This is a genomic window from Arsukibacterium sp. (assembly GCF_018402695.1).
Lineage (GTDB): Bacteria > Pseudomonadota > Gammaproteobacteria > Enterobacterales > Alteromonadaceae > Alishewanella.
This window is the reverse complement of record NZ_JAGYIM010000019.1, coordinates 403,701-461,371: the sequence shown is the minus strand read 5'-3', so window position 1 is coordinate 461,371 and position 57,671 is coordinate 403,701. Positions and strand designations below refer to the sequence as shown.

Here is a 57,671-nt window from a genome sequence, read left to right as displayed (position 1 = left end):
ACGCCACTTCAGGTAGCACCAGTGGACAAAATTCTTGTTTCAGCAAGCACATTGTGTAAAGATTCGGTTCTATAAATATTTGAATAATCCCAGAACACGAGGGTGTTGTTATGCGTATCATTTTGTTGGGGGCCCCGGGTGCCGGAAAAGGAACCCAAGCTCAGTTTTTGATGAATAAATATGGGATCCCCCAAATTTCAACCGGTGATATGCTCCGCTCAGCAATCAAAGAGGGAACGGAACTGGGATTGGCAGCAAAGCAGGTAATGGATGCCGGTCAGTTAGTATCAGATGATATTATTATTGGTCTGGTAAAAGAGCGCATAGCTAAAGATGATTGCAGTAGTGGTTTCTTACTTGACGGTTTCCCCCGGACCATTCCGCAAGCCAATGCCATGAAAGACAACGGCGTTGTGGTTGATCATGTTATTGAGTTCGACGTACCAGATGATGTTATTGTTGAGCGGATGAGTGGTCGTCGGGTGCACCCGGCATCGGGTCGCGTTTATCATATAAACTACAACCCACCTAAAGTTGCTGGCAAAGATGATGAAACCGGTGAAGAACTGGTCATCCGGGCTGATGATGAAGAAGCAACTGTTCGCAAGCGGCTGGCAATTTATCATGAACAAACCGAGCTGCTGGTCGGCTACTACCGCAAAGCGGCGGCCGCCGGTGAAACCCAGTATCATTATGTAGATGGCACCAAGCCGGTCGATGAAATAAGTGCCACTTTGGTCAAACTGCTGGATTAAACCGGTCTCAGTAACACAAAAGCCCTCAACTGAGGGCTTTTGTTATGGTAAAACCACCTGCCAGAGCAGGTGGTTTTAGCCGTTGCAGGCGGTTTAGCCGTTTACAGCGGTTTTAACCTTACTGTTTTCCTGTTTGCCGGCACTGTCGTCAGTGACCAGCTGTGGTTGTTTAATATTGCCAATCGCAATTTTTCTCGGTTTTAACGCCTCAGGGACTTCCCGGACCAGCGCAATGTGCAATAAGCCGTTTTCCAGCGATGCACCGGTTACTTTGACATAATCAGACAATTGGAATTTTCGTTCAAAATTGCGCTCAGCAATGCCCTGATGAACAAAATGCCGGCCATCATCCTTGCTGTCTTTCTGACCCTGTACCACTAAGGTATTGTTTTCAGTTTCAATTGACAATTCCTGCTCAGTAAAGCCGGCAACGGCCATCGTGATGCAGTATTGATCTTCACCGGTAACCTCGATGTTGTAAGGCGGATACGCTGGCTGCTTTTCATTACGTGCAGCCGCATTCATCAGGTTCGCCAGATGATCAAAACCAATAAAAGAACGGTAAAACGGAGTAAAATCTAAGTTGTTCATAGCCAAATCCTCTGTAGATAGCAAAATGGTTAGTAAATACCCTTCAAATGAACGGGTAATCAGCGGTTAAGCAGGGACGCTGCTGACTCGCTGTAGCAGATGCCTTATCAGGCCACCTGCTACAGAAATAAGGTTACTTACCTAATTTTCAAGAGGAGAAATTAAAATTTTTTACTAGCCGGATTACGGTTTTTTCAGCAGGTTTGCCAGGGCGGTTAATGCGGCATCGTAGTCGGGCTCTTGTGCCAGTTCCGGTACCAATTGCTGATAGCGGATTTTCCCTGCTTCATCAATCAGGAGAATTGCCCGGGTGAGCAAGCCCATGTCCTTAATCAGTAAACCGTAGTTACTGCCAAAATCGCGCCATACGGCATCGGATAATACTGCCATATCAGCCACTTGTTCTTGCTGGCAGTAGCGTTTCTGAGCAAAGGGTAAATCGGTACTGATCGTCAGCAGCACCACGCCTTCAGGCATATCCGCCACCTCACTGTTAAAGCGTTTGGTTTGTAATGAACAGATGCCCGTGTCTATACTGGGTACGACACTAATCAGGATGGTTTTACCGCTGAAGTCACTTAACTGCACCGTTTTAAAATTATTGTCGACAACTTTAAAGTCGGGCGCCGGTTGGCCTGTTTTTAACTCCTGCCCCAGCAACACAACCTGTTGGTTGCCTGCTTTAACATTACTGACTCTGCTGGCTAATTCAGCGGTGAGATCAATTGCGGTTGCGGGTAGACTAATTAAAGTCGCGCATAACAATGTGTTCAGGAATAATGATTTTCTAAACTGACTTAACATAGTGATTGTCCTAATTATCTGGAATTTAATGGTATTCAAACCCACAACGCAATTTATTTGCCCCGACTGCTGTCATCAAAAGCAGTTTTGCGTCTATTATAGACAGACGAAGCATTAAAGTGAGTGCCCAATGACCACCGCTGTACTGATATGTGATGACTCGAATCTGGCACGCAAGCAACTTGCCCGGATCTTACCACAGGACTGGCAGGACAGTGTTCATTTTGCCGGCCATGGTGCCGATGCGCTGGCGACCTTGCAGAAGGAATCGATTGATTGGCTGTTTCTTGACTTGAATATGCCGATCATGGATGGGTATCAGGTGTTAGCGGAGCTGAAAAAGCGGCAGCTTAACGTCAACGTTGTGGTGGTGTCTGGTGACGTTCAGCCTGAAGCTTATCAGAGGGTGATGGAATTAGGTGCGCTTGACTTTATTCGTAAGCCAGTGGATGCCGCAAAACTTCAGGTTATCCTGCAAAGCGTCAGCTTGCGCCAACCGTCGGCGATGCCAGCGCAGAATAAACGCATTACTGATACTGAATTAAATGCCGAAATGCGCGATGTGTTTCAGGAAATTACCAATGTGGCCATGGGGCAGGCCGGTGATTTACTGGCAAGATTACTGAATGTGTTTGTAAAACTGCCAATCCCGAATGTTAATGTTATTGAAGTCAGTGAGTTGCATATGGCACTGGCTTCGGTAGAGCAACATTCTTCTACGTCAGCGGTGTGTCAGGGATTTATCGGCGGCGGGGTGGCTGGTGAAGCACTGCTGATCCTGACCGATTCCAGTTTTAAGGATATTGCCAGCCTGCTTAATTTCCAGGGTGAATTAACCCCGTCAACGGAACTAGAACTGTTAATGGATGTGGCCAATATTCTGATTGGCGCTGTATTAAAAGGTATAGCTGAGCAATTAGATATGAGCTTCAGCCAGGGCCATCCGGTAGTTCTGGGCCAGCATGCACCGGTCAGTGAATTAATTAAAGCCAACGCCCGGCGCTGGCGCAAAACTCTGGCGATAGAGCTTAGTTACGGTATCGAAAACTACAATATTAATTGTGATTTGCTACTGTTGTTTACCGAAGACAGTGTGAAAACCATGAAGCAAAAAGTTGCTTTTTTACTGGAAGAATAACCATGAGTTTAACCAATGCCGAGTTTGATGCCTCTGAAATTCATTGGTTAATGGACATGTTCCAGACGGTGGATGTCGGGCTGGTGGTGTTAAACAGCGACTATCGCATCCAGGTCTGGAATGGCTTTATGGAGAGCCATAGCGGCTTAACCCCACGCCATGTCAGAGAACGCTATTTATTCGATTTATTTCCAGAAATTGACGAGGAATGGCTGCGGCGTAAATGCGACCCGGTAATTTTACTGAAAAACCGCGCCTTTACCATCTGGGAGCAACGGCCTTATATTTTTAAATTCAAAAACTACCGGCCTATTACCGGTAGTGCCGAATACATGTACCAGAACAGTACTATTTTCCCCCTGACAGACACCCGTGGTCAGGTTACCCATTTGTGTATCATTATTTACGATGTCACAGATGCGGCGGTCAGTCGCACAGAGCTTGAATCGATGAATGGCAGGTTAAAGCAATTATCGAAAACCGATTTTCTGACTCAGTTAAGCACCCGTGGCCATTGGGAGGATGCGCTTATTCAGGAATTCAACCGCTTACAGCGCTACAGCCAGCACCGTAGCACCCTGCTAATGTGCGATATTGATCATTTTAAGCGGGTTAATGATACCTATGGCCATACAGCGGGCGATGAGGTAATTCGCAAAGTAGCTGACGTAATTAAAGCGAACATTCGTACCACCGATCTGGCGGGTCGTTATGGTGGTGAAGAGTTTGCGATCCTGCTGGTAGACACCACGATGGAACAGGCATTATGCCTGGCAGAGCGGATCCGGCAACAAGTGGCCATTCTTGCCATTCAATACAATAAAACGACGCTTAATGTCACCATCAGTCTTGGGCTGGCAGAGCGGGATGTCAGTATGCAGGAGCACCGTCATTGGATAGAGGCAGCAGATAAGGCACTCTATCAGTCGAAAGTGGATGGCCGCAACAAAGTCACTTGTTACCCAGCTGACGATGAATGATACCTAAACAACTACTGGGTATTACCAGGCGTTAGCCGGAGCGCTCAGCCAGCTCTGGACAACGAGCCAGCAGTTCAGCGCTACCATCCTGATTAAGTTGCTCCAGTATCACCTCAAACCCCCACAAACGGTGTAAATGCTTCAGTACTTCCGCTGCATTTTTGGCTAGTGGCACCCGTTGTTGGGGAATGTAACGCAGGGTCAGGGCCCGATCAGTATTGATATTGACGTTATAGACCTGAATATTGGGTTCAATCTGGCTTAAATTATACTGCGCTGACAGCATTTGCCGGATCCTCTGGTAACCGTCGGCATTATGAATGGCGCTGACTTCCAGACTGTTTGCTTCGTCATCATCAACAATAGCGAACAAATGAAAATCGCGGATGACCTTAGGTGACAGATACTGGCTGATAAAACTTTCATCTTTAAAGTTTTGCATGGCAAAGTGCAGCGTTTGCAGCCAGTCACTGCCGGCTATATCGGGAAACCACTCTTTATCCTCAGCGGTAGGGTGCTCGCAAATCCGCCGAATATCAGTGAACATGGCAAACCCCAGCGCGTAAGGGTTAATACCGCTGTAATACTTACTATTGTATTCGGGCTGTGCCACAACATTGGTGTGGCTGTGCAGCACTTCCAGCATAAAGCGGTCGCTGACTTTTCCCTCGTCGTACAGGTGCTGCAAAATAGTGTAATGCCAGAACGTGGCCCAGCCTTCGTTCATTACCTGGGTTTGTTTCTGTGGATAAAAATACTGGGAGATTTTCCGAACAATCCTGACTATTTCCCGTTGCCATGGTTTAAGTAGTGGGGCATTTTTTTCAATAAAATACAGCAGATTCTCCTGAGGTTCCGCCGGGAACCGACTTAAGCGCTGCTCTTCAGTGGGGGCTTTTAACGGGATAGTCCGCCACAAATCATTGACCTGACTTTGCAGGTACGCTTCGCGCTCTTCCTGGCGTTTTTGCTCGATTTCCAGCGAGATTTTCTGTGGCCGTTTATAACGATCGACGCCATAGTTCATCAGGGCGTGACAGGAATCCAGCATATCTTCCACTTCCGTTATGCCGTACTTTTCTTCACAGTGGCTAATGTAATTTTTGGCGAATACCAGATAATCGATAATTGAGCCTGCGTCGGTCCAGGTTTTAAACAGATAGTTATTTTTAAAGAAGGAATTATGGCCATAACTGGCATGGGCCATTACCAGCGCCTGCATGGTAATAGTGTTCTCCTCCATCAGGTAGGCAATACACGGGTTAGAGTTGATGACAATTTCATACGCCAGCCCCATGTAGCCACGTTTATAGTTTTGTTCGGTCTGAATAAACTTCTTACCATACGACCAATGATGATAACCCAGTGGCATACCAACGCTGGAATAGGCGTCCATCATCTGCTCTGCGGTAATGACTTCTATCTGATTCGGATAGGTATCGAGCTGATAGAAGGCCGCCACCCGGGCAATTTCCTGGTGGTACTCCTCCAGCAAATCGAACGTCCAGTCGGGGCCGTCGGCCAGACATTGTGGCTGGGCTTGTGCTTTTGCCATATGACCTCCTCAGGCCGCTTGCTTTTTAAACAGCTGGCGAAATACCGGGTAAATATCTGCCAGCTCGCGGATATGCTCTATAGCTATATTGTCATGCTGCGCCAATAGTTTTTCATATTCGTGCCACAGACTTTGGTGTGCTCTGGGGGTGATCTCTATGTAAGCGTAGTAGCGCACCAGCGGTAGTAGTTTGTTCGCCAGGAGCGTCGCACAGGGCGCACTGTCATCAGTCCAGTTATCACCATCAGAGGCCTGGGCGGCATAGATATTCCACTGTGCCGGGTCAAAGCGCTCCAGGATAATCTCATGCATCAGTTTTAATGCCGATGAGACAATAGTGCCGCCTGTTTCCTGGGAGTAAAAAAACTCTTGTTCATCTACCTCTTTAGCCTGAGTATGATGACGAATATAAACGACTTCGACATTCTTATAGCTGCGGCTTAAAAACAGATACAGCAGAATATAAAATCGTTTCGCCATATCTTTGGTTGCCTGGTCCATTGAGCCTGAAACGTCCATCAGACAAAACATTACGGCTTTGCTGGTGGGCTCAGGTTTTTTCTGGTAATTACGAAAGCGTAAATCAAAACTGTCAATAAAAGGCACAGCAGCAATGCTGGCTTTAAGCGCTGCAATTTGCTCCAGAAGTTGCAGCCGTTGCTGTTGATCAGGCACCGGTTCCAGGTCCAGAGCTTGCAGTTGCTGTTCCAGTTCGGCCAGCTTACTCTTTTTGCCCGCGGTCATGGCTACCCGTCTGGCCAGTGAGCCGCGCAACGAACGCACTATGTCAATATTACTCGGCACGCCTTCGGCGCGATAACCCGCTCTTACGCTCTTATACTGGACTAACTTATCCAGCTGGTTTTTCTTCAGGTTTGGTAGTGCCAAATCCTCAAATAACAAGTCCAGATACTCATCTTTAGAAATTGAAAAAACAAAGTCATCATTACCTTCGCCGTCGGCACTGGCATCGCCGTGACCACTACCACCTGAACCTCCTTGTGGCTTTGGAATACGATCTCCTTCACTGAACTGGTCGTTGCCTGGATGAATGATTTGACGACGCCCGCCCTTACCCTGATGAAAAAAAGGCTCGGTGATATCTTTACTGGGAATGGTGACATTCTCACCACTGCTGATGTCGGTGACGCTTCGCTTGCTGATAGCGTCAGCCACTGCTTTTTTAATTTGCTGTTTGTAGCGCCGGATAAAGCGCTGCCGGTTAACAGCGCTTTTGTTTTTGCCATTGAGTCGACGGTCAATAAAGTGCGCCATACTACCTCCGGCGTTATTGTGATTTGCGAACCCGCAAATACCATTCCGACAGCAGTCTGACTTGCTTTCGGGTGTAGCCTTTCTCCATCATCCGGTTAACGAAATCATCATGCTTTTTCTGATCTTCAGTTGAGGTTTTGGCATTAAATGAAATGACTGGCAGTAGCTCTTCCGTACTGGAGAACATTTTCTTTTCAATGACCGTGCGCAGTTTTTCATAGCTGGTCCACAGGGGGTTTTTACCATTATTTTTGGCTTTAGCCCGCAACACAAAATTGACGATTTCATTGCGAAAATCTTTAGGGTTGCTTATCCCCGCTGGTTTCTCAATTTTCTCAAGTTCAGCGTTCAGGGCGGCCCGATCAAACAGCTGGCCGGTTTCCGGGTCCCGGTATTCCTGATCCTGGATCCAGAAATCGGCATAAATGACATACCGGTCAAAAATATTCTGGCCATACTCCGAATATGACTCAAGGTAAGCCGTCTGAATTTCCTTGCCAATAAACTCGATATATTTAGGTGTCAGATAGCCTTTAAGATGCTCCAGATAGCGTTCTGCTACATCAGCGGCAAATTGCTCGCGTTCTATTTGCTGTTCCAGCACATAAAATAAATGCACCGGGTTGGCTGCCACTTCAGTACTGTCGAAGTTAAATACCCGCGACAATATTTTAAACGCGAAGCGGGTAGATAAACCGGTCATACCCTCGTCTACCCCGGCGTAATCTCGGTATTCCTGATACGATTTAGCTTTAGGATCAGTATCTTTTAAGCTTTCACCATCGTATACCCGCATTTTTGAGTAGATGCTGGAGTTTTCAGGCTGTTTCAGCCGGGACAGTACCGCGAACTGGGCAAGTGAGCTTAAGGTTCCCGGCGCACAGGGCGCGGCGTTCAATTCACTATGCTCGAGTAACTTCTGGTATATTTTTTTCTCTTCACTCACCCGCAGACAATACGGCACTTTGACAATGTACACCCTGTCCAAGAAGGCTTCATTGTTTTTGTTGTTACGAAAAGTCTGCCATTCAGACTCGTTGCTATGCGCCAGTATAATGCCATCAAATGGCAGCGCTGCCAGACCTTCCGTGCCGTTGTAATTACCCTCCTGGGTAGCGGTAAGCAGCGGGTGCAATACTTTTATCGGCGCTTTGAACATTTCAACAAATTCCATCAGGCCCTGATTTGCCCGGCACAATGCGCCGGAATAACTATAAGCATCAGGGTCGTTCTGGGCGAAATGTTCCAGCTTGCGAATATCAACCTTACCCACTAGTGCGGCTATATCCTGATTGTTTTCATCACCCGGTTCGGTCTTGGCAATAGCAATTTGATCCAGAATTGACGGGTATTTCTTCACTACCCTGAACTGGCTGATATCACCGTTGTATTCGTGTAACCGTTTAGTTGCCCAGGGCGACAGAATATTGCGCAGATAACGCGGCGGAATGCCGTATTCCTGTTGTAATAAGCGGCCATCTTCGCTGGCATCAAACAGTGACAGTGGATGGTCATAAACCGGTGAACCTTTTAAGTAATAAATCGGCACCTGTTGCATCAGATGTTTGAGCTTTTCCGCAAGGGAGGATTTACCGCCCCCGACCGGCCCTAGTAAGTATAAAATTTGTTTGCGCTCTTCCAAGCCCTGTGCCGAGTGTTTCAGATAAGACACTATTTGTTCTATAGCATCTTCCATGCCGTAAAATTCAGAAAATGCCGGGTAACGGGCAATTACCCTGTTGGAAAATAACCTGCTTAACTGCGGATCCTGAGCAGTATCAATCAGTTCGGGTTCACCGATAGCAAGCAATAAGCGCTCGGCTGCGGTGGCATAACAACTTTTGTCTTCTTTACAAAGTGCCAGATACTCCTGAATGCTTAGCTCTTCTTCTCGGGTGGCCTCATATCGTGATTTGTAGTGCTCAAAAATGCTCATACGCACCTCCAGCCATTGCTCGTGGGAAACCTGATATCGCTGCTGTTGCTTTTAAGGTTAGACAGTAAAAATCATCTTTGCCTGTCTAATTCACCGAAAATAATCCTATTTTTTGTTTGCTGTTTCATCATTACGTAATGCAGGCGTGCCGGGTTTACTGTAGATGACAGAAAAAATGTAATGCGTGGAGCAGCGGCAATGAGCGGAAGGAGGCAAAAAAATACCCGGCAGATGCCGGGTATTGGAAATAACAATTATGCTAGTGTGAGTAGCCGTTACTTAGCGAAATTATCGGCGGCAAACTGCCAGTTAACCAGGGCCCAGAATGCGTCCAGGTATTTAGGACGGGCATTGCGATAATCGATATAGTAGGCATGTTCCCATAAATCTACAGTCAGTATTGGGGTAACCGATGCATCCTGAATAGGGGTGGCGGCATTGCTGGTATTAACAATATCCAGGCTGCCATCAGCTTTTTTGACTAACCAGGTCCAGCTTGAACCAAAATTATTAACTGCCTTATCATTCAGGGCTTTTTTAAACTCTGAAAATGAACCCCACTTGGCATTAATGGCATCAGCTAACGCGCCGCTCGGTTCACCGCCACCGTTCGGTGATAAGCAGTGCCAGTAGAAAGTGTGATTCCAGACCTGAGCAGCGTTATTAAACAAGCCACCGTCAGAGCTGCGGATAATTTCTTCCAGTGATTTGCTGGCGTGTGGTGTGTCTTTCACTAAACCATTTAACTTTTCCACGTAGGTATTGTGGTGCTTGCCGTAGTGATATTCCAGAGTTTCTGCTGAAATATGCGGGGCTAAAGCGTCTTTCGGATAAGGTAATGCTGGTAGTTCAAAGGCCATTGTTGTGCTCCGTTATCGTTGTTAAAGATGTCTGCATCGCGTAGACTACAAAACCTGACTAAATTACTCAAGTTTTAGACTATGTCAGCTTTTACGCTGAGCAAGCTGCACCGGTTCGTTACCGGAACCGACGATTATTTTAAGTAATAATTATGATAGTTAAGCAGATATTGGGTTTTTTTTTATGAACTCAAGTGGCGGCCGTGAAAGATAAGCGTAAAATGGTGCAACTTATTAAGTTTCTGTCGAGGTGAAAATGGAGACGTTGGATAAAATTAAACAGCAAATTGCTGAAAACCCTATTTTATTATTTATGAAGGGCTCGCCTAAATTCCCCAGTTGCGGTTTTTCTGCTCAGGCCTCTCAGGCGCTGATCGCTTGTGGCGAGCAGTTTGCCTTTGTTGATATTTTGCAACACCCGGACATTCGGGCAGAGTTACCCAAATATGCCAACTGGCCGACTTTTCCGCAATTATGGGTTGATGGTGAGTTAATTGGTGGCTGCGATATTATTCTGGAAATGTTCCAGCGGGGCGAATTGCAACCATTAATTAAAGAAACCGCGGCAAAAACAACGAGTACTGATGGTACGGCTGACGCTGAATAAGCAGTAGTTTGCTATCAGTAAACACGGGGAGCATGCTCCCCTTTTTTTTGTTCTCATTCAGCGACGTCAGTTGCTTCGGTGTCTGGAAGTGGCCAACCGCCTAACTGCTGCCATTTGTTAACGATGTAGCAAAACAACTCTGCCGTTCGCTCGGTATCATATAACGCGCTGTGCGCTTCTTTGTTGTCAAAGGCAATGCCTGCCTGCTGACAAGCTTTTGCCAGCACGGTCTGGCCTAATGCTAATGCTGCCAGACTGGTGGTGTCGAATGACACGAAAGCATGAAAAGGCGATCGTTTATAATTAGTGCGGGCAATGGCCGCATTAACAAAACCCTGGTCGAAGGCTGAATTGTGGGCAACAATTACTGTACGCTGACAACCTGCCGCCTTTTGCGCTTTGCGTACGGCTTTGCAAATTTCAGATAACGCCTCCCGCTCCGGCACTGCACCGCGTAGTGGGTTAAAAGGGTCTATGCCGTTAAAAGCCAGCGAACTGGCATCGAGGTTGGCGCCCGCGAATGGTTCAACATGAAAGTGCAGCGTCTCACCTGGGACAAGCTTGCCTTCGTCGTCCATTTGCAACAGGTTTACCGCAATTTCCAGCAATGCATCCGTTTGCGCATTAAAGCCTGCAGTTTCTACGTCGATAACTACAGGGTAGTAACCACGGAACCGTTGCGCAAGCAGCGAGGTTTTATCTGTCATAAGCCAACCAATAAAAAAAACAGAGCGCATTATGCCAAAAAAAAAAGTCAGCGTCTTGCATTCGGCACAGTGTTTGCTTATTAATCGTTAGTAGCGTGGTGTGGGAAAACGGTTTGTCGTGGCCTGAACCAGCCAAGTAATTTGTAATTTTGTGACAGGGTAGAATAAATGCATAATTATGCTTTAGTATTCATATCGTTAGCCTTTGCGCTAGCAAGCGCAAGCAGTTTTGCTGCATCTCAGCAGTTGCGTCAATATTCTGCCAGTATTGAGCAGTCAGCCTGGCAGCTGACGCAAAAAACGCCGCTACTCTGTCAGTTAGAACATACTATTCCAAATTTTGGCAATGCCATTTTTCAAAGTAAGGCCAGTAAAGCCCTTAATTTACACTTTGAACTTAAGATGCTCAGGTTGCCAGATGCTTACAGCCTGGCTGAAGTGCATTCCATGCCACCGGCCTGGCGTGCGGGAGAGCCGGGTAAAAACCTGGCCAGCATGGCATTGCTAAAACAGTTTAATGGCGAATTGCCGAAAAAAACCGCCTGGACCTTGCTGACTGAGCTGGAGCAGGGGTTCAGCCCAACCTTTTACTTTGCTGACTGGCACAGCCCTTATGATAATGTCGCCGCCAGACTAAACCCGGTGCAGTTTCCGCCAGGTTACCATGCCTTTAATGAATGCGTTGCCGCGTTGCTGCCTTATAGTTTTGAAGATATTGCCTTTACGGTCCTTAGCTATGAGTCTGGCAGTGACCAGCTGACGCCTGAGTCTGAACGACGATTAAGTCAGATAGCTGAGTATTTGCAGCATGATCCGCAAATTGAAAGTATTGAGTTGCAAGGCTATACCGACAGCTACGGTGGGCGCTGGATGAACGAGCAACTATCAGTAAAACGGGCAGAAAAGATAAAGCAATTTTTAGCCGAGGCTGGCGTGACGGATGATAAAGTCAGGGTAGATGGTTATGGCGAGCGCCGTCACGTGGCGTCAAATCAAACCAGCCTGGGGCGGGCCACAAACCGCCGGGTGGTATTGCAAATGGCCAGGCCTTGATGCTCGTTTAACGGGTTAGTAGGAATGCAACGGGTTAAATGTAGTGGCTGGCGCTACTGCACCATAATATCCACCTGACGCCACTCATTCTGTTCAGAAATCAGTATCCTTACCTGCTGCTGATTTACCCGGTAATACAAATTTAAGCGGCCATGAATAATAGCACTGTTGTCGGGCTCTCCAAGTTGTTGAAGATAGAAGTCCTGCAGCTCATTAAGTGACTGACGACTGAAATAACTAAGCACCGCGGGCAGCTTAGTGTCGAGCCGGGCAAACTCACGGGCATCGGCAGTGAGCGGTACCTGATAAAAACTGTCTGCTTTAACGCTAAGTGAAACTGAGGCAGACAGGGCGCAAGCCATTAACAAAGCTAAAGATCGCATTTTTTTTCCTTTTATTCGGTGCGATAGCACGGACTAACCATAGCAAATTTCAGCAGAGTTTGACCAGTAAAACAACCGCTGATCGCCAACAAAACTTGCCCAGAGTAACCGCTAATATAAGCTACTTTTCAGTCCCTTGCTGCTCTTTGCATAAAACGCTCGGGTGCAAGAGCAGCCAGACAGTCTGTGGTCAATGCCAGCGGCTGGCCAATGATTTGACAGGCCAGTGTTTCGGCCAATAGCGGTGCCAATAAAATTCCACGGGCGCCCAGCCCGCCAATCAGATACAAGCCAGGGCTGTTAGCGATGCTGCCAAGTAATGGCAAGTGATCGGGAACCGTTGCCCTGAATGCTGCCCGTGAATCTGTTACTAATGCATCAGCAAACCACGCTGGTTGTTGCAGCTGGCTGTTTACCAGCGCGAGGTTTTCCTGGTCGTCGGCTTCGCTGACAAAAGCAGTCTCTGCCAGCCGGTCGAAAGTTGCTCCTACTGCATGGCAATTATCCAATGCCGGTGTGATATAGCCTTTATGGCAAAGTACGGTTTTAAGCGGTTTCATGCTATTGCTGTTCACGTGGCTAACCTGACCACGAACCCGGTTAACCGGCAAATGCTGACTGGCAGCAAAACGGTTTATATCGGCGCCATTAGCCAGTACCACACAGCGGTAAGTGCTTGGCGCGGAGTTATTAACAAATTGCAGTTGCCAGCCAGCTGCAGAACCTGAGCTAGCTGCATTGGCGGTGACTGGCGCTAGCGTACTTACCTTGCTGTCAAATCTTAGCTCACACAATCCGGATTGCAGCAGCAGTGTTACTGCTGCCTGGCAAAACTGTTGCGGGCTAAGCCAGCCGGCTTGCGGCAAAAAAATGCCGCTGTGAGCAAGGGCGACGCCGGCCAGCTGGCTTGCCTGCTTTGCTGTTACCGGATACACCAGCTCTGATGGCCAATTTGCCAACCCTGTCATTTTTTGCTGGCGTTGTTCCAAAGCAGGATTTGTCGCCAGGTGCAGCACGCCACACCACTGCATAGCGAAGGGGACACCTTTTGCTGCCTGTTGCTGATAAAAATGCCGGGCAAAATAGAATGCCTGACAATGGAGCAGACTGGCCAGCGTCGGCGCCGGGTGCAGGTTAGGGTAAACCGCGCCCTGTAGATTGTGAGAGGCGCCTTGAGCAATCTCGCTGTCAGCACAAATTAGCTCGACCGCAATACCTTTTTCGACCAGTTGTAATGCCAGACAAACTGACGCTATGCCGCCACCAATAATGCATACTTTATCTGCTGTGCCAATGTTCCCGGATAACCGGGCTGGTGCTTCTGCATCAGCTTCCGGGCCCAGAGTGGCGGTCAACATTTCCCGCTTGCGACCAAAGCCTTTTACTTTAGTAATATTAAAGCCGCTTTGCTGCAGGCCGCGTTTAACCAGTCCGGCACAGGTAAAGGTGGCGACAGTTGTCCGGTGATGGCTTAGCCGGGCCATTTGAGCAAATAAGGTTGGTTGCCACATACCGGGGTTTTTGCCGGGGGCGAAGCCATCCAGAAAGAAAGCGTCAGCCCGGTTACTGGTGGGTAATTGTGGCAGTAATTCGTTAACATCGCCCAGCCATAGGTCGAGAATGACGTCACCGCTATCAAACGTAAGTCGGTGACATCCCGGAATAGCGGGGGGATATTGCGCCAGCAATTCCCGGCACAGCGGACTAAGCTCAGAGTGGACCTGCAGTGCCTCGGCCAAATCGTCCAGACTGAGTGGATACTTTTCAAAGCTGGAAAAATATAGTTTGCGGCAGGCGGCTGCTGGCTGTTGCCGGCGGAATTGTCGGAACCGCTGCCAACTGAGTAAAAAATTAGCACCGGTGCCAAACCCTGTTTCTATAATATGAAAAAAGGCGGCTGCGGTTTGCTGCCAGCGCTCAGGCAAACCATTTTGCTGTAAAAAAACATATTCAGTTTCCGCTAAACCACCCTCATTGGAAAAATAAATGTCATCAAAGTCGGTAGCAACTGGGGTACCCTGTTGGTTAAAGTGAATATTGGCATTTTTCAGCAGTGGCATCTTGGTATCCGGCAGGAAATTCGGCTTGTAGTTTACCCGAAGCTGAAGCAAAATTAAAAAAGAGTACAACTGTACGCTGAAAGCTGACCAGTTTTTGCTGCAAAGTCCGTACAATAGAAAGCAACGTCATTATTTTTAGCTGTCGCCAGACAGACATGGGAGTAAGCATGAAAAGAGCCGTTATCACGGGCATGGGTATTGTTTCAAGTATTGGCAATAATCAGGCACAAGTGCTGGATTCATTAAAGGCAGGCCGCTCTGGCATTACTGCTTCAGCGGAGTTTGTTGAATTTGGTTTACGCTCGCAGGTTTGGGGCAATATAAAAATGAATCCGGCTGAACACATTGACCGCAAAGCAATGCGTTTTATGGGCGACGCAGCTGCCTACGCCTATATTGCCATGCAGGAAGCGATGACGGATGCCGGTTTAACTGCTGAGCAAATTTCAGATCCGCGGGTGGGTTTAGTTGTCGGTTCCGGTGGTGCCTCGTCTAAAACCCAGATTGAAGCGGCTGACACCTTGCGTGAAAAAGGTGTGAAACGGGTTGGTCCTTATGCTGTGCCAAAAACCATGTCCAGTACCTGTTCAGCCTGTCTTGCCACTCCGTTCAAGATCAAAGGGGTTAACTACTCGATCAGTTCAGCCTGTGCTACCAGTGCCCATTGTATTGGTCATGCCGTTGAACTTATTCAACTAGGTAAGCAGGATATCGTGTTCGCTGGTGGCGGAGAAGAAGTGCACTGGACGCTGGCAATGGAGTTCGATGCAATGGGCGCATTATCCAGCCGGTATAACGATACGCCTGAACTGGCCTCTCGTACCTATGATGCTGAGCGCGATGGTTTTGTGATTAGTGGCGGTGGCGGTATTGTGGTGGTTGAGGAGCTGGAGCATGCACTGGCCCGGGGCGCCACTATTTATGCTGAAATAGTGGGTTATGGTGCTACGTCTGATGGTTTTGATATGGTGGCGCCAAGTGGTGAAGGGGCGGTACGCTGTATGGAAATGGCCATGCAGGGCGTTTCTGCGCCGGTTGATTATGTCAATACCCACGGTACCAGTACTCCGGTCGGCGATGTTAAAGAGCTGGCGGCTATTCAGCAGGTATTTGCCGGGAAATCACCCGCTATCAGTGCTACCAAAGCGATGACTGGCCATGCGCTCGGAGCTGCTGGCGTACACGAAGCTATTTACTCCCTGTTGATGATGAAGCATAACTTTATTGCGCCATCAATCAATATCAGTGAGCTTGATGAGGCGGCGGCCGGCTTAAATATTGTTCGCCAGGCGCAAGATGCCACGCTGAATACCATTATGTCGAACAGCTTTGGCTTTGGTGGTACTAATGCGACCTTAGTTATGCAGCGCTATCAGCCATAAGTTTTAGCGCAACCTTTATTAAGAAAGCCAGACGAAAAACCGTCTGGCTTTTTGTTTTTTTGTTAGACTGCGCCAAGATTGCGAACCGGCAATGCCTGAAAATTTGCCGGAACAATACTCACTATCAATGAAGAATATATGCTGATGAAAATTTACGCTGATGAAAATATGCCATTGGTGGCGGAGTTTTTCAGTCATTTAGGGCCGGTAACCTTATTTAATGGTCGCACAGTAACACCTGGTGAGCTCGCTGACGCTGAGGTGTTGTTGGTGCGTTCGGTTACGCCGGTTAATCAGGCATTACTGACTGAAAATAAGGCGCTGCGTTTTGTTGGCACCGCCACCATTGGTATGGACCACATCGACCAGTCTTACCTGGCTGGGCGTAATATCAGTTTCTGCTCAGCACCGGGGTGTAATGCGCAATCGGTAGTCGAGTATGTACTGAGTGCGTTGTGGTATCTGGCAGAAAAGTATCAATGGCAACTTAGCAGCAAAACCCTCGGTATTGTCGGGGTCGGCCATATTGGGCAACGTCTGGCAGAGGCTGCGGCGGCGTTAAATATTCAGTTGCTACTATGTGACCCGCCGCGGGCGGCGATTGAAGCTGATTTTACTCATACTTCGTTTACCGAGCTGTGTCGTCAGGCCGATATTATTAGCTTCCACACCCCGATGGTTAAAACCGGGCTGGCGCCAAGCTGGCATTTGTTAAACGCCCAGACGCTGGCGTTGTTAAAACCCGATTGTGCGTTGATTAACGCGTCACGCGGTGCGGTTATTGATAATCAGGCGCTGTTGCAGGCATTGCAACAGCAGCCAAGACCAGTTGTACTGGATGTCTGGGAGCAGGAACCCGACATTCAGCTATCGTTGTTGCCCCATCTGGACATCGCCACGGCGCATATTGCCGGCCATAGCATTGAAGGTAAAGCCCGGGGCACAGCAATGCTGTACCAGCAGCTTTGTCAAATGCTGGGGCAAGCACCTATTATGCAGCTTGCAAATTTACTTGCGACACCTGCAGTGGAAAAAATCCAGATATCTGAAAATTTTGGGCTTCCAGATGTCCAAAATCTGGCAAGGATGTTATATGATGTGCGGCGGGATGATGCGTTATTCCGTTTTCATATTCAACGTGAAGGGTTTGACTGGCTGCGAAAGTCTTATCCGCCGCGACGAGAGTTCGGTTCGGTGCAACTTACTGGCAGTAAGATACCGCTCTGGATGGCGCAGTTAGGCTTTACAGGTTAGCGAAAAGGGGTTTAGGCATGGCATCGCAATACAATGTGGCGATTTTAGGCGCAACCGGTTTGGTTGGGCAACATTTAATAGAAATTCTGGAGCAGCGTGATTTTCCGGTAGCGCAGTTGTTTCCTCTGGCTAGCAGTCGCTCAGCTGGCGGCACTATTACCTTCAAAGGCAAGAAAATAACGGTGCAGGATGCAGATGAATTTGACTGGGGGCAGGCGCAAATTGGCTTATTTTCAGCCGGTGGTAGTGTCTCGGCCATTTATGCACCGAGAGCGGCCGAAGCAGGCTGCGTGGTTATCGATAATACCTCACATTATCGCTACGATGCTGATATTCCGTTGGTGGTGCCAGAAGTAAATGCGTCAGCCATTGCCGATTTTCGTCATCGCAACATTATCGCCAACCCGAACTGCTCGACCATCCAGATGTTGGTGGCATTAAAGCCAATTTACGACGCTGTCGGCATTAGCCGGATCAATGTTGCTACCTATCAGTCGGTCAGTGGCGCCGGGCAATCGGCCTTAGATGCGCTGGCTCAGGAGACCGTGCAATTGATGAATGGCCGGCCGTTGGAAGGCGAAGGTCAGTTCGCCCGCCAGATTGCATTTAATGTTATCCCGCAAATTGATGTATTTCTGGATAATGGTTACACCAAAGAAGAAATGAAAATGCATTGGGAAACCCAGAAAATTTTTGCTGACAGCAGTATTGCTGTAAATGCGACAGCAGTCAGAGTGCCGGTGTTTTACGGCCATGCTGAAGCGGTGCACATCGAAACCCGGATGCCCATTACCGTAGAACAGGCGAAAGCGCTGTTGGCAGACGCGCCAGGCGTAGTCTTGCTGGAGGATAACGCTGATTTCCCGACTCAGGTGTGCAGTGCCACCGGCAAAGATGAGGTATTTGTGGGCCGGGTGCGCCAGGATATCTCTTATGAAAACGGCCTAAACCTTTGGATAGTGGCAGACAATATTCGCAAAGGGGCGGCAACTAACAGCATTCAGATTGCTGAGCACCTTATTCGTGATTATCTGTAACAGGGCAATAGGGTAATAAAAGGCTCCTGAGGGAGCCTTTTTTCCGGATTAGGGTTATGCTGGTAACAAGGTCGTTACTGTTTTATATTTCGCTTGCTAAGGTTTGCTAATGCTTGTTCCAATAATATTGGAACAGTGTTTGCATTAATTTTTGCATTAGTTTTCGCATTGAAACAGTTTAGCGGTAAGTAAGTAGAAATCAGCTTACGTTGCCCGGGTAAGGAAAGGTAATGCCACTTCGTCTCTTGTCTTTTTTATTGGTTGTCAATTTCTCGACGCTGTTGGCGGGCGCAGTGCTGGCTGATGAACCGGTTTCGACGCCGTTGCGTGGCCCGAAAAATACTGATACTGCATTGATGCAGCGCCAATTAGGCCCCCTTAGTGCAACTGATACACTGTGGCGAATTGCTGAGCGGGTTAAGCCTGACGCTGCCGACGTTAGTACTTATCAGGTAATGTATGCAATCTACCTGAAAAATCCTGATTCTTTTATCGATGGCAACCTGAACCACCTGCGGCCGGGCTCTACCTTACAATTACCTAATCTGCGGGAAATCAGGGCAATCGATAATAACGTCGCGCGGGCCAAGTCAGATTCAGATGACAAAGCCTGGGCTGCACGGGCCAAAGCTGCCAGTCAGGGAAGCAACCGGCAAAATGACAATCAGCAAGCCGGCACTCAGCAGGCTGCAACCCCTAACGTCTCTGCTGAGCAGCTTAAAGAACTCACGGAGTTAAAAGATGAGTTCGGTAATTCATTGCTGATGATTGAGGCAATCGCCAGAGAGAATAGTCAACTTAAATCCACGTTGTCACAAGTTCAAACAGAGCTTTTAGCTCTGAAGCAGCAACTGGGCGAAGACAGTGACTTACAACAACAGTTGAATGTCGTGTTGCAGCAACAAGCCAATATTTTGGCCGCACAGCAGGCGCAGGAGCAACAGGCCGCTGAGGCGGCAAAAGCACTGGCAGCCGAACAAGAGCAGAGCGCAGCTTTTCTGAATAACCCGGTAGTGTGGATACTGGCTGCATCAATTCCGGCATTGTTGATTCTTTTAGGCGTAGTGCTGTGGCTGAAACGCCGCGGCCAGCAAACTGAAGCTGCAGTGGCTGCTGCCAACAGTGCCGCAGTGCCGCCAGCTGATTATAAATCCCCGTTGCCGCCGCTTGATGAGAACAATGACTTAGATGACAGCGGGTTATTCGATATTGACGAAAGTCTGTTAGATGATGCATTCGCTGATAATGGCGATTTTGCTGGCACTGAAGTGCTGGATGATAGCCTGCCTGATTTTAATGATGATGCCCTGTTGGATGACGATGCACTGCTGGACGATGATATTCTGTTGGATGATGACAGCTTGCTGGCTGGCGGTGGCCCTGGTTCAGCGACGGCAGACGACGATTTAATGGACGACGTCCTGGGTACGCCAGATGTTGCTGAGCAGCCTGCCAAAACAGAGTTTGATGCCAATAATATTCTGTCCGACAGTGATTTGAATGCGTTACTGTCCGCAGAAGATGATGATGACGCTATTATAGAGCTGGATGATGAGGAGTTTGCCGCCGATCTGCCAGAGTCAGAGCAATTTACTCCTGAGCTGCAGCCCGGTAATGCCACAGACGAGACATCGCTGGCTGAAAACGATGAAGAGATAATTGATTTAGATGAAACTGAGTTGTCATCCGATGTCCAAACTCCGGCTGCTGAGTTTGATACAGCTGTAGAAACCGATGTTGAAGATGATCTGCTGGAAGAAATTGAGCTTGATCTGCCGGATGATCCGCCAGAGACAGCGACGTTGCCGCAGACAGAGCAGGACCAGCAGCCTGACACCGCACTATCAGATGATCCTGATCTGGTAATAGATGACGACGAACACATTCTGGTGGAGACAGACAACAGCAGCGAGGAACTGGTAAGTGAACAGTTTACCACTGACGCCGGTAACGATGAGTTAACCGACAGCCAAATTGCCAGTTTGGTTGAAGATGAGAGCTTTGACCGTACCGAGCTTGATGCGTTTGCTGAGGCGTTAGCGCTGGAAGGGAACGAGCAAGCTAACGCCACAGACACAGCAGCAGAAGATGATGAGGCCTCTGAGTTGTTGAGTGCCGAGCTTGATGAATTGTTGCAGCAGGTTGAAGCCGTTGAGCCCGAACTGACCGATATTAATATTGATGGTGCAGCCAGCAGTGCGGCAGAGAGTGATGAAACGGGTGATGAGCTCGCTGATGATAACGATATCGCCGTCGACAGCGAAGGCCCTGACCTGCAAAGTAGTGAAGATGACTCGGTTACCAAGCCTTCTGAAGCGGCATTATCTGTTGAGAACCCCAGTAAAATGCTGGAGAGTTACCCTGAACTTGAGTTGGGTGACGAAGATTTTAATGATGAAGACGTGGTGCTGGACGACAACGCGGTCAGTGTTGAAATACCTGCGGCCGATCCAGATGCTGACCAAAACCTGGCGAAGCTGGATGACAGCCAGTTCGATAATCTTTTGACTGAACTGGAAGCGATGGCCCAAACCACCGCCAGTGACAGCGAAGAATTAAATCTGGATGTTGATGCAGTATTCAGCCCGGCGCTGGATGAGGAAGAAACAATTGCCTTGTCTGATGCAGACTTTGTGGAAATTGATAATTTACTGGCCAGTAGTGAACAGACGCAGGAAGATGATGGCCGGTTCGAGCAGTTAAATGTTGATGTTGGCCTCGATGAATTCGCTGATGTCATAGGTAACGACAACCCACAGGACGTTGATGCCGAAGACAATGGCTTTGCTGCAAAACTTGACCTGGTGCGGGCTTACATTGAAATAGACGATTTTGATAGTGCCGGACAGATTATCACAGAAGTTCTGGAATCTGACGCGCCCGAGCACGTCAAAACTGAGGCACAAGCCCTGCAAAAGCAAGCTGAATAACGTGTTGGCTTGGCCCAACCGATCATCAGGCTGTTATCCCGGGAACTCTGCGGTATAATCGCGCCGGTTTATCAGAGGGAACCCCATGCGAGTAGCGTTAGGTATTGAGTATGACGGCACTGGTTTCTTTGGTTGGCAGCGCCAGCGTGAAGTAAATAGTGTCCAACAAGAGCTGGAAACAGCGCTGACTAAAGTTGCCAACAGTCCGGTTGAAGTATTTTGTGCCGGCCGCACAGACGCCGGTGTACATGCAACGGGCCAGGTCGTTCATTTTGATACTGACGCATCGCGCGACTGTAAAGCCTGGATAATGGGCACTAACAGTCAGTTACCGGATCAAATAGCAGTGCGCTGGGCAAAGCCGGTAGCCGACGATTTTCATGCTCGTTTTAGTGCTACTGCCCGCCGCTATCGCTATATTATTTATAATCAAAAGTTCAGACCAGCTATATTGCGCTCAGGGCTGAGTCATTATCATCAGCAGCTGGATATCAGTTTGATGCAGCAGGCAGCCCCGGTATTAATTGGCGAACATGATTTCAGTGCATTCAGGGCTATTCAATGTCAGTCAAAAACCCCTTTTCGTAATATTCACCATCTGCAATTAAGCCGGGTAGGCGACTATCTGGTACTGGATATTAAAGCCAATGCTTTTTTGCATCATATGGTGCGTAATATTACCGGCAGCTTGCTGGAAATTGGTATGGGGCGTAAACCTGTTTCATGGCTTGGCGAGTTATTGCAAAGCCGAAATCGCAACCTGGCAGCGGCAACAGCAAAACCTGGCGGCTTGTATCTGGTTGATGTAGATTATCCTGAGCACTATGAAATACCCAAAGCTGCACCGGGTCCATTGTTCTTATAACGGCTGCTAAGACCAGTTTTTTATATTCTGTTTGCTGGTGTTTATGCTTTAATAGCGCCCGTTTAGTTTTATTTCGGCGTTTTTTGACGTATTTTGTCTACTCTTAGGTCTAACGTCTGACACCTTTTAATAGGAATGCATTATGAGTTGGTTAGAAAAAATCCTGCCCAGAACCTCCACCTCGGCGCGTCGTAATATTCCCGAGGGCGTCTGGACCAAATGCAGCGCTTGTGACGCTGTATTATACAAAGCCGATTTGGACCGCAACTTGGGTGTCTGCCCGAAATGTGATCACCATATGCGGGTAAATGCCCGGACCCGGTTAAATCATTTCTTTGACAGCCACTCCACCACAGAACTGGCAGCCGAGCTTGAACCACAGGATTTACTGAAATTTAAAGACAGCAAGCGTTATAAAGACCGGATTACTGCTGCGCAAAAGCAAACAAATGAAAAAGATGCGATGATTGTAATGCATGGTACCCTGCACGGTATGCCAATGGTTGCTGCGTCGTTCGAATTCGAGTTTATGGGCGGTTCAATGGCATCAGTAGTCGGGGCCAAGTTCGTTGCCGGCGTTGAGTATGCGCTGACGCACAAAGTGCCTTTCGTCTGTTTTTCTGCCAGTGGTGGTGCACGGATGCAAGAAGCACTGTTTTCTTTAATGCAGATGGCAAAAACGTCCGCCGCGCTGGCCAAACTCAGTGAGCAGGGCCTGCCTTATATTTCTGTGCTGACCGACCCAACCATGGGTGGGGTATCGGCCAGTTTAGCGATGCTAGGTGATATCAATATAGGAGAACCGAAGGCTCTAATTGGTTTTGCCGGGCCCCGGGTTATAGAGCAGACCGTTCGGGAAAAGCTGCCGGAAGGGTTCCAGCGCAGTGAATTTTTACTGGAGCATGGTGCGATTGATATGATTGTTGACCGCCGGAAAATGCGCGATACAATTGCCCGCCTTGTTGCCAAGTTTATGCAGCTACCCGCGCCGGTATCCGAGCACGACGCTGCTTAGGATTATATGTCAGACATGTTAACGTCAAGCCAATCGTGTCATACTCTGGCCGATTGGCTTTGTTATATTGAGCAAAGCCATCCCATTGATAAAATTGAACTGGGCCTGGACCGGGTTAGCCGGGTTGCTGATCGTGCCGGATTGGCACAGTTGCCCGGTAAAGTTATTCTGATCGCCGGTACGAATGGCAAGGGCTCTACCGCCCGTACTCTGGAGCAATTATTACTGGCTCAGGGATTCCGTGTTGGTGTTTATAGCTCCCCGCATTTATTACGGTTTAACGAGCGACTGCGGCTTAATAACCATGATGCGGACGACGCACTCTGGGTTGACGCCATGGCGGAAGTAGAAGCGTTGCGGGGCGACACACCATTAACCTATTTTGAATTTACGACACTGGCTGCATTCTCAATTCTGAAACGCCAGCCAGTCGACTTTTGTCTGATTGAGGTGGGGCTGGGCGGCAGGTTGGATGCTACGAATATTGTCAGCCCTGATCTTAGTGTGATTACCACCATAGATTTAGACCATCAGGACTGGCTGGGCAACGATCGGGAGACAATCGGCCGTGAAAAGGCAGGGGTGTTCCGGCGGCACAACCCCGTTGTTATCGGTGAATTGTTGCCACCTGAAAGTGTGATGGCCAGAGCAGCTGAGTTAAATTGCCCGGCACTTACGGTAAATCATGATTACTTTTATCAGCAACACGATGATAGCTGGCACTGGCACTGTGGAGCCGTGCTGTATCAGAACCTGCCACTGCCCGCACTACCGGTGCAAAATGTGGCCACCAGCCTGGCGGTGTTGTACCAACTGTCTTTGCTGCCTGACGAGGCTGTGCTTAGACAAGTAATGACTGAACTAAATTTGGCTGGACGGATGCAGTTTTTGCAGCAGCGGCCAGCAATAATAATAGATGTCGCGCATAATCCGCAGTCGACCCGCTACCTGGCAACGAAACTGGCAGAGCTGAAGCCAGGGCACAGCAAAGTGCTTGCTTTAGTGGGCATGTTAAAAGACAAAGACATCGCCCAGGCACTGGCGCCCTTGACCTCTGTAATTGATCAATGGCATCTTAGCAGCCTACCCGGGAGCCGGGGAGCGCCTGCTGCGCAGTTAGTAGCGGCGTTGGCCGGGGCAGATTATCAGCTGTATCAAGACGTGACTTCAGCATTCAGACGGTTATTGTCGACGTTGCAAGATGATGACTTACTGGTTATTTTTGGATCCTTCGTCACGGTGTCAGCAGTACTGGCGAGCTATTATCAGGAGGCAACATGACTGCGGGATTTAAGCACAGATTACTGGGTGCCACTATTTTGATATTAGCCGGTATCATTTTTTTGCCTGATTTACTGGATGGCGAGAAGCAAGTGGTGAAAGACGATTTTAAAGTTATCCCGGACCGCCCGGAATTTCAGGGTGTTCAACAACCAGAACCGTTTGATCAGGCAGAATTTGACAGTGCCAGCAGCAGCGCTGCAGCAAAGCAAGTGAATGAGCAAGCACTAGATGATAATGTGGCTGGCTCAGAGGCCGGTGAGCGCGATGCAGATGACTTACCGTCACAAAACTATGCCCAGGTGACTCTCAATGGTCAAAACCCTGCACAAACCGTTACCCGCCCTGACACTGACGGCGCCACAGCCAATGCTGTTGTCGAAAATGCCTGGGTGGTAAGGGTTGGCAGCTTCAGTAATCCGCAAAATGCCAATGCCCTGGTGGCAAAACTCCGCCAGGAAGGCTATGTCACTTTTACCCGGGATATTACCAACAGCAATGGCCAGAAATTAACCAGTGTATTGGTTGGCCCTGAGCTTAGAAAAGCCCGGCTGGAACAACAAGTTGAGCAATTACAGGAGCTGACCGGAATAGCCCGGCTGGTTGTCAGCCGATATCAGGTTACTGAAAATAATTAGCCAAGCATCAGCCGGTTTGATAGAATGCGCGCCGTCATCAGGCATCCTTTGGTAGCAAATGGTTTGGGTTGATTTTGTTATACTGGCAATTATTGCCTTATCGGCTGTCATCAGTCTGATCCGCGGTTTCGTCAAAGAAGCTATCTCACTGGTAGTGTGGTTTCTGGCCTTTTTTATCGCCAGCCAATATTATCCCAAACTTGCGTCACTTTTTACTAATATCACCGACCCCACAATCCGCAATGCTTCAGCCATCGCTATTTTATTTATCTGTACCCTGATCCTTGGCGCATTAATCAATTTTGTGATTGCTAAGTTAGTGCAGGGCACGGGATTGTCAGGCACTGACCGGGTACTGGGACTGGTGTTTGGTGCCTTGCGGGGCGTATTGGTGGTAAGTGCGGTACTGTTCTTTATGGACGCTTTTACCCCGGCAGCACAAGCGCTATGGTGGCAGCAATCGGTGTTGATCCCAGAATTTGGTTTTATTATCGAATGGTTTTTCGAGTATCTGGAAAACCATTCCAGTTTTATGCAAAAGCCTTAGGGCTGGCGAGGAAATAATCAATGTGTGGTATCGTTGGAATCGTAGGTAAGTATCCGGTCAATCAGGCGCTGTATGATGGTCTGACAGTGTTACAACATCGGGGCCAGGACGCCGCAGGCATTGTTACCGTGGATAACAATACCCTCAGATTACGTAAAGCCAATGGCTTGGTTAAAGATGTGTTCGAAACCCGCCATATGCAGCGGTTGTCGGGTAATATTGGCATTGGTCATGTTCGTTATCCAACAGCCGGCTCATCCAGCACAGCTGAAGCGCAGCCATTTTATGTTAACAGCCCTTTCGGTATTGCCCTGGCGCACAACGGCAATTTAACCAATTCGCACGAGTTAAAAGAAGATATGTTCCGGCTGGCGCGCCGTCATATTAATACCACCTCAGACTCAGAAATTTTACTGAACATTCTGGCGCATGAGCTGCAGGCGAAATCGACCATGCAGTTGGAGCCTGAACAGGTTTTTAATGCGGTTGCCAGTGCCCACCGGAAAATCCGGGGCGGGTATGCGGCGGTGGCACTGATTATTGGCCATGGTTTGGTAGCATTTCGTGACCCTAATGGTATTCGGCCGCTGGTAATGGGTAAACGGGAAACTGCCGCCGGCACCGAATACATGGTGGCATCGGAAAGTGTGGCACTGGATGCTGATGGCTTTACCGTGTTGCGGGATGTGTCACCGGGTGAAGCGGTATATATTACCGAACAGGGTGAGTTATACAGCCAGCAATGTGCTGAAAACCCCAATTATACGCCGTGTATTTTTGAATATGTTTATTTTGCCCGCCCTGATTCCACTATCGATAATATTTCGGTGTATGCGTCAAGAGTGGCGATGGGTAAGGTACTGGGCCAGAAAATTAAACGGGAATGGGCGCATCTGGATATTGATGTAGTTATTCCTATTCCGGAAACCAGTAACGATGCGGCGTTGGAAATTGCCAATGAGCTGCAGCTACCTTTCCGGCAGGGGTTTGTAAAAAACCGCTACATTGGTCGTACTTTTATTATGCCCGGCCAGGTTCAGCGCAAAAAATCTGTTAAGCGTAAACTGAATGCTATCTGGCAGGAGTTTAAGGGTAAGAATGTATTGCTGGTCGATGACTCGATAGTACGAGGCACTACCTCTGGTCAGATTATTGAAATGGCACGCGAAGCTGGGGCGAAAAAAGTTTATTTTGCTTCTGCAGCGCCGGAGATTCGTTTTCCCAACGTGTATGGTATTGATATGCCATCAGCCAATGAATTAATTGCTCACGGCCATGACGTTGAAAGTATTTGCGAAACCATTGGCGCAGATGGTCTTATTTTCCAGTCGCTGCCTGATTTAATCGAAGCAGTACGCTCACAAAACCCCGACATTAAGCGGTTTGAAACCTCGGTATTTGATGGTCACTATGTGACTAATGATATCGATCAGGATTATTTAAACCGCCTGGATCAGACCCGTAGTGATGACGCCAAAGCCCACACTGCAATGTCGATGGCAACAAACCTGGAAACCTATAACGAAGGCTGAGCAACGTTATAGCAGCAGGAATAACGAAATAAAACAGGCGCTCTTGAGCGCCTGTTTTATTAAAAAGCACTAACATTGTCAAATTGTCAGTGGGTGTAGGTTGGACCGAAGCCCGACATCCATAAAATGACGGTTGTTGCCATCAGCACCGCCAGCAAGGTTAAACCGCCGGTAACCACTGAGCTGGCGTAGATAAAGCCGCGCTCTTCCGGGATGTGCATTAAAATGGGTACGCCGACATAAAGTAAATATACTGAATAGGCGAGGCCCACCAGCCCGACACTGACCACGAACCACAATTCCGGATATAGTGCTGCAAATCCCACCATAAATAATGGTGTAGAAGTATATGAGCATAACTCCACGGTCTGGGTATAGGTTGGTTCTGCGCCGAAGGTATGCGCCATCCAGTGTGCCAGCCAGGCCAGCGCAAATACGCCAATGATTAAGCCACAATACATTGCTACAGACATAATTAAGGCGCTTTGCGCGGTCAGTTTAATCGGGTCGCCAACGCCGATGCTCCAGCCCAGATGAACTGCAGAATAATAGGCACAAATGGCTGGGATCAAGGCCACAATCATAATGTGGGCCATGCTGTAACGGAAACTTTCGTGTCTGGCATCAATGGTATGCCACTCTTCTTTCGGGTGGGCATATATGCCCCATAAATGGTTTAGTATCATAATTATTATCCTTATTACTACGCCCCTCATCTCGGGTAACCCTGTTACAAAGCCACCCTTAACTCAGTTATGACTAAAACTTAGCCATTCGTCAAGCAACTTGCACTAATTTTCAACAATGCATGGCGTTAGATCAAACTTGGTGCCGGACAGTCCTTTCGGTATAATGCAGATACTTTTTCAGAGACAGCTCCCACTATGCAACGCAGTGAATGGCAACAACTCCTACAACCTGTCAGCGATTTTTTAGGCTGCGCTACGCCAACCAGCTGGCTGGCGCAGGCGGCACGACCTGAGAGCCTGCCAACCTTGCTGCGGGATCACCTTATCTGTGAATTAAAAGCAGCCCAGAGTGCTATGTACCTGATCCGTCGTTATGCGGTTGATGACAACAGTGGCGACGCGCTGCTGCAATGGTTAAAACCCTTTGAAGACTTTACCTACCGGCAGCAAGGTGACTGGCGGGCGCTGGCCGGGCTGACGCTGAAAAAATCTATGATCCCTAAGGCCAGCAGCCGCTATGCTCAGGATTTAATTGATAAGATGGTGCTGCTGATTAAAGAAGAGTTGCATCATTTTTATCAGGTGCTGGAAGTCATGGAAGCTAATGGTATAACTTACGAAAAAACTACATCAAGCCGCTATGCCAAAGGTTTGCTGCGCCATGTTCGTACATATGAGCCAGCGGCAATGGTGGATAAGCTTATTTGCGGTGCCTATATAGAAGCACGATCGTGCGAACGCTTTGCTAAGTTAGCGCCGTTATTGCCAGAGAAAATTGCAGATTTCTATATTTCTTTATTGCGTTCAGAAGCACGCCACTATCAGGATTACCTAGCATTGGCGCAGCAGGTAACCGAAACTGATATCAGTGAGCGGGTGGTGTTTTTTGGCGAGATAGAAGCCGGGCTTATCTTAACCCCCGATGCGAATTTTAAGTTTCACAGCGGCTGCCCATTAACCATGGTTACTGAGCAGTCAGCGGCGTAAATACCAGGTCCCATCGTTTAGGTGATACCATTAAGTAACTGCTTTGGCTATACCAGTCACCGAGCACATAGCGCTCGCCGGGGGCACCATTAATATCGACCTGATGCACCGCTGGGCGATGGGTATGGCCATGAATCAATTTAGTTACCCCATATTCAGCCATCACTTTCGGCACTTCTGCCGGCGTCACATCCATAATTTGTTTTTGCTGCTGTTGGGCATAACGTGCTTTATTCGCCGCGCTTTTACGACGGGCTTTAGCTGCTATCCACTGACGAAATGACAAAGGCGTTTTTAACAGCAACCACTGCCACCAGGGTTGGTTCCACCATTTACGAAACTTCTGATAAGCAATATCCATGGTACACAGGCTGTCACCGTGCATAATCAGGGTAGGAGTGCCGTATAAATCAATAACCTGCTGTTGCGGTAGTAACTGCATCCCGGCTCGGTTGGCATAACCCTGGCGCAACACAAAGTCACGGTTACCGTGAATAAAATACACCGGTACCTGCTTGCTCAACGTTGCCAGCGCTGCGGCAACGGTATCAAGCAGTGGCTCGGGGTTATCGTCGCCAATCCAGACTTCAAATAGATCGCCGAGAATATACAACGCATCAGCCTGATTAGCTTCGTTGGCAATGAACTGCAGAAAAGCTGCAGTAATGTCAGGCCGATCTGCAGACAAATGCAAATCGGCAATAAACAGCGTATGCGGGTTGTACATCAGCGGTGCTTAAGCAAGCAGCTCGGCTTTTTCTATCACTACCGGCTCTACTGGCACATCGGCATGGCCCGCAAAGCGGCCGGTTTTAACCTGGCGAATTTTATCCACAACATCCATGCCGCTGGTGACTTCACCGAATACACAATAGCCCCAGCCCTGGCCGGATTCTGCGCTGTGATTTAAGAAACTGTTATCAGCAATATTAATAAAGAACTGGCAGGTGGCCGAGTGTGGGTCATTGGTGCGGGCCATCGCAATAGTGCCTTTGCTGTTCGCCACTTTATTATTGGCTTCGTTTTTAATGGGAGCCTTAGTTTCTTTCTGGTCCATATCGGGGGTAAAACCGCCGCCCTGGATCATGAAACCGTCAATGACCCGGTGAAAAATAGTGCCATCAAAAAAGCCGTCTTTGACGTAGCTGATAAAGTTTTCCACGGTAACCGGGGCTTTATCGGCAAACAGGTTAAGGGTGATAACGCCATAATTGGTATGTAAATTAATCATTGAATAGTGTCCTCTGTTTGAATGCGGCCATTGTAACTCAGCCAGGGCATTTCATAAAGCAAGGATAGCGGCTGCCGTTTGCCGGTGGTACACTAGCGGGCTGAATATTATGCCTTTATAACGTCGTTTCTGAGGATCCCAATGTTACAAATCTACAATACCTTAAGCCGTAAAAAAGAAGTGTTTACGCCGATTGAGCCTGGCAAAGTGGGTTTGTATGTTTGTGGTATCACCATTTACGATTATTGCCATGTTGGTCACGCCCGTACCTATGTCGCCTTTGATGTGATTAACCGTTACCTGCGTTTTTCTGGTTATGATGTGACCTACGTCCGAAATATTACTGACGTGGATGACAAAATTATTAAGCGCGCAGCAGAAAATAACGAAAGCTGTGATGCCTTAACCGCACGTTTCACCGAAGCGATGCATGCTGATTTTAACGCCCTGGGTTTATTGCCGGCTGATATTGAGCCAAAAGTTACTACCCATATGGCGGAAATTATTGCGCTGATTGAAACCCTGATAGCCAAAGGCTACGCCTATGTTGCGGCCGATGGCGATGTGTTGTTTGACGTCAGTAAATATGACGCCTATGGCGAGCTAAGCCAGCAAAACCTGGAGATGTTGCAGTCGGGCTCGCGGGTAGAGGTGGCCGACAATAAAGACGATCCGCTGGATTTCGTATTGTGGAAAGGCGCCAAGCCGGGTGAGCCGTTCTGGCAATCCCCCTGGGGTAATGGCCGGCCGGGTTGGCATATTGAATGTTCAGCCATGAGTGCCAAGCATCTGGGTCAGCATTTTGATATTCATGGTGGTGGTTCAGACTTACAGTTTCCGCACCACGAGAACGAAATAGCCCAGTCGACTTGTGCCCATGGCCACAAGTACGTTAATACCTGGATCCACACCGGTATGGTGCAGGTAGATAAAGAAAAAATGTCAAAGTCATTAGGCAATTTCTTTACGGTTAAAGACGTGCTGGCACAATATAACGCTGAGGCCGTGCGCTATTTTTTGTTGTCCAGCCATTATCGTAGCCAGTTAAACTACTCGGCCGAGAATTTAACCCAGGCCCATGCTGCGTTGGGTCGGTTATACACGGCACTGCGTAATGTAACGCCCAGCCACAGTATTGATTTAAACAGCCCGTACATTGTGCGCTTTAAAGCCGCCATGGACGATGACTTCAATACCCCGGAAGCGTTGCCGGTATTGTTTGAACTGGCGCGTGAAGTTAACCGCTTTAAAGAAACTGAACCAGCCAAAGCAGCAGAGTTAGCCGCTTTGCTAACCCTGTTAGCGGGTGCCTTAGGTTTACTGCAAGGCGATGCGGAGCAGTTTTTACAATCAGGTGCATCGGATGATGATGTTGCTGAAATAGAAGCACTGATTGCCAAACGTAACAGCGCCCGCGCTAATAAAGACTGGGCCGCAGCAGACGCCGCCCGGGATGCGTTAACGGCAAAAGGTATTATCGTAGAAGATAAAAACGGTGTTACCAGCTGGCGTAAAGGTTGATTACGTGACCGTGATGAAAAACCGCCTGTTGGCGGTTTTTTTAATACTTTAATTTACCATTGCCACTAAGTCTGAGGAATAAACTTAGATAACACTGCTTGATGTTGCTGGGCCCACAAGCTTATTGCCCGGCTGTTATCAGTGGTTACTTGCTCAATAAAAGCGCTGGATAATGCCTGGGTGGCGGCTTTGATCACCTGCTGCTGTGGCTTAGTATCTTTACCGCCACGCCAGCCTGAAAAAATATTGTGGCTACCTGAGCTAAACACCGCCAGCACTTTGTAGCTGCTGGCCATGGCGTTATACAATTCATACCTGTCTTGTGGTGACGAATAATAACCCGGCACCCGAATTTCATCTTCGGTGGTAGTGATATGCAAAGTGGGAATGTTCACGTCAGCCAGCACTTTATCCAGCGGTTGATCATTATAAAAAGGCGGGGCTGAAATTAAAATAGCCGCCTTGATACGATCATCTTTCAGGCTGACCAGGCTGCCGTTTTGCTCAACTTGTGCTCCGCTTAATAACATTGAGGTATTCGCACCATACGAGTGGCCGGCCATCACAATATTCTGGTTATCAAAATCAGCGGCATGGTCAGACGCTAATATCTGGTCTAAAGCAAACTTCACATCCTGAACTCTCGCTAAGGCTTCTGTTGTACCTGCCGCGTCTCTTAATCGAAAAGCTAGCGTTAGTCTGCTTCCCCGCCAGACTTTTCGGTCACTGCCGTCATGCTGCAAATGTAAGCTGGCATAGCCCTGACTGGCCCAATACTGACCGAGATAGGCGTAACGCTCTTTCGAACCGCCTAAGCCATGAGAAAACACAATTAATGCTTTGGCTTTTTGCTGACGAGCGGGTTTAAACAACAAAGCCGGCACAACCCGATCTCTGCTTTGATCCAGCCAGTCAAAACTAATTTCTTCAATATTAAGCCACAAGCGTTCAGCGACTTCAGCCGAATATTTTACAGAGGGCAAATTCAGTTGCTGTTGCCAGACAACATTATCTGGTGCCGGTTTTTGGGCGCATCCGCTTAAAGATATCAGCAAAGCAGCAATAAATGCGGCGGCGCTGCATGCTTTAATCATGATTTGAGATCGCATAAAAGTCCTCTTTGCTGAAACCAACACATTTAGTACGCTGCAAAGTAGTTTAGAGTTTGGTTGGGTCGGTACACGCTAACAGTAGCCAGATAAACAGTAAAAACAAAAAAACGCTAAGAAGCGGTATGGCGTCGGGTAATGACAGGTTTAGGCAGGAAAAAGCAGATTTAACGGGGCGAGGGCAGCGGCTACTGCAATTGCAACTGCCGCTGCCGGTACTACCTAGTGCTTATCGTGATAAAGCTCGCAGGCTTCCAGGGTGTTTTCAATTAAACTGGCGACGGTCATTGGGCCTACGCCGCCGGGTACCGGGGTAATGTAGCGGGCGTGTTTAACGGCAGTGCCGTATTCCACGTCACCGACCAGCTTGCCGCTATCCAACCGGTTAATGCCGACATCGATAACCAGTGCACCGGGTTTTACCCAGTCACCCGGGATAAACTCCGGCCGGCCTACGGCGACCACCAGTAAATCGGCACGGCGTACCTGGGCTTCTAGATTTTTAGTGAATTTATGACACACGGTGGTAGTGCAACCGGCCAGTAACAGTTCCAGCGCCATCGGCCGGCCAACGATATTTGATGCGCCAACTACTACTGCATCCATACCTTTTACATTAACCCCGGTGCTTTGCAGCAGAGTCATAATGCCTTTAGGCGTGCAGGAGCGCAGTGCGGGCATGCGCTGAGCTAAACGGCCAATATTGTACGGGTGGAAGCCGTCCACGTCTTTATGGGGGGCAATCCGCTCTAAAATGGCGGAAGAATCTAAGCCCGCCGGCAAAGGTAGTTGCACCAGAATGCCATCGACTGTGTTGTCGTTGTTAAGTTTATCTATTAAGTCAGTCAGTTGCTGTTCTGTCGTGTCTGAGGGTAAATCGTATGAGACCGAGTGAAAGCCCACTTCTTCACAAGCTTTGCGTTTACTGCCAACATAAACCTGGGACGCAGGGTCAACACCCACCAGCACGACGGCTAAACCCGGTGCTCTTTTTCCTGCCTTTACCCGTGCTCTTACCTGAGCAGCAACTTTATCTTTAGTTGCCTGAGCTACTGCTTTGCCGTCTATAATTTGTGCTGTCATGCTGCTGGGATCTCTGTCACGTTTTAATGTCGCTATTTTCGCACAGCAGGCGTCAGAACTCCATCCTGAGCTGTTAATCGCAATAAAGGTTCAAATAATCAGCAATCGACTGATTATTGCAAAAAAACGTTTGACGCCTCAGGTGGCGAGCGTTAATATTCCGCCCCGTTGCAGCAGTGCAGCAAAGTCGGTGATTGGCGCAGCTTGGTAGCGCACTTGGTTTGGGTCCAAGGGGTCGCAGGTTCAAATCCTGCATCACCGACCAATTTTAAAAGGTCAGGTATACACGTGGTTTGGGTACTCTTAATCCACGGGTCGCAGGTTCAAATCCTGCATCACCGACCAATAAGTTTACAGCTTGGTAGGGTTTAGATTGTGCGCCCGTAGCTCAGCTGGATAGAGCAACGCCCTTCTAAGGCGTGGGTCATAGGTTCGAATCCTATCGGGCGCGCCATAACAAGCGCAAGACAGTTTCAGTGGTGGTTGTAGCTCAGTTGGTAGAGCCCCGGATTGTGATTCCGGTTGTCGTGGGTTCGAACCCCATCATCCACCCCATCTTTTCCCTGAGTTTTTATTGTCGGTGATTGGCGCAGCTTGGTAGCGCACTTGGTTTGGGTCCAAGGGGTCGCAGGTTCAAATCCTGCATCACCGACCATTCTCCCTGAATTTTAAATAGCGCACTTGGTTTGGGTATTCTTAATCCCATGGGTCGCAGGTTCAAATCCTGCATCACCGACCATTCTCCCTGAATTTTAAATAGCGCACTTGGTTTGGGTATTCTTAATCCCACGGGTCGCAGGTTCAAATCCTGCATCACCGACCATTCTCCCTGAATTTTAAATAGCGCACTTGGTTTGGGTATTCTTAATCCCATGGGTCGCAGGTTCAAATCCTGCATCACCGACCATTCTCCCTGAATTTTCGAATAGCGCACTTGGTTTGGGTATTCTTAATCCCACGGGTCGCAGGTTCAAATCCTGCATCACCGACCATTCTCCCTGAAGTTTTAATTCAGGCACCTTTTGGGTGTTTTTCTGCTTGAATTTCTTCATTTCTTAATATTATCTCGCTTATATCAAGTATTCATCAAATCTATAATGGGTTGCGTTATGCACTCATTGGTGTTGCTGTATAAACCTAAAAGATATTGGCTAAAACTGTAATTTAATTACAGTTTTACTGGTTGAAAAGTAACCAGAAGCTTGGCTGCATTTGGCATTTTTAATGCTAAATTAATGAATATTAATGCTTATTTCTGTTGTAAAACCACTTCTCCTGCTATAGCAGCGGTGGTACCAGGGTGGCCTTTTTGCTATACTGCCGGCGGTCAAAATAACGGAGGAGTTATGATAAACCCAAGCTGGCGTCGGGTCGTATTGAAGGTGGGCAGTGCCCTGATTGCGCCAGATAACGAAGGATGTAGCGAACAGTATTTACGTCCAATCGCTGAATTTATCCACCAATGCAGACAACAAGGTCGCGAAGTTATCTTAGTGTCTTCTGGTAGTGTAGCGGCAGGCCGTCATCACTTTAATTTTTCGCATCAACGGGTGCCAATTGCGTTGAAACGCGCTATGGCAGCGGTGGGGCAAAACCAGATGATGAACTTCTGGACAAATTGTTTTGATTTTCCCTGTGCGCAGGTTCTTCTGACACACGGCGACTTAAGTGACCGGGTGCGTCACGTTAATATCCAAAACACGTTAAGACGGTTGCTTGACCATCAGGTGCTGCCGATCGTTAACGAGAACGATACTATTGCCACTGATGAACTTAAAGTCGGCGATAATGACAATCTGGCAGCGATGGTCGCGACGGTGGTTAATGCCGATGCCCTGATTATTTGTTCAGACGTGAAAGGCTTATATACCGCTGATCCAAGTAAAGACCCGATGGCGACGCTGATCCCGGAAGTTAGTAAGATTGACGCGGCAATTTACAGTCTTGCTGGCGGTGCCGCATCGGCAGTAGGCACAGGCGGTATGCGTACTAAAGTTGAAGCAGCTGAAAAGGCGACCGCTCAGGGCATCGATACCCTGATTGTGGATGGCCATCAGCAGGCTACATTTGAGTGTCTTTTAGCGGGTGAGAATCCTGGCACGGTATTCTTTGGCCAGCACAAACCGTTACCGGCTAAAAAACATTGGGTACGCCACACGTTGCGGGCCAAAGGTGAAATCTGGGTTGATGATGGCTGTATTGAAGCTTTGAGTCAGCATGGTGCATCTTTGTTAAGCAGTGGCATAGTTCAGATAAAGGGTGAGTTTGATTCAGGCGACGCGGTCATTATTCGCTGTGCCAAAGGCACACGTCGAATCGCCAAGGGCGTTAGCCGCTTCAGTGCTACGGAGTTATTTTCGATTAAAGGCCAGCAAAGCCGGGACATTCCAAAATGTCTGGGTTATTGCCCGGCTGGCAGTGATGCTGTAATCCACCGTAGTGAAATGATGTTATTGGAGAAATTATGATTTCTGATGTTGCAGCCACGCTGGCTGCCCAGGCAGCCAAAGCTGCCAAAGCTGTTGCTGTATTATCTACAGAACAAAAAAACTTCGTATTACAAAGCTTTGCTAACCGCATTCGTGAAGCCACAGGGGCTATTATTGCGGCTAACAAAGACGAAGTCGCGCAGGCTGGTAGCAATGGTACCAGCCCGGCGATGATCGACCGGCTTACTCTTAATCCCGAGCGGATTGAAGCCATGGCCCAGGCGATTGAGCAAATTATTCAGTTACCGGACCCGGTTGGTTTAACGCGGCAGATCGAGCAGCGTCCAAACGGAATAAATATCGCAAAAACCCGGATCCCGCTTGGCGTGATTTGCATGATCTATGAAGCAAGGCCCAATGTGACAGCTGACGCCGGTGCACTATGTTTTAAGTCTGGCAATGCCGTTATTTTACGCTGTGGCCGGGAAGCGATTAATACCAGTCTGGCAATAGCCACTGCCATGCGCCAGGCGTTGCGCGACCACGATTTACCAGAAGAAGTTATTACCATAGTGCCAGATCCGGACCGGGATTTATTGCTGGCTTTGTTAAAGCAAGACCAGTTTGTTGACCTGGTTATTCCACGCGGTGGTGAAGGTCTTATTCGTTTTGTGACAGAACATAGCCGCATTCCGGTTATTCAGCACTTTAAAGGGGTTTGCCATCTGTACGTTGACCAGACAGCCGATTTAACGATGGCGCTGAATTTACTGATAAACGGTAAGGTGCAGCGGCCTGGCGTTTGTAATGCGCTGGAAGGCCTGTTGGTTAATAAGCATCAGGCAGCAGATTTTTTGCCGATGGTAGCCAAAGCATTGGCCGAACATCAGGTGAAAGTGCATGCCTGTAACCAAAGTATCAGCTACTTCAGTGGTGCCTCGCCAATAGCTGATGATGAATTTGGCCAGGAATATCTGGCTCCTGAAATCGCTATCAGGCTCGTGGCGGATATGGATGAAGCGATTGATCATATTGACCGGTTTGGCAGCCAGCATACCGAAGTTATCTGCACCGCTGACCAAGCCAATGCCGATCGTTTTATTAGGACAGTAGATACAGCGGTAGTAATGCACAATACGTCATCACGCTTCTCCGATGGTGGCGAGTTGGGTTTAGGAGCTGAAATTGGCATATCAACCAGCAAGCTGCATGCCTATGGCCCAATGGGACTGGAAGCGCTGACCACAGAGAAATATGTAGTAACCGGCAACGGCCAGATCCGTAACTGATAATGTTAGTTGCTTACCGTTGACAAAACTGGCTGAGTTATATCGTAAGTAGCCAGCTAACTTATTGAACAGGCTTAGCTTTACAGGGTTAAGTCTGTTTTTTATTTTTTGTCAAGATAAACGGTGAAAACAAGCAGGGCTAAAGGCTCGACTATGGAGATTTAGCCCGCTATAATGCCGCGTCCAATTTTATAACAGGTCAGGTTCAGCTTAAGTTTTTCGAGTCCAGACCATACAAGCACGGCGTAATTCAGACGCCTGATTTTGATTTCGAGGTAGCAAGATGCAAGTTTCTGTGGAAACCACCCAGGGTTTAGAACGCCGTTTAACTATTACTGTACCGGCTGACAAAATTGATTCAGAAGTAAAAAACCGTTTACGTGATCTGGCCAAGCGTCAGCGTATCGATGGTTTCCGTCCGGGTAAAGCGCCGGTATCAATCATTCAGAAACGTTTCGGCCAAGCCGTGTTGCAGGAAGTGGCATCAGAGCAAATGCAACGTTCATTTTACGAAGCTGTTATTGAGAACAAATTAACACCTGCTGGGGCGCCTACTTTCGCGCCTGGTACCTTAGCCGCTGGCAAAGATTTAGAGTTCGCGGCAACCTTCGAAGTGTATCCGGAAGTAACAGTAGCGAACCTCGATAAAATTGAAGTCAATAAACCCGTTGTTGAGATCAGCGACGAAGATCTGGCAAAAATGCTGGAAACATTGCGCAAACAACATGCCAAATGGCAGGCTAAGAAAGGCGCTGCTGCCACAGGCGACCGGGTGACGATGGACTTTGTCGGATCTATTGATGGTGAAGAGTTCGAAGGCGGTAAAGCCAGTGATTTCCAGCTGGAATTAGGCGCGGGCCGGATGATCCCAGGCTTTGAAGATGGCGTAATCGGCAAGAAGGCCGGCCAGAAAGCAACTGTCGACGTTACTTTCCCGGAAGATTACCATGCTGAAAACCTGAAAGGTAAAGCGGCTAGCTTTGCGGTAACGGTGAATACTGTAGAAGAGCAGGTGTTACCGGAATTAAATGACGAGTTTGCTACCCTGTTTGGTTTAGCTGAAGCCAGTGTTGATGCGCTTAAAACTGAGGTGCGGAAAAACATGGAGCGTGAGCTGAAGCAAACCATTAAAGGCAAAGTAAAAGAGCAGGTAATTAAAGGCTTGCTGGCAAATAACGAAGTGGAAGTACCACAGTCGTTAATTGGCGGTGAAGTTGAAGTATTGCGCAAGCAAGCGTTACAGCGTTTTGGTAACAATGTTGATCCTAAGCAATTACCTGAGTTACCGGCTTCTTTGTTTGAAGAACAGGCAAAAGACCGGGTAAAAGTAGGTTTGTTACTGGGCGAAGTTATTAAAACCAATGAGCTGAAAGTAGATAATGCCAAAGTCGAAGAATTGATCGCTAACGTCGCATCAGCGTATGAAGATCCGGCTGAAGTGGTGCAGTATTACCATAGCAATAATGAATTAATGCAAAGCATGCGCAATGTTGCGTTAGAAGAGCAGGCAATTGAATTAATTCTGGCGAAAGCCAAGGTCAATGAACAAGCTGCTGCCTTTGACGAGATAATGAACCCGCAAGCCACTAACTAAGATTGACTTATCGTGGTATGACGGTTTTAATGGCTCGAACAGTAGTTCGGGCCATTTTATTTTCCGGCCGCGCTTTTATTTTCCGGCAAAACGATACCGTGTTTATTTTAAGGGAACCCATTTATGCCAATGTCACGCGATATGACTGACATCATGAACGCTTTAGTACCTATGGTTGTTGAGCAAACCGCCAAAGGTGAACGCTCTTATGACATTTTTTCCCGGTTGTTAAAAGAGCGGGTAATTTTCTTAACCGGTCAGGTTGAAGATCACATGGCTAACCTGATCGTGGCCCAGTTGTTGTTTCTTGAATCGGAAAATCCGGAAAAAGATATCTACATATATATCAACTCGCCAGGTGGTTCTGTTACAGCGGGCTTATCAATTTACGACACTATGCGCTATATTAAACCTGATATCGCTACGGTGTGCGTTGGCCAGGCAGCCAGTATGGGGGCATTTTTGTTATCAGGCGGAACCAAAGGCAAGCGCTATTGTTTACCGAACGCCAGAGTGATGATCCATCAGCCGTTAGGCGGGTTTCAGGGCCAGGCAACTGATTTTGAAATACATGCCCGCGAAATCCTCGGCATAAAAGAAAAGTTAAACCGCCTTATGGCTGATCATACCGGTAAAACGTACGAAGAAATTGTTAATGATACTGAACGTGACCGTTTCTTAAGTGCGCAGCAGGCCTTGGATTATGGTCTGATTGATACCATATTGAGTAAAAGAGAAGCGAAGTAATTAAAGCAGGGTGACCATTGTTGCGGTCACCAGCGACGTAATAAGAGGTAGTTACATGTCTGATCACCGCACTGACGGCGATAAAAGCGGCAAGTTATTGTATTGCTCGTTTTGTGGCAAATCACAGCATGAAGTGCGTAAGTTGATCGCAGGCCCACAAGTTTATATTTGTGATGAATGCGTTGATTTATGCAACGACATTATCCGTGAAGAAATTAAAGATATTTCGCCCAAGCGCGAGTCTGACACCTTGCCGACACCGCGGGAAATTCGCGCCCACCTTGATGACTACGTTATTGGCCAGGAGCATGCGAAGAAAGTACTGGCGGTGGCGGTATATAACCACTACAAGCGCTTACGCAGTGCGCAGCACAAGCAGGAAGTGGAGCTTAGCAAAAGTAATATTTTGTTAATTGGCCCGACCGGTAGTGGTAAAACGCTGTTGGCAGAAACGTTAGCGCGGTTATTGGACGTGCCTTTTACCATGGCCGATGCAACCACTCTGACCGAAGCCGGTTATGTCGGTGAAGATGTCGAAAACATTATTCAGAAACTGCTGCAAAAATGTGATTACGACGTCGAAAAAGCCCAGCGCGGTATCGTCTATATTGATGAAATTGACAAAATTTCGCGTAAATCTGATAACCCCTCTATTACCCGTGACGTATCAGGTGAGGGCGTACAGCAGGCATTATTGAAACTGATTGAGGGCACTATTGCCTCCGTGCCACCGCAAGGGGGACGTAAGCATCCGCAGCAGGAGTTTTTGCAGGTAGATACCTCTAAAATTCTGTTTATTTGTGGCGGCGCCTTCGCCGGTCTCGATAAAGTGATTGAACAGCGCAGTGCTAAAGGTGCGGGCATAGGTTTTGGCGCAACGGTGAAGAGCAAGGAAAGTACCCGCAGTCTGAGTGAGTCATTCCGCGATGTTGAGCCGGAAGATTTGGTGAAGTATGGTTTAATTCCGGAATTTATCGGCCGGCTACCGGTTGTCGCTACCCTGACTGAACTCGATTTAGACGCGCTGGTGCAAATTCTTAGTCAGCCTAAGAATGCGTTGGTAAAACAATTTGCCGCCTTATTTAAAATGGAAAATGTTGAGCTGGAATTCCGGGATGACGCATTAAAAGCGATTGGCCAGAAGGCAATGGAGCGCAAAACCGGTGCCAGGGGCTTACGGTCAATTGTTGAAGGTGTGTTACTCGATACCATGTACGAGTTACCCTCAATGGATGACGTCAGTAAAGTGGTTATTGATGAAACTGTGATCCGGGGCGAGACACAGCCCATATTGATATATGAGAACAGCGAGCCGGAAGTGGCGCAGTCACACTGACAAAAAGGAGCTGATTCAGCTCCTTTTTTGTTTTCACAATTGAAGTTTGCCAATTTAACCCCATATACTGGCTATCAGGTGTCGCCCGCAGTATTAATTCGAGAGATAATCAATGACAGTAGAACAAACTGAACGTTTGCATATGCCGGTATTGGCGTTGCGTGACGTCGTCGTTTACCCCCACATGGTGATCCCACTGTTTGTTGGTCGGGCTAAATCTATAAAATGTTTAGATGCGGCGATGGACAACGACAAACAGATTTTCCTGGTGGCGCAGAAAGACGCCACTCTGGATGACCCGAGTGCTGACGATTTATACCAGATTGGTACCGTCGCCACCATTTTGCAATTACTGAAGCTCCCTGACGGGACGGTTAAGGTGTTGGTTGAAGGCTCAAAACGCGCCAGGCTGGCGGAGTTCACTGAAACCGAAGATGCTTTCGCTGCCCACGTTGAGCTAATCCCTTCTATTGATATCGACAGCAGTGAGCAGGAAGTATTTTTGCGCTCTGCTATTAATCAATTTGAAGGCTACATTAAGCTTAATAAAAAAATCCCCCCAGAAGTGCTTACGGCGTTGAGCGGTATTGACGATGCGGCCCGGCTGGCCGATACCATGGCGGCGCATATGCCGTTAAAGGTGGACGATAAACAGAAGGTGCTGGAGCTGGTTGATGTCACCGAGCGTCTGGAATACCTGATGGCGATGATGGAAAGTGAAATCGACATCTTGCAGGTGGAAAGACGCATCCGCAGCCGGGTTAAAAAACAAATGGAAAAAAGCCAGCGCGAGTATTACCTGAATGAGCAAATGAAAGCGATTCAGCGTGAGCTTGGCGATCTGGAAGATGCACCCGATGAGTTTGAAGCTCTGGCAGCGAAAATTGAAAACGCTAAAATGCCGGTGGAAGTGGCAAACAAAGCCAAAGCTGAGCTGCAGAAACTTAAAATGATGTCGCCAATGTCAGCTGAAGCAACCGTGGTGCGAAGTTACATTGACTGGTTGTCGACAGTGCCATGGAAAGCCCGTAGTAAGGTGAAGAAAAATCTGGCTGCTGCCGAGCAAGTGCTGAATGCCGACCACTATGGTCTGGAGAAGGTCAAAGAGCGGATCATCGAATATTTGGCAGTGCAGCAACGAGTTAATAAATTGAAAGGACCTATCTTATGTCTGGTTGGTCCGCCGGGTGTTGGTAAAACGTCGCTGGGTCAGTCGGTGGCTAAGGCTACCGGCCGGAAATATGTACGGATGGCACTGGGTGGTGTACGTGATGAAGCGGAAATTCGCGGTCATCGGCGTACATATATTGGGTCCATGCCGGGTAAAATTATCCAGAAAATGGCCAAGGTTGGGGTGCGAAATCCGTTATTCCTGCTGGACGAAATAGACAAAATGGCTTCAGATTTCCGCGGTGATCCGGCGGCGGCCTTGCTGGAAGTGCTCGATCCTGAGCAGAACGCAGCTTTCAGTGACCATTATCTCGAAGTTGATTACGATTTGTCAGATGTGATGTTTTTTGCCACATCGAACAGCCTGAACATTCCGGCAGCGTTGCTTGATCGGATGGAAGTTATCCGCCTGTCAGGCTACACCGAAGATGAAAAGCTGAATATTGCCAAGCAGCATTTAATCGCTAAGCAAATCAGTCGTAATGGCTTAAAGCCGCATGAGTTAAGTATTGAAGACAGTGCAATTATTGGCATCATTCGCTACTACACCCGGGAAGCCGGGGTGCGTAGCTTAGAGCGGGAAATCTCTAAACTATGCCGCAAAGCAGTGAAAGAAATCTTATTAAACGCTGACACTAAGAAAGTCGTTATTAACGCCGACAATCTGGAAGACTACCTTGGTGTGCAGCGCCATGATTATGGTAAGGCAGAGGACAGTAACCGAATTGGTCAGGTAACAGGCCTGGCGTGGACTGAGGTGGGCGGCGATTTGCTCACTATCGAAGCGGCTTCCGTTGTCGGTAAAGGTAAGCTGACGTTCACCGGCTCACTGGGTGATGTGATGAAAGAGTCCATTCAGGCAGCGATGACCGTAGTGCGCAGTCGGGCTGAAGTATTGCGGATTAACGAAGACTTTTATGAGAAGCGTGATATCCATGTTCACGTGCCTGAAGGCGCTACGCCAAAAGATGGCCCCAGCGCAGGCATTGGTATGGTAACCGCGTTGGTATCTAGCCTGACCGGCAATCCTGTGCGCGCTGATGTGGCAATGACCGGCGAAATCACCCTGCGTGGTGAAGTGTTACCAATCGGGGGGTTGAAAGAAAAGCTGCTGGCTGCTCATCGTGGTGGCATTAAACGTGTGCTGATTCCTCATGACAACATTCGGGACCTAAAAGAGATACCGGATAATGTTAAAGGTGACATCGAAATTTTGCCGGTAAAATGGATTGAAGATGTGCTGCAATATGCCTTGCAGGAGCCTACAGACCGCGTCAACGTAGTAAATACGGCAAAAAATGCAGCAAAAAGCAAAAAAACTATAAAAAATCCGGCTTAGGGGCTTTTCATTCCCGTTGGCTGTGCTAAGTTATGGTCAGTTTCGACCCAGCCCTTGTGGAACAAGGGCTGCGGTTAAAGCGAAAATTGTTAGCCGGAAAGCGTCTTCTGCTTGCAAGACAACAAGATGCTTGTTATAACGAAGCGCAGTCTATAAAAGCTAATAACTGCTGGTTGTAGAAAATAATAACAATTGAAGGGGATGATATTGTGAACAAGTCTCAACTTATCGACAAAATTGCTGCTAATGCAGATATCTCAAAAGCGGCAGCTGGTCGTGCACTGGACGCGTTCATTGACGCTGTTACTGATGCTCTTAAAGAAGGCGACTCTGTAGCTTTGGTTGGTTTTGGTACTTACAGCGTACGTGAGCGTGCTGCCCGTACAGGCCGTAACCCACAAACCGGTGCTACTATTCAAATCGCTTCTGCGAAAATTCCTTCTTTCAAGCCAGGTAAAGCGTTAAAAGACGCCGTAAACTAACTGGTTGCTGGCCCCGGCGCGCCGGGGCGGCCTGTAAAGCACGGGTAAGTTACCGGGCTTCATTAAAAAAGGCGCATCTGTTAAGATGCGCTTTTTTTTTAAGACAACTTACCGTCAAGTTGAAAATAGAGATATCGCGAAGATGTTAGAAAAAATCAGAGAAGGCTCCCAGGGTGTTATTGCCAAAACTATTTTAGGTTTGGTGATTCTTACTTTTGCCCTGGCAGGTGTAGGTAGTTATTTAAGCTCCCCAACAGAAGTTGCGGTGGCAGTGGTAAATGGTGAAGAAATTAATCAAACCCAGTTTGAACAAGCGTTGCAACGTGACCGGGCCCGCATGCAACAGCAATTTGGTGAGATGTACGACACTATTGCTGCAGACCCTGCTTACAACAGTCGTTTCCGGGCAGAAGTTCTTGAGCGGCTTATTGATGAAACCTTGCAGCAGCAGTTTGTCCGCAAGCTGGGAATACGGGTGGGGGATGATCAGGTTCGGGATACCATCAGGGGCCTCGGTGAATTCCAGGTGGACGGCACCTTTAACAATGACCGTTACATCGCTTTATTAAGGCAGATGGGTTATCAAAGTGCAGACTTCCGTGAAATGGTGCGGGAAGATATGGCTGCAAGTCAGTTCCGGGCCGGGGTGTTTGCCAGTGAATTTTACTTACCGTCAGAAATTCAACAACTTCGTCAGCTTGAGCAACAAAGTCGAGACATCGCCTACTTTATAGTTAAAGCAGAGAATTTTGCAGACCAGGTGACGATCACTGAGCAGATGATAGAAGATTACTATCAGATGCAACTTGCGCGTTTTGAGACTGAGCCCAAGGTGGCTGCCGAGTATGTGGAGTTGTCAGCCGCAGCACTGGCTGCAGATATTGAAATTACCGATCAACAAATTCAGGCCTACTATGATGCGAACCAGTCACGCTTCAGCAGCGCTGAGCAACGTCAGGTTGCGCACATTATGCTTGAGTCTGACGGCACAGACGAGGCGGTTGCTGCAGAGGCAGCAGCCTTGCTAAGCGAGCTAGAGCAGGGTGCCGATTTTGCCGAATTAGCAAAAGCGCGCTCTGCCGATACGTTTTCTGCAGAAAACGGTGGTGTGTTAGACAGCCTGGAACCTGGTCAGATGGACCCGGACTTTGAACAAGCCGCATTTGCCCTTACTGAAGCTGGTCAGTTAAGCGAAGTCGTGCAAAGCGAATACGGTTATCATATTATTAAATTGGTGAGTCTGACCCCGGGCCAGCAGCAACCGCTGGCTGAGGTGCGTGACGATATCGTTGAACGTTTGAAGCAGGAGCAGGCGACGGAGCAATTCTATCAGTTGCAGACGCGGATGGCTGAGGTAGCGTTTGAAGTACCTGACAACCTGGAGGAGACGGCTACAGTACTGGGTGAACGTGTGCATTCTACGCCTTTGTTTAGTAAAGAACAGGCAACTGCGCCGCTGGACTATCCTGCCGTCATTAATAAGCTTTTCGATCAACAATTCGTTGATGATGGTTTAAACAGCGATCCTATCGAAGTGGCTAACCAACACCTGGTGGTCGTGAGGGTTAAGGAGTTCCAGCCTGCACGTACCCTGCCTCTGGCAGAAGTGACGGAGCAGATAACAGCGTCGTTGAAGACAGAACAGCAGGCCAGTCTGGCTAAAGAGCAGGTAGCGGCGTTACTGGCCGAACAGACTGATATCGCCAGCCTTGCAGATCAGGCCGGAGTTAGTTTACAAACGGCGCCTGCCACTCCGCGCTTTGGTGGTAGCCTGGATCCGGAGATTCGTACCAAGGCGTTTAAATTGCCCAGACCAGTATCAGGAAAACCTAGTATTGACTCGGTAACGCTGGCTAGTGGTGACGTTGCTGTAGTCTCGGTTTCAGCAGTCCAGGACGTTGAAGTAACAGCGGTACCTGCTGCAGAGGAGCTCGACAGTATGGCGCAGCGTCAGGCGGAACAGGGTTACCTGGCCTTAGTTGCAGCACTAAAGGCTAATGCAGAAATAAGTCGTAATTTGCGCGCTGCAACCGCGGAACAAAATTAACCGCGCTGTAACGTCAGTAAAGCAAAAACCGTGCTCTTAGCACGGTTTTTTTGTTTTTATCTGGTCACGATTGCTCAGATGGACGCGGTTATCCGCCAGAGCTGTTAATGAGTTTTCTGGTGTACTCGTGTTCAGGAGCTGCAAACACTTCTGCTGTCGTGCCATAGTCGACCGATTTGCCCTGATGTAACACCAGAATACTATCGCTGACATGACGAACCAGGCGCAGCTGGTTACTGATCAGCAAATAGGCCAGTCCAGATTTTTGTTGCAGCTCCAGCAGTAAATTGACGATTTGTGCCCGTAAAGTCGGGTCAAGGGCGGTCAGTGCCTCATCGAGGATAAGTAGTTTCGGATCTAAAATAAGTGCCCGGGCAAGGGCTACGCGTTGTAGTTGGCCACCTGAAAACATATGTGGGTAATATTCAGCATGTTCATCCAGTAAGCCAAGCAATTTTAATGTCTGAGCAATTTTATAACGACGCTGCTGCTGATCGAGGACTGTACTGAAGCACAGCACATCTTCCAGCATCTGGCCAACTTTCTGTGAAGGATTTAAAGAACGCCCCGCATCCTGAAAAATAAAGCGAATAACATGATTATACTTTTTATAGTGACTTATTTGCACTGGCTGGCCAGCCAGTAAAATTTGACCATGGTCTGGTTTTTCAATGCCAACCAGTAATTTAGCCAGCGTACTTTTACCTGAGCCTGTTTCACCTACTATAGCCAGGGTTTTACCCTCTGCCAGCGTAAAGCTGACGTTATCAAGGGCAATAATTTGCTGCCGGCCAAACCAGCCGCGCTGTTTGCTGTAGCTTTTGCTTAGTGCCTGTACTTCAAGTAAGTCACTCATCATTTGCCCTTAGTCGTTAACGGAAAATGACAGCTGAAATAGTGACTTTGCTGTCGTTCCAGTGCCGGCGTTTTCACACATTCTTTACGGGCATTGGGACAGCGGGGACCCAGCCGGCAGCCTATCGGCACATGCTGTAATGTCGGAATGCTTCCGGGTAACGCATAAAGCGGGGTTTTAGGAGCCAGATCAGGCTGGAATTCCGGTACACTTTTAATCAGCGCATCCGTGTAGGGGTGCAATGGGGTTTGTAGTACCTGATTGGTTTCGCCGGCTTCAACTAACTGTCCGCAATAGAGCACACTAAGCTTTTGGGTATAACGTGCCACGCTTTCGAGTTCGTGACTTATCAGTAATATTGACATGCCTTTGAGCTGGTTAAAGCTGGCAAGCAAGCGAAATAACTGGGCCTGAGTTGTGCTTTCCAGTGCTGTGGTTGGTTCATCGGCGATCAGTAATTTGGGGTTTTTAGCAATCGCCATCGCTATCATCACTTTTTGACAGATGCCTTCAGATAATTGGTAGGGATAACTTTGCAACACCCGCTGATGCTCACGTACCCCGACTTTATGCAGCAAGCCAATGGCTTTCTTTCGCCGCAATGCATTGCGGCGCCACCATGGACCCGTTAGCAGATGATCAGGAATCGCCTCCTCCAGCTGTTCGCCTATTACGGCAGTAGGGTCGAGGCTGCGGCTTGGCTCCTGATATATCATCGCAATATCCCGGCCAATTACCTGCCGCCGTTGCTCCGGGGTAAGGCGCAATAAATCTTTACCCAGCCAGTGAAAGCGGTCAGCAGTTACCAGCCAGCGGCTATTAAGCACGCCGACAATCGCTTTTGCTATCAGACTTTTTCCTGAACCCGATTCACCCACCAGGCCACGGGTTTCTCCTTCCCGCAAACTGAGGCTTACCCGGTCGACCGCTCTGACCAGACCGTCGGCAGTTTCCAGCTCAATGGTCAGATTCTTAATATCGAGCAATAACATTTAACTTTGCCGCCTTTTCAATATTGCGGTTTTTAAGCCATCACCAACCAGATTAACAGATAGCACGGCAGTAAAAATAAGTAAGCCGGGTATGGCCACGCTGGTTGGTGCCAGATATATCAGGTCAAGTGAATCGCTAATCATCGCCCCCCATTCTGATAATGGCGCCTGAGCGCCAAAACCGAGAAAGCCCAGTGCTGCAATATCTAAAATAGCGGTAGAAATAGCCATAGTGGCCATAATGGTTAGTTTTTCCCAGATGTTAGGTAAAATTAACCTGCTGAATACATGCCAGTTGTTGGCACCGTCCAAGCGGTAGGCAACAACGTAATCTTGTTTTAACTCTTCATCAATCGCATTGCGAATGCCGTGCACAAATTGCGGTAATAGTGCCAGCATAATCGCCCAGGTTGTATTCATTAAGCCAGGACCGATAATAGCAACTATAATGATTGCCAGTAGCAGCGAAGGAATGGTCAACGCTAAGTCGAGAATATGGTTAAAAATGCTGGATTTAACACCTTTGCTCATCCCGGCGAGAGCACCGAGCAACAGTCCCATCAACAGGGCGCCGGCGACGGTAATAAGGGCAAAACCAAAGGTATAGCTGGTGCCTTTGATCATCCGGGATAATAAATCACGTCCCAGGTCATCGGTGCCAAAGGGATACTGCACCAGGCCAGCTGCACTCCAGGAAGGCGGTAGCAGTAACAGCTCGTCAACTTGTAAATATGGATCATGTGGCGTGACAAAAGGCGCCAGTAAGCTGATGACAAAGAAGCTGATAAAAAGTACCAGGCCAGTCATAGCAGAGTGTTGTCGTTTGAATTCACGCCAGAGTTGCTTGACCGGAGAGCGGTTGTTTTCTTCCAGGTATAACCGGAATTTACTCATCTTAACCTCGCCTGGCTAACGGGTTAAAAAAGGCATGCAAAATTTCTGTCAACATGTTGATGGTGATCACCATGGTGGATATCACTAACAGGCCAGCCTGAATAGCCGGATAGTTGCGTTGGTAAATACTGTCAATCAGCCAGCGACCAATCCCCGGCCAGGAGAAAATCACCTCAGTCAGCATTGCCAGGGTAATCAGCGTACTGAATTGTAATCCAATTTGGCGGATAACCGGTAGCAGGGCATTGCGCAAGCCATGGCGATAAAGGACCTGACCGCGGTTTAATCCTTTTGCCCTGGCTGTTTTAATGTAGTTTTGCTCCCAGACATTTAGCATAGCATCGCGGACAAAGCGAATCATTACCGTGGTTGGGAACGTTGCCAGCACAATAGTTGGCAGCAGCAAATGTTGTAGTGCGTTATAAAGCGCCTCGCTGCGATAATCAATGTCGGCCAGCAGAATGTCATACAGCATAAAGCCACTACTGTGGGGGATTTCGTACAACACACCAATGCGGCCGGCCGATGGCAACCAGCCCAGCGCCAGCGAGAAAAACATAATCAATAATAAACCCCACCAGAATATTGGTAGCGAATAACCGATCATTGCCACTGCAGAAATGGATTTACCAACAACACTGTCCGGTTTAAACGCGGCTACGATCCCGAGCGGAATACCAACCACAAATGATAACAATAAAGCATAGGATGCCAACTCCAGCGTCGCAGGCAATAACAGCTTTATTTCTTGCAACAAGGGTTGCTGGCTGGCAAAAGACTGGCCCCAATCGCCATGAGCAATCCTCGTTAAAAAAGCCAGATATTGCTGCAGAATATTGTGGTCAAGCTGATAGTAGCTAATCAGTTGCTGCCGTTGACTCTCGTCAATTTGCCGCAAACCGCTGAGGTTTTGTACGATATCACCTGGAAATAAATAACTGAGACTAAACGCCAGTAAACTCAGGGCCAGAAAAACAAATGCCATCAAAAACAAACGGCGGAGCAAATAGCGGGTCATGGTTCAACCCTTGCTGCGTGCTGCAGAGAAATTCCACCATAAGGATTAATGCTTACGCCCTTTACTGAAGTGCTTATGGCCTGGAAGCGCTGTGAATGAGCAATGGCAATCAATGGCTGTTGTTGATGTAAATATTGTTGTGCCGTTAAATACAGGGCGCGGCGCTGCTGCTGATTAGCTGTTAACAGCGCCTTGCTGATAATTTCATCAAACAGCGGATCGCACCAGTTTGCCCGGTTACTGCCGCTATCTCTGGCCGCGCAGCTGAGCAGCGGGCGGAAAAAATTATCGGGGTCGGGGTTATCTGCGGCCCAGCCAATCAGTACAGAGTCATGTTCAAAGTTGCCTAATTTTTGCCGGAAACTGTTCCATTCATAAGAAACAATATTGGCTTTGACCCCAATCTGAGCCAGATCGGCTTGCATTAACTCAGCCATTTTCAGCGCATTGGGATTATACAACCGTTGTACCGGCATGGCCCATATATCCATGGTAAAGCCGTTTGGATAGCCCGCCTCAGTCAGCAGCGCCCTTGCTTTGGCCGGTGAGTATTGCGGCGCTGGCAGGCCATCATTATAAGCCCAGGACGTCGGGGGTAAGATGCCGTAAGCTGGCGTTGCCTGACCATAATACACCGCCTGCAAAATAGCCGCCCGGTTGATTGCCATTGCCAGTGCCTGGCGCACTGCTAACTGGTCAAAGGGTGGCTTTTGCGTGTTAAATGCCCAGAAGCCAACATTCATGCTGGTGCTTTCCTGCACTGTAACATCGGGTCGGGCGGCAATCAGCTCTAACTCTGCCACCCTTGGATAAGAAACGATATCACATTCGTGCGTGAATAACTTCGCCATCCGTCTGGCGTTATTTGGCACGATATCGAATACCAACTGCTCAGGTTGGGTATCGCCCCGCCAATAGTCATTATTACGGTACAGCCTGACCAGAATATCTTTCTGGTACTCTCTGAAGCGGAACGGGCCGGTACCGACAGGTAAACGGTCAATCTGGCCCGGCTGATTGCCAGCCAGCAGTTGCTGACCATATTCGGCTGACAGAATTGCCGCAAAATCCGTTGTCAGGTTAGATAAAAAGGAGCTGTCTGGCCGTTGCAATTCAAAAACGACAGTGTGGTTATCAATAGCCTGAACCTGTTTTACCAGCGCGGCCCAGTCGACACTCTGAAAATAAGGGTAAACACCGCCGCCTTGTAAATGAAATGGATGCAACGGGTCGGTGATGCGGTTAAAGGTAAAAACCACATCTGTGGCATTAAACTTGCGTTCAGGTGCAAAGTAACGGGTGGTATGAAAGCTGACATCATCACGAAGGGTAAACTGATAGCGGGTGCCATCGGCACTGACTTGCCAGTCGGTGGCCAGGCCGGGAATAATGTCACCATTGTCAGGATTAATGTCGACCAACCGGTCGTATAACTGCTGGCTGATAATGTCAATTGTCGTGCCGGAGGTTACCAGTTGTGGATTAAAGCTCTCAGGTGAGCCTTCTGAGCAATATACCAGGCCACTGCGCGCTGTTTCAGGTAGTTGTGGCTGACAGCCGGCAAGCAGCAACACCGCAATAGTTAGCGCACTGCTGGTAATTGGGTACAGAAAGCTTTTAATAGGCAAATTCATCCCTGCTGACTTTCCAGCAACTGATACTTTTTCATATAGCCACGTAATTGATGATAGGTCAGGTTTAGTAAGTCGGCGGTTTTTTTCTGATTATACTGGCTGGCGCTCAGCGCGTCTTTAATCAGTTTTACTTCAAAATCCTGCGACAAGGTTTTAAAGTCTACGCCATTACTGAAATCAATACTGTCATTGGCCGGTGTCCCTGTCACTGTTACTTTACTATTATCAGCAGCATTGTCTGTACTTTCAACCGGTTCTGTCGATTTTGCCACTGAGGCTGCCCGGGTTTTAATCCGTTGGGTTGGCCGGTACGCCGACTCAAAAGGGTTAAGTTGAATATGATGCACTGGTACATAGGGGTTATTGGTGCGGTAAACACTGCGCTCCACTACGTTCTTGAGTTCACGAACGTTACCGGGCCAGTGATACTCCAGCAACGTATTTTTAGCTTTTTCACTAAAACCGCTAAATAGCTCAAAGCCAAGCTCCCGGGCCATATTCATCGCAAAATGTTCGGCCAGCAGCAAAATATCTTCGCGGCGTTCCCGCATAGGTGGCAGGGTAATAACATCAAACGCCAGCCGGTCTAGTAAGTCTGCCCGGAATTCGCCATTTTCTGCCATCGAGGGTAAATCTTCATTAGTGGCGCACACCAGGCGCACATCAACCCGCACCGGCCTGCTACCCCCAACCCGTTCAAACTCACCGTACTCAATGACCCTTAGTAGCTTTTCCTGTACCAAAGCTGGTGTATTGGCCAGCTCGTCCAGAAACAGTGTACCACCGTTGGCCCGCTCAAACCGGCCTTCATGCCGTTTACCAGCGCCGGTAAAGGCCCCGGCTTCATGACCAAATAATTCACTTTCCAGCAGGTTTTCATTAAGTGCGGCACAGTTCAGGGTCAGGTATTGCTGGTCCCAACGCTGAGAAAGAAAATGTAAGCGGGCAGCAATCAGTTCTTTACCGGTGCCACGCTCCCCGATAATTAGCACCGGCTTATCCAGCGGTGCCAGTTGCGACACCTGATCCAGTACATTCAGAAAACTGTTGGCCTGGCCAATCAGGTTATCTTGTTGGTATTTTCTGTTCATTGGCAGCTACTAAGTAGTTAATTTGGCTAATAAGTAGTGTATTTCATAAAGCGCAGGAGCTAAAGCATTTGTTTGAAATAAATAAAATGATTATAAATTAATGCGTTATGATATTTTGCAAAGTTGGCAAGAAACCTGAATAAGCAATAGCGTAATAACATCAACAGACAGAGGTAACTAAGATGGGTATTTTTTCACGCTTTTCAGACATTGTGAACTCAAACATTAATTCGTTGCTGGATAAAGCCGAAGATCCGGAGAAAATGGTACGGCTGATTATTCAGGAAATGGAAGACACACTGGTTGAGGTCCGGTCATCTTCTGCCAAAACCATTGCTGAGAAAAAAGATTTGCAACGGGTTGTCAGCAGATTACAAAGTGAAGCTGATGACTGGCAGGCAAAAGCTGAGCTGGCGCTGAGTAAAGATCGCGATGACCTGGCTCGTGCTGCCCTGATTGAAAAACAAAAGGCTGCTGAGCAGGCCGATGCACTGCTTCGCGATATTGCCGTACTGGACGAGCATATCAGTAAGTTGCAGGATGAGGTCTCTCAACTACAAGAGAAGCTGGCTGACGCCAAATCACGTCAGAAATCTATGCTGATGCGTCGCACTACAGTTGAAAACCGGCTGGAAGTGAAGAAGTCACTTGATAGCAACCGGATCAACGATGCAATGTACAAGTTTGAGCGGTATGAGCAGAAAATTGATTCGCTGGAAGCGCAGGTAGAGTCGTATGATTTAGGTAAGAAAACCCTGAAAGACGAGTTTGCAGAACTGGCGGCACAAGATAAAATCGATAATGAACTGGCTGAACTGAAAGCCAAAGTCACTAAAAAATCCAGTAAAGGAGACGCCTGATCCCAGGCGTCACAGGAGCAGCTAAATGGATATTCATGAGTTAATTTTTGTGCCACTGATCCTGTTTATGATCTTTGTGGCACCCTTATGGGTAATTATGCATTATCGCAGCAAGAGTAAAATGCAACAGGGCCTGACCGATGTTGAACTACAACAGTTGAATAATCTGGCAGCCCGGGCGGAGAAAATGGCCGAGCGTATTCACACTCTTGAAGCCATTTTAGATGCTGAGAGCCCGCAGTGGAGAAACCAGCATGACTAAGCCAAAACGCGAATTACTCCGTGATGACGTCAATGGCAAGTTGGCAGGGGTATGTGCCGGGGTTGCTGACTATTTTGGCTGGGAAACCTGGCTGGTGCGGTTAGTTACTGTATCTGCCGTTTTTCTTGGTGTAGGCTGGTTCGTGCCAGCGTTGTATATCGCAGGCTGGATGGTGCTCGAAAAAAAGTCAGTCGTTGCAGCTAAGCGCTCATCAAGCGGTGTTGCAACGGCTGAAGAGCCCAGTGTAGAGGTAAAAACCCGGGTCTGGCAGCGCGGTGAGCCTCCTAAGCAAGCGTTACAACATCTGGCACATCGCTATAATAGTCTGGAGTTGCGGTTACAGGATATGGAACGTCATGTTACGTCGAACCGTTTCCAGCTGAACCGGGAATTTAATAACTTATAAACGGAGCTTTATGACCTGGCTTGATAAGCTGCAGCATCAAAGTCGTCAATTACGCCACCGCGCACTCGACCGGCATGTCCGGTTGGGTGTGACGGGGTTAAGCGGGGCAGGTAAAACAGCCTTTATTACTTCACTGGTTCATCAACTCACCCAGGGCGACAGCCCGCAGAATCTGCCATTTTTTAGTGTAGTGCAGCAAGGACGTTATCTGGGAGGCCGGCTGGCTGCTGAGCAAGCGTTGACGATTCCACGATTCCCGTTCGAACATAATCTGAGTTTTTTACAGCAACAGCTGCCGCAATGGCCACCGTCAACTACCGGTTGGAGTCAGCTTAGCCTGGCACTACGCTACAAAGCGAGCCAGGGCTTGCGTTCTCATTTACAATCATACAGTGAGCTGGAACTTGATATCGTTGATTACCCTGGAGAGTGGCTGCTGGATTTGCCGTTGTTGCAACTTGACTATCAGCAGTGGTGTGAGTTCAGCTGGCAGCTGTTTGCTAAACCGCATCGCCAGGCAGTAGCGGCTGAGTTTGAACGCCTGCTTAACGATATTGAGTTGGATGATGCCAGCGAAAGCCAACTACAAGTCGTAACCGAAGCGTACAAAAAGTTATTGCTGCAATTTAGCAGTACCGCCGGTACCTATTTAAACCAGCCTGGCCGACTACTGGTGCCCGGCGAGCTTGCCGGTGCGCCTATGCTGCAGCTGGTGCCGCTGTTACCAAGGCAGCTTATCCAGAGCAGTGCTCTGCTATTAAAGCTGACCAGTCATTACCAAAGTTATCGTGATTATGTCGTTAAACCTTTTTATAAACAGCACTTTTCCCAACTGGACCGACAGGTTGTACTGGTAGATTGCTTAAGCGCGTTAAATGCCGGCGCTGCCGCGACAGCAGAGTTAAGTCAGGCGCTGCAACTGATTATGCAAAGCTTCAATTACGGCCCATCCAGTTTGCTGCGCCGGCTATTTAAACCGCAAATCAGCAAAGTGTTATTTGCCGCCAGTAAAGCCGATCATGTTACCCCTGAACAGCACCAGGCGTTGACTCTGTTATTGCAGAGCCTGTTGCGCCAGCCTTTAAAACAAACCACTTACCAGCTGGCAAAAACCGAAGCAATGGCCTTAGCGGCGCTAAGTGCCAGTCAGACCGGCTACATTGAGCAAAATGGCCAGAAACAGGTCTGTTTAACCGGCATTGATAGTGACACTGGCAACAGGATCAGTTTATTTCCAGGTGATGTCCCAGCCGACATACCTGATTCCACGGTGTTTGCCAGTCATAAATTCAACTTTCCATCTTTTTTGCCGTTGCCATTGGCGGCGAATGCTAACCTGCCGCACATTCGGATGGATCACGCTTTACAGTTTCTGCTGGGAGATAAATTACGATGAAACCGTTGAAGCCCGCTCAGGTTTTTACATTTAGCGAGCAGAGTCCGGAGCCGGCGAAGCCCGGATTAAAAGCCCGCGCTGAGTTTGATTCTGCTGACTGGCAACGAGAACCGGAGCTGGTCACTGAGCCACTGCCGGCAAAACCTGCCGTGCTAAATAAGCTGATTTGGCTGGCGCTGCTCAGCCTGGTAATGTTGGCTTGCTGGCAATGGCTGGATGCTATTATTGTCAGCTGGCAGCAAAATCCGCTAAAGGGGCTGTTTTTCAGCCTGCTCAGTGCTGTGGTACTCACTGTTGTAGGTTGGCTTCTCTGGCGGGAGTGGCGACTCTGGCGGCGGCTGCAGCAAAACAGCTATTGGCAACGCAGTGCGCAGCGTATTGCGCAAAGCGTTCAGTATGGTGAAGCCGATGGGCTTTGTCAGGATATTATCAAGCAACTACCGGACTGCGCTACCGTGCAACTCGCTACTGAGCAATGGCACAGTGCGGCGCAAGCCCAGCACAGTGATCTGGAAAAGCTGCAGCTGCTGGAAAAAATTGTGCTGGAGCCGCTGGATCAGAGGGCTAAGGCAATAATCTGGCGGGCCGGTACCGATACGAGTTTGGCGGTGGCAGTGATCCCATTTGCGCTGATAGATATGTTAATGGTGGTCTGGCGCAGCAGCCGGATGGTACGCCAGCTCGCCGCCTTGTATGGCGCACCGGTGGGCCAGCTGCGCAGCCTGCTGATGTTAAAGCGTGCTTTGGCGGCAATTCTCTGGGCTGGTGGAAGCGAGTTAGCCCTGGATATGGCATCTGATGTGATGAGCAGCGAACTGACCGCAAAATTATCGGCCAGGGCAGGACATGGGGTTATTGCCGGATTGCTGGTTGCAAGGCTGGGAACCATGGCTATGCAACAGCTGCGGCCACTGCCGCTTGCCGAAAAACAACGAATTAATGTGGCGAAACTGAGTCAGAGTTTAATTCAGCGCTTGCGCGGTCGCAGCACTGCCAGTGAAAGTTGACAAATGTCTTAAAAATTCTGTAACGGCCAGACTGCAAGATGTCTGGCATGCTTCCAAAAATTAAGATTTCTGCTAAACCTGTGCGGGTCTTTAATTACCTTACGCAGTTATCCGATGCAAACTAAAAACGTTCATCCGCATACTCTTTGTATTCACGCAGGCAAAGAAAAGAACCAACATGGCACATTGGCTACGCCACTGTATCAGACCTCCACCTTTGTTTTTGATAATGCTGAGCAGGGTGCTGCCCGTTTTGCCGGCGAACAGGAAGGGTATATCTACACCCGGCTGGGCAACCCGACTACCCGTGAGCTGGAGCAGAAAATTGCGGCGCTGGAAGGGATGGACGATGCCGCTGCTACTGCCACCGGCATGGGCGCAGTCGCCGCCAGTACTATGGCCTTTTTACAGCATGGCGATCACCTGATTGCCAGCAAAGCCATTTATGGCTGCAGTTTTGCCTTGTTTAATCATATGTTTGCCCGTTATGGTATTGACGTCAGTTTTGTCGATATGACCGACCATGCTGCAGTTGCTGCGGCGCTTAAACCTAATACAAAAATGTTATTTGCAGAGACACCAATAAATCCGAACCTGGTCGTGCTCGACCTGGCGTTTTTGGGCCAGTTCTGCCAGCAGCATAAGCTACTCTCAGTTGTCGACAATACCTTTTTAACGCCACTTTTGCAGCAGCCGGCCCGGTTTGGTATAGATATTATTATCCACAGTGCCACCAAGTATCTAAACGGCCATGGTGATGTTGTCGCTGGGATTATCGTGGCTGACCGAGAAAAAATTGCCACGATTAAAATGACCACGTTAAAAGATATGGGGGCAACCATCAGCCCGCACGATGCCTGGCTGATCATCCGCGGTTTAAAAACCCTGGCGGTGCGAATGGAGCGTCATTGTCAGAATGCACAACAGGTTGCCGAGTTTTTACAAGCTCATCCGGCCGTGAAAGAGGTGTATTATCCCGGCCTGCCAAGCCATCCTGGTTATCGGTTTTTAGGAGAG

At 48.5% G+C, this 57,671-nt stretch carries 51 protein-coding genes and 4 tRNA genes (1 of these 55 only partly in view); 35 read left to right on the top strand and 20 right to left on the bottom strand.

The genetic code is table 11. The annotated features are described in order from the left end of the window. Window positions 1-110 precede the first annotated feature (110 nt). On the top strand, window positions 111-755 hold the full coding sequence (gene adk / locus KG631_RS13665) for an adenylate kinase (protein ID WP_214000243.1): 645 nt from the start codon (window positions 111-113) through the stop codon (window positions 753-755). Between the two features lie 93 nt (window positions 756-848). Here the strand turns inward: adk and KG631_RS13660 are convergent, their stop codons facing one another. Both KG631_RS13660 and tpx read right to left on the bottom strand, forming a co-directional pair. Next, window positions 849-1,346, bottom strand: a complete 498-nt coding sequence (locus KG631_RS13660; protein WP_214000242.1) for an Hsp20 family protein — start codon at window positions 1,344-1,346, stop codon at window positions 849-851. Between the two features lie 183 nt (window positions 1,347-1,529). Next, window positions 1,530-2,150 (bottom strand): thiol peroxidase, encoded by a 621-nt coding sequence (tpx, locus tag KG631_RS13655; RefSeq protein WP_214000241.1) that lies wholly within the window; start codon window positions 2,148-2,150, stop codon window positions 1,530-1,532. 130 nt (window positions 2,151-2,280) lie between these two features. Here tpx and KG631_RS13650 point away from each other — a divergent pair, with 130 nt between their 5' ends. Next, window positions 2,281-3,288, top strand: a complete 1,008-nt coding sequence (locus KG631_RS13650) for a response regulator (RefSeq protein WP_214000240.1) — start codon at window positions 2,281-2,283, stop codon at window positions 3,286-3,288. Window positions 3,289-3,290: 2 nt separating this feature from the next. Beyond that, entirely contained in the window at window positions 3,291-4,268 is a 978-nt protein-coding gene (locus KG631_RS13645) for a diguanylate cyclase (protein ID WP_214000239.1), read from the top strand. 31 nt (window positions 4,269-4,299) lie between these two features. Here KG631_RS13645 and KG631_RS13640 read toward each other — a convergent pair whose 3' ends face one another. The 4 genes from KG631_RS13640 to sodB form a co-directional block, all read right to left on the bottom strand. After that, window positions 4,300-5,823, bottom strand: coding sequence for a SpoVR family protein (locus tag KG631_RS13640; RefSeq protein ID WP_214000238.1), 1,524 nt, complete (start codon window positions 5,821-5,823; stop codon window positions 4,300-4,302). Window positions 5,824-5,832: 9 nt separating this feature from the next. Next, entirely contained in the window at window positions 5,833-7,098 is a 1,266-nt protein-coding gene (locus KG631_RS13635) for a YeaH/YhbH family protein (protein ID WP_214000237.1), read from the bottom strand. Window positions 7,099-7,111: 13 nt separating this feature from the next. Next, window positions 7,112-9,034, bottom strand: a complete 1,923-nt coding sequence (locus tag KG631_RS13630; RefSeq protein WP_214000236.1) for a PrkA family serine protein kinase — start codon at window positions 9,032-9,034, stop codon at window positions 7,112-7,114. Window positions 9,035-9,309: 275 nt separating this feature from the next. Next, window positions 9,310-9,894 (bottom strand): superoxide dismutase [Fe], encoded by a 585-nt coding sequence (gene sodB, locus KG631_RS13625; RefSeq protein ID WP_214000235.1) that lies wholly within the window; start codon window positions 9,892-9,894, stop codon window positions 9,310-9,312. A gap of 256 nt (window positions 9,895-10,150) precedes the next feature. Between sodB and KG631_RS13620 the strand changes: the two genes are divergently transcribed. After that, window positions 10,151-10,501 carry a Grx4 family monothiol glutaredoxin gene (locus tag KG631_RS13620; RefSeq protein ID WP_214000234.1) on the top strand — a complete coding sequence of 117 codons (351 nt, stop codon included), beginning with the start codon at window positions 10,151-10,153 and terminating at the stop codon, window positions 10,499-10,501. Window positions 10,502-10,554: 53 nt separating this feature from the next. Here KG631_RS13620 and rnt read toward each other — a convergent pair whose 3' ends face one another. Next, a complete protein-coding gene (rnt, locus tag KG631_RS13615) occupies window positions 10,555-11,208 on the bottom strand; it encodes a ribonuclease T (protein ID WP_214000233.1) in 654 nt (217 codons plus the stop codon). Between the two features lie 168 nt (window positions 11,209-11,376). On the opposite strand from rnt, the gene KG631_RS13610 reads away from it, so the two are divergent. Next, entirely contained in the window at window positions 11,377-12,261 is an 885-nt protein-coding gene (locus KG631_RS13610; RefSeq protein ID WP_214000232.1) for an OmpA family protein, read from the top strand. A 53-nt stretch (window positions 12,262-12,314) separates the two neighbouring features. On the opposite strand, the gene KG631_RS13605 is transcribed toward KG631_RS13610, so the two are convergent. Continuing rightward, the gene (locus tag KG631_RS13605) at window positions 12,315-12,644 is read right to left on the bottom strand and encodes a hypothetical protein (protein WP_214000231.1); all 330 of its coding nucleotides are present in this window, start codon (window positions 12,642-12,644) and stop codon (window positions 12,315-12,317) included. Window positions 12,645-12,772: 128 nt separating this feature from the next. Beyond that, window positions 12,773-14,704, bottom strand: a complete 1,932-nt coding sequence (mnmC, locus tag KG631_RS13600) for a bifunctional tRNA (5-methylaminomethyl-2-thiouridine)(34)-methyltransferase MnmD/FAD-dependent 5-carboxymethylaminomethyl-2-thiouridine(34) oxidoreductase MnmC (protein WP_214000230.1) — start codon at window positions 14,702-14,704, stop codon at window positions 12,773-12,775. A gap of 167 nt (window positions 14,705-14,871) precedes the next feature. Between mnmC and fabB the strand changes: the two genes are divergently transcribed. The 10 genes from fabB (at window position 14,872) to purF (ending at window position 27,185) form a co-directional block, all read left to right on the top strand. Next, window positions 14,872-16,086, top strand: a complete 1,215-nt coding sequence (gene fabB, locus KG631_RS13595; protein ID WP_214000229.1) for a beta-ketoacyl-ACP synthase I — start codon at window positions 14,872-14,874, stop codon at window positions 16,084-16,086. 138 nt (window positions 16,087-16,224) lie between these two features. Then, window positions 16,225-17,340: a 4-phosphoerythronate dehydrogenase gene (locus KG631_RS13590; RefSeq protein WP_214000228.1), complete on the top strand. Its 1,116-nt coding sequence runs from the start codon at window positions 16,225-16,227 to the stop codon at window positions 17,338-17,340. A 17-nt stretch (window positions 17,341-17,357) separates the two neighbouring features. Further along, the gene (locus KG631_RS13585) at window positions 17,358-18,377 is read left to right on the top strand and encodes an aspartate-semialdehyde dehydrogenase (RefSeq protein WP_214000227.1); all 1,020 of its coding nucleotides are present in this window, start codon (window positions 17,358-17,360) and stop codon (window positions 18,375-18,377) included. Between the two features lie 230 nt (window positions 18,378-18,607). After that, complete coding sequence (locus KG631_RS13580; protein ID WP_214000226.1) at window positions 18,608-21,307, top strand: FimV/HubP family polar landmark protein; 2,700 nt, start codon at window positions 18,608-18,610, stop codon at window positions 21,305-21,307. An 85-nt stretch (window positions 21,308-21,392) separates the two neighbouring features. Beyond that, window positions 21,393-22,172 (top strand): tRNA pseudouridine(38-40) synthase TruA, encoded by a 780-nt coding sequence (gene truA, locus KG631_RS13575; RefSeq protein ID WP_214000225.1) that lies wholly within the window; start codon window positions 21,393-21,395, stop codon window positions 22,170-22,172. A 142-nt stretch (window positions 22,173-22,314) separates the two neighbouring features. Next, the gene (gene accD / locus KG631_RS13570; RefSeq protein WP_019674820.1) at window positions 22,315-23,187 is read left to right on the top strand and encodes an acetyl-CoA carboxylase, carboxyltransferase subunit beta; all 873 of its coding nucleotides are present in this window, start codon (window positions 22,315-22,317) and stop codon (window positions 23,185-23,187) included. Window positions 23,188-23,193: 6 nt separating this feature from the next. Further along, window positions 23,194-24,468, top strand: a complete 1,275-nt coding sequence (gene folC / locus KG631_RS13565) for a bifunctional tetrahydrofolate synthase/dihydrofolate synthase (RefSeq protein ID WP_214000224.1) — start codon at window positions 23,194-23,196, stop codon at window positions 24,466-24,468. After that, window positions 24,465-25,106, top strand: coding sequence for an SPOR domain-containing protein (locus KG631_RS13560; RefSeq protein ID WP_214000223.1), 642 nt, complete (start codon window positions 24,465-24,467; stop codon window positions 25,104-25,106). The genes folC and KG631_RS13560 overlap by 4 nt, the downstream gene beginning before the upstream one ends. Window positions 25,107-25,164: 58 nt before the next feature. Continuing rightward, window positions 25,165-25,653 (top strand): CvpA family protein, encoded by a 489-nt coding sequence (locus tag KG631_RS13555; RefSeq protein WP_097112076.1) that lies wholly within the window; start codon window positions 25,165-25,167, stop codon window positions 25,651-25,653. A 20-nt stretch (window positions 25,654-25,673) separates the two neighbouring features. Then, window positions 25,674-27,185, top strand: a complete 1,512-nt coding sequence (gene purF / locus KG631_RS13550; RefSeq protein WP_214000222.1) for an amidophosphoribosyltransferase — start codon at window positions 25,674-25,676, stop codon at window positions 27,183-27,185. Window positions 27,186-27,271: 86 nt separating this feature from the next. On the opposite strand, the gene KG631_RS13545 is transcribed toward purF, so the two are convergent. Continuing rightward, a complete protein-coding gene (locus KG631_RS13545) occupies window positions 27,272-27,871 on the bottom strand; it encodes a Yip1 family protein (protein ID WP_214000221.1) in 600 nt (199 codons plus the stop codon). 198 nt (window positions 27,872-28,069) lie between these two features. On the opposite strand from KG631_RS13545, the gene miaE reads away from it, so the two are divergent. Then, window positions 28,070-28,861, top strand: a complete 792-nt coding sequence (miaE, locus tag KG631_RS13540; RefSeq protein ID WP_214000220.1) for a tRNA isopentenyl-2-thiomethyl-A-37 hydroxylase MiaE — start codon at window positions 28,070-28,072, stop codon at window positions 28,859-28,861. On the opposite strand, the gene KG631_RS13535 is transcribed toward miaE, so the two are convergent. Next, a complete protein-coding gene (locus tag KG631_RS13535) occupies window positions 28,839-29,588 on the bottom strand; it encodes a UDP-2,3-diacylglucosamine diphosphatase (RefSeq protein WP_214000219.1) in 750 nt (249 codons plus the stop codon). The two genes, miaE and KG631_RS13535, sit on opposite strands and share 23 nt — an antisense overlap. 9 nt (window positions 29,589-29,597) lie before the next feature. Further along, window positions 29,598-30,092: a peptidylprolyl isomerase gene (locus tag KG631_RS13530; RefSeq protein WP_214000218.1), complete on the bottom strand. Its 495-nt coding sequence runs from the start codon at window positions 30,090-30,092 to the stop codon at window positions 29,598-29,600. A 141-nt stretch (window positions 30,093-30,233) separates the two neighbouring features. Here KG631_RS13530 and cysS point away from each other — a divergent pair, with 141 nt between their 5' ends. Continuing rightward, a complete protein-coding gene (gene cysS / locus KG631_RS13525) occupies window positions 30,234-31,613 on the top strand; it encodes a cysteine--tRNA ligase (protein ID WP_214000217.1) in 1,380 nt (459 codons plus the stop codon). A gap of 65 nt (window positions 31,614-31,678) precedes the next feature. Here cysS and KG631_RS13520 read toward each other — a convergent pair whose 3' ends face one another. Together KG631_RS13520 and folD are read right to left on the bottom strand one after the other, a co-directional pair. Next, on the bottom strand, window positions 31,679-32,722 hold the full coding sequence (locus KG631_RS13520) for an alpha/beta fold hydrolase (RefSeq protein ID WP_214000216.1): 1,044 nt from the start codon (window positions 32,720-32,722) through the stop codon (window positions 31,679-31,681). A gap of 222 nt (window positions 32,723-32,944) precedes the next feature. After that, window positions 32,945-33,805: a bifunctional methylenetetrahydrofolate dehydrogenase/methenyltetrahydrofolate cyclohydrolase FolD gene (gene folD, locus KG631_RS13515; protein WP_214000215.1), complete on the bottom strand. Its 861-nt coding sequence runs from the start codon at window positions 33,803-33,805 to the stop codon at window positions 32,945-32,947. Window positions 33,806-33,993: 188 nt separating this feature from the next. On the opposite strand from folD, the gene KG631_RS13510 reads away from it, so the two are divergent. The 12 genes from KG631_RS13510 to KG631_RS13455 all read left to right on the top strand — a co-directional run bounded on the left by KG631_RS13510 (window position 33,994) and on the right by KG631_RS13455 (window position 46,238). After that, window positions 33,994-34,070, top strand: a tRNA-Pro gene (locus KG631_RS13510). Window positions 34,071-34,182: 112 nt separating this feature from the next. Then, window positions 34,183-34,259, top strand: a tRNA-Arg gene (locus tag KG631_RS13505). Window positions 34,260-34,284: 25 nt separating this feature from the next. After that, window positions 34,285-34,360 (top strand) — tRNA-His (locus KG631_RS13500). 23 nt (window positions 34,361-34,383) lie between these two features. After that, window positions 34,384-34,460, top strand: a tRNA-Pro gene (locus KG631_RS13495). Window positions 34,461-35,151: 691 nt separating this feature from the next. Then, window positions 35,152-36,273, top strand: a complete 1,122-nt coding sequence (proB, locus tag KG631_RS13490) for a glutamate 5-kinase (protein ID WP_214000214.1) — start codon at window positions 35,152-35,154, stop codon at window positions 36,271-36,273. After that, complete coding sequence (locus KG631_RS13485) at window positions 36,270-37,523, top strand: glutamate-5-semialdehyde dehydrogenase (RefSeq protein ID WP_214000213.1); 1,254 nt, start codon at window positions 36,270-36,272, stop codon at window positions 37,521-37,523. The genes proB and KG631_RS13485 overlap by 4 nt, the downstream gene beginning before the upstream one ends. 283 nt (window positions 37,524-37,806) lie before the next feature. Further along, the gene (tig, locus tag KG631_RS13480) at window positions 37,807-39,117 is read left to right on the top strand and encodes a trigger factor (RefSeq protein WP_214000212.1); all 1,311 of its coding nucleotides are present in this window, start codon (window positions 37,807-37,809) and stop codon (window positions 39,115-39,117) included. 141 nt (window positions 39,118-39,258) lie between these two features. Further along, complete coding sequence (gene clpP / locus KG631_RS13475; protein WP_214000390.1) at window positions 39,259-39,864, top strand: ATP-dependent Clp endopeptidase proteolytic subunit ClpP; 606 nt, start codon at window positions 39,259-39,261, stop codon at window positions 39,862-39,864. Window positions 39,865-39,919: 55 nt separating this feature from the next. Next, the gene (gene clpX / locus KG631_RS13470) at window positions 39,920-41,200 is read left to right on the top strand and encodes an ATP-dependent protease ATP-binding subunit ClpX (RefSeq protein WP_214000211.1); all 1,281 of its coding nucleotides are present in this window, start codon (window positions 39,920-39,922) and stop codon (window positions 41,198-41,200) included. A 112-nt stretch (window positions 41,201-41,312) separates the two neighbouring features. Then, a complete protein-coding gene (gene lon / locus KG631_RS13465; RefSeq protein ID WP_214000210.1) occupies window positions 41,313-43,709 on the top strand; it encodes an endopeptidase La in 2,397 nt (798 codons plus the stop codon). 209 nt (window positions 43,710-43,918) lie between these two features. Next, window positions 43,919-44,191 carry a nucleoid-associated protein HU-beta gene (gene hupB / locus KG631_RS13460; protein WP_019674802.1) on the top strand — a complete coding sequence of 91 codons (273 nt, stop codon included), beginning with the start codon at window positions 43,919-43,921 and terminating at the stop codon, window positions 44,189-44,191. A 142-nt stretch (window positions 44,192-44,333) separates the two neighbouring features. Further along, window positions 44,334-46,238 (top strand): SurA N-terminal domain-containing protein, encoded by a 1,905-nt coding sequence (locus KG631_RS13455; protein ID WP_214000209.1) that lies wholly within the window; start codon window positions 44,334-44,336, stop codon window positions 46,236-46,238. An 88-nt stretch (window positions 46,239-46,326) separates the two neighbouring features. Here KG631_RS13455 and KG631_RS13450 read toward each other — a convergent pair whose 3' ends face one another. Genes KG631_RS13450 through pspF form a run of 6 tightly spaced genes read right to left on the bottom strand, consistent with a single transcriptional unit; the run spans window position 46,327 to window position 52,723 of the window. Then, window positions 46,327-47,094, bottom strand: a complete 768-nt coding sequence (locus KG631_RS13450) for an ATP-binding cassette domain-containing protein (protein WP_214000208.1) — start codon at window positions 47,092-47,094, stop codon at window positions 46,327-46,329. Beyond that, complete coding sequence (locus tag KG631_RS13445; RefSeq protein WP_214000207.1) at window positions 47,094-48,086, bottom strand: oligopeptide/dipeptide ABC transporter ATP-binding protein; 993 nt, start codon at window positions 48,084-48,086, stop codon at window positions 47,094-47,096. The genes KG631_RS13450 and KG631_RS13445 overlap by 1 nt, the downstream gene beginning before the upstream one ends. After that, window positions 48,087-48,980: an ABC transporter permease subunit gene (locus tag KG631_RS13440; protein WP_214000206.1), complete on the bottom strand. Its 894-nt coding sequence runs from the start codon at window positions 48,978-48,980 to the stop codon at window positions 48,087-48,089. Window position 48,981: 1 nt separating this feature from the next. Beyond that, window positions 48,982-49,998, bottom strand: coding sequence for an ABC transporter permease (locus tag KG631_RS13435; protein WP_214000205.1), 1,017 nt, complete (start codon window positions 49,996-49,998; stop codon window positions 48,982-48,984). Then, the gene (locus KG631_RS13430; protein WP_214000204.1) at window positions 49,995-51,632 is read right to left on the bottom strand and encodes an ABC transporter substrate-binding protein; all 1,638 of its coding nucleotides are present in this window, start codon (window positions 51,630-51,632) and stop codon (window positions 49,995-49,997) included. Before KG631_RS13430 ends, KG631_RS13435 begins: the two co-directional genes overlap by 4 nt. Further along, window positions 51,629-52,723, bottom strand: a complete 1,095-nt coding sequence (gene pspF, locus KG631_RS13425) for a phage shock protein operon transcriptional activator (RefSeq protein WP_214000203.1) — start codon at window positions 52,721-52,723, stop codon at window positions 51,629-51,631. Before pspF ends, KG631_RS13430 begins: the two co-directional genes overlap by 4 nt. Before the next feature lie 182 nt (window positions 52,724-52,905). Between pspF and pspA the strand changes: the two genes are divergently transcribed. From pspA to megL, 6 genes are all read left to right on the top strand, one after another. Next, on the top strand, window positions 52,906-53,583 hold the full coding sequence (gene pspA / locus KG631_RS13420) for a phage shock protein PspA (protein WP_214000202.1): 678 nt from the start codon (window positions 52,906-52,908) through the stop codon (window positions 53,581-53,583). Window positions 53,584-53,608: 25 nt separating this feature from the next. Beyond that, window positions 53,609-53,845: an envelope stress response membrane protein PspB gene (gene pspB, locus KG631_RS13415; protein WP_214000201.1), complete on the top strand. Its 237-nt coding sequence runs from the start codon at window positions 53,609-53,611 to the stop codon at window positions 53,843-53,845. Next, the gene (gene pspC / locus KG631_RS13410; RefSeq protein WP_214000200.1) at window positions 53,838-54,251 is read left to right on the top strand and encodes an envelope stress response membrane protein PspC; all 414 of its coding nucleotides are present in this window, start codon (window positions 53,838-53,840) and stop codon (window positions 54,249-54,251) included. Before pspB ends, pspC begins: the two co-directional genes overlap by 8 nt. Before the next feature lie 10 nt (window positions 54,252-54,261). Then, the gene (locus tag KG631_RS13405) at window positions 54,262-55,647 is read left to right on the top strand and encodes a YcjX family protein (RefSeq protein WP_214000199.1); all 1,386 of its coding nucleotides are present in this window, start codon (window positions 54,262-54,264) and stop codon (window positions 55,645-55,647) included. Beyond that, window positions 55,644-56,654 carry a TIGR01620 family protein gene (locus KG631_RS13400; protein ID WP_214000198.1) on the top strand — a complete coding sequence of 337 codons (1,011 nt, stop codon included), beginning with the start codon at window positions 55,644-55,646 and terminating at the stop codon, window positions 56,652-56,654. The genes KG631_RS13405 and KG631_RS13400 overlap by 4 nt, the downstream gene beginning before the upstream one ends. A gap of 114 nt (window positions 56,655-56,768) precedes the next feature. Continuing rightward, a protein-coding gene (megL, locus tag KG631_RS13395; RefSeq protein ID WP_214000197.1) for a methionine gamma-lyase crosses the window boundary here: on the top strand, window positions 56,769-57,671 show its 5' portion. 291 nt of this gene lie beyond the right edge of the window; 903 of the gene's 1,194 nt are visible here — the first part of the coding sequence; its start codon is at window positions 56,769-56,771; its stop codon lies off the right edge, out of view.

Coding starts and splice junctions, on each gene's coding strand:
- adk (WP_214000243.1), top strand. CDS start 111: ATGCGTATCATTTTGTTGGGGGCCCCGGGTGCCGGAAAAGGAACCCAA.
- KG631_RS13660 (WP_214000242.1), bottom strand. CDS start 1,346: ATGAACAACTTAGATTTTACTCCGTTTTACCGTTCTTTTATTGGTTTT.
- tpx (WP_214000241.1), bottom strand. CDS start 2,150: ATGTTAAGTCAGTTTAGAAAATCATTATTCCTGAACACATTGTTATGC.
- KG631_RS13650 (WP_214000240.1), top strand. CDS start 2,281: ATGACCACCGCTGTACTGATATGTGATGACTCGAATCTGGCACGCAAG.
- KG631_RS13645 (WP_214000239.1), top strand. CDS start 3,291: ATGAGTTTAACCAATGCCGAGTTTGATGCCTCTGAAATTCATTGGTTA.
- KG631_RS13640 (WP_214000238.1), bottom strand. CDS start 5,823: ATGGCAAAAGCACAAGCCCAGCCACAATGTCTGGCCGACGGCCCCGAC.
- KG631_RS13635 (WP_214000237.1), bottom strand. CDS start 7,098: ATGGCGCACTTTATTGACCGTCGACTCAATGGCAAAAACAAAAGCGCT.
- KG631_RS13630 (WP_214000236.1), bottom strand. CDS start 9,034: ATGAGCATTTTTGAGCACTACAAATCACGATATGAGGCCACCCGAGAA.
- sodB (WP_214000235.1), bottom strand. CDS start 9,894: ATGGCCTTTGAACTACCAGCATTACCTTATCCGAAAGACGCTTTAGCC.
- KG631_RS13620 (WP_214000234.1), top strand. CDS start 10,151: ATGGAGACGTTGGATAAAATTAAACAGCAAATTGCTGAAAACCCTATT.
- rnt (WP_214000233.1), bottom strand. CDS start 11,208: ATGACAGATAAAACCTCGCTGCTTGCGCAACGGTTCCGTGGTTACTAC.
- KG631_RS13610 (WP_214000232.1), top strand. CDS start 11,377: ATGCATAATTATGCTTTAGTATTCATATCGTTAGCCTTTGCGCTAGCA.
- KG631_RS13605 (WP_214000231.1), bottom strand. CDS start 12,644: ATGCGATCTTTAGCTTTGTTAATGGCTTGCGCCCTGTCTGCCTCAGTT.
- mnmC (WP_214000230.1), bottom strand. CDS start 14,704: ATGCCACTGCTGAAAAATGCCAATATTCACTTTAACCAACAGGGTACC.
- fabB (WP_214000229.1), top strand. CDS start 14,872: ATGAAAAGAGCCGTTATCACGGGCATGGGTATTGTTTCAAGTATTGGC.
- KG631_RS13590 (WP_214000228.1), top strand. CDS start 16,225: ATGCTGATGAAAATTTACGCTGATGAAAATATGCCATTGGTGGCGGAG.
- KG631_RS13585 (WP_214000227.1), top strand. CDS start 17,358: ATGGCATCGCAATACAATGTGGCGATTTTAGGCGCAACCGGTTTGGTT.
- KG631_RS13580 (WP_214000226.1), top strand. CDS start 18,608: ATGCCACTTCGTCTCTTGTCTTTTTTATTGGTTGTCAATTTCTCGACG.
- truA (WP_214000225.1), top strand. CDS start 21,393: ATGCGAGTAGCGTTAGGTATTGAGTATGACGGCACTGGTTTCTTTGGT.
- accD (WP_019674820.1), top strand. CDS start 22,315: ATGAGTTGGTTAGAAAAAATCCTGCCCAGAACCTCCACCTCGGCGCGT.
- folC (WP_214000224.1), top strand. CDS start 23,194: ATGTCAGACATGTTAACGTCAAGCCAATCGTGTCATACTCTGGCCGAT.
- KG631_RS13560 (WP_214000223.1), top strand. CDS start 24,465: ATGACTGCGGGATTTAAGCACAGATTACTGGGTGCCACTATTTTGATA.
- KG631_RS13555 (WP_097112076.1), top strand. CDS start 25,165: ATGGTTTGGGTTGATTTTGTTATACTGGCAATTATTGCCTTATCGGCT.
- purF (WP_214000222.1), top strand. CDS start 25,674: ATGTGTGGTATCGTTGGAATCGTAGGTAAGTATCCGGTCAATCAGGCG.
- KG631_RS13545 (WP_214000221.1), bottom strand. CDS start 27,871: ATGATACTAAACCATTTATGGGGCATATATGCCCACCCGAAAGAAGAG.
- miaE (WP_214000220.1), top strand. CDS start 28,070: ATGCAACGCAGTGAATGGCAACAACTCCTACAACCTGTCAGCGATTTT.
- KG631_RS13535 (WP_214000219.1), bottom strand. CDS start 29,588: ATGTACAACCCGCATACGCTGTTTATTGCCGATTTGCATTTGTCTGCA.
- KG631_RS13530 (WP_214000218.1), bottom strand. CDS start 30,092: ATGATTAATTTACATACCAATTATGGCGTTATCACCCTTAACCTGTTT.
- cysS (WP_214000217.1), top strand. CDS start 30,234: ATGTTACAAATCTACAATACCTTAAGCCGTAAAAAAGAAGTGTTTACG.
- KG631_RS13520 (WP_214000216.1), bottom strand. CDS start 32,722: ATGCGATCTCAAATCATGATTAAAGCATGCAGCGCCGCCGCATTTATT.
- folD (WP_214000215.1), bottom strand. CDS start 33,805: ATGACAGCACAAATTATAGACGGCAAAGCAGTAGCTCAGGCAACTAAA.
- proB (WP_214000214.1), top strand. CDS start 35,152: ATGATAAACCCAAGCTGGCGTCGGGTCGTATTGAAGGTGGGCAGTGCC.
- KG631_RS13485 (WP_214000213.1), top strand. CDS start 36,270: ATGATTTCTGATGTTGCAGCCACGCTGGCTGCCCAGGCAGCCAAAGCT.
- tig (WP_214000212.1), top strand. CDS start 37,807: ATGCAAGTTTCTGTGGAAACCACCCAGGGTTTAGAACGCCGTTTAACT.
- clpP (WP_214000390.1), top strand. CDS start 39,259: ATGACTGACATCATGAACGCTTTAGTACCTATGGTTGTTGAGCAAACC.
- clpX (WP_214000211.1), top strand. CDS start 39,920: ATGTCTGATCACCGCACTGACGGCGATAAAAGCGGCAAGTTATTGTAT.
- lon (WP_214000210.1), top strand. CDS start 41,313: ATGACAGTAGAACAAACTGAACGTTTGCATATGCCGGTATTGGCGTTG.
- KG631_RS13455 (WP_214000209.1), top strand. CDS start 44,334: ATGTTAGAAAAAATCAGAGAAGGCTCCCAGGGTGTTATTGCCAAAACT.
- KG631_RS13450 (WP_214000208.1), bottom strand. CDS start 47,094: ATGAGTGACTTACTTGAAGTACAGGCACTAAGCAAAAGCTACAGCAAA.
- KG631_RS13445 (WP_214000207.1), bottom strand. CDS start 48,086: ATGTTATTGCTCGATATTAAGAATCTGACCATTGAGCTGGAAACTGCC.
- KG631_RS13440 (WP_214000206.1), bottom strand. CDS start 48,980: ATGAGTAAATTCCGGTTATACCTGGAAGAAAACAACCGCTCTCCGGTC.
- KG631_RS13435 (WP_214000205.1), bottom strand. CDS start 49,998: ATGACCCGCTATTTGCTCCGCCGTTTGTTTTTGATGGCATTTGTTTTT.
- KG631_RS13430 (WP_214000204.1), bottom strand. CDS start 51,632: ATGAATTTGCCTATTAAAAGCTTTCTGTACCCAATTACCAGCAGTGCG.
- pspF (WP_214000203.1), bottom strand. CDS start 52,723: ATGAACAGAAAATACCAACAAGATAACCTGATTGGCCAGGCCAACAGT.
- pspA (WP_214000202.1), top strand. CDS start 52,906: ATGGGTATTTTTTCACGCTTTTCAGACATTGTGAACTCAAACATTAAT.
- pspB (WP_214000201.1), top strand. CDS start 53,609: ATGGATATTCATGAGTTAATTTTTGTGCCACTGATCCTGTTTATGATC.
- pspC (WP_214000200.1), top strand. CDS start 53,838: ATGACTAAGCCAAAACGCGAATTACTCCGTGATGACGTCAATGGCAAG.
- KG631_RS13405 (WP_214000199.1), top strand. CDS start 54,262: ATGACCTGGCTTGATAAGCTGCAGCATCAAAGTCGTCAATTACGCCAC.
- KG631_RS13400 (WP_214000198.1), top strand. CDS start 55,644: ATGAAACCGTTGAAGCCCGCTCAGGTTTTTACATTTAGCGAGCAGAGT.